At 43.6% G+C, this 51,191-nt stretch carries 51 protein-coding genes (1 of these 51 running past the window's edge); 30 read left to right on the top strand and 21 right to left on the bottom strand.

Going from position 1 to position 51,191, the window contains the following annotated elements; all coding sequences use genetic code 11:
* Positions 1-182 precede the first annotated feature (182 nt).
* The 4 genes from CH367_RS15030 to CH367_RS15015 all read left to right on the top strand — a co-directional run bounded on the left by CH367_RS15030 (position 183) and on the right by CH367_RS15015 (position 4,411).
* Entirely contained in the window at positions 183-809 is a 627-nt protein-coding gene (locus CH367_RS15030) for a DUF3157 family protein (RefSeq protein ID WP_100763311.1), read from the top strand.
* 75 nt (positions 810-884) lie between these two features.
* The gene (locus tag CH367_RS15025) at positions 885-1,829 is read left to right on the top strand and encodes an ankyrin repeat domain-containing protein (RefSeq protein ID WP_165783304.1); all 945 of its coding nucleotides are present in this window, start codon (positions 885-887) and stop codon (positions 1,827-1,829) included.
* A 309-nt stretch (positions 1,830-2,138) separates the two neighbouring features.
* On the top strand, positions 2,139-2,567 hold the full coding sequence (locus CH367_RS15020) for a CHRD domain-containing protein (RefSeq protein ID WP_100763309.1): 429 nt from the start codon (positions 2,139-2,141) through the stop codon (positions 2,565-2,567).
* Positions 2,568-2,815: 248 nt separating this feature from the next.
* Entirely contained in the window at positions 2,816-4,411 is a 1,596-nt protein-coding gene (locus tag CH367_RS15015) for a methyl-accepting chemotaxis protein (protein WP_100763308.1), read from the top strand.
* Positions 4,412-4,417: 6 nt separating this feature from the next.
* On the opposite strand, the gene CH367_RS15010 is transcribed toward CH367_RS15015, so the two are convergent.
* Complete coding sequence (locus CH367_RS15010) at positions 4,418-5,602, bottom strand: hypothetical protein (protein ID WP_100763307.1); 1,185 nt, start codon at positions 5,600-5,602, stop codon at positions 4,418-4,420.
* Positions 5,599-6,429, bottom strand: coding sequence for a FecR family protein (locus CH367_RS15005; RefSeq protein WP_100763306.1), 831 nt, complete (start codon positions 6,427-6,429; stop codon positions 5,599-5,601). The genes CH367_RS15010 and CH367_RS15005 overlap by 4 nt, the downstream gene beginning before the upstream one ends.
* 135 nt (positions 6,430-6,564) lie before the next feature.
* Here CH367_RS15005 and CH367_RS15000 point away from each other — a divergent pair, with 135 nt between their 5' ends.
* Entirely contained in the window at positions 6,565-6,849 is a 285-nt protein-coding gene (locus CH367_RS15000) for a hypothetical protein (RefSeq protein WP_100763305.1), read from the top strand.
* Positions 6,850-6,978: 129 nt separating this feature from the next.
* On the opposite strand, the gene CH367_RS14995 is transcribed toward CH367_RS15000, so the two are convergent.
* On the bottom strand, positions 6,979-7,467 hold the full coding sequence (locus CH367_RS14995) for an LIC11966 family lipoprotein (protein WP_100763304.1): 489 nt from the start codon (positions 7,465-7,467) through the stop codon (positions 6,979-6,981).
* Between the two features lie 492 nt (positions 7,468-7,959).
* Here CH367_RS14995 and CH367_RS14990 point away from each other — a divergent pair, with 492 nt between their 5' ends.
* Positions 7,960-9,888: a glycoside hydrolase family 5 protein gene (locus CH367_RS14990; protein WP_100763303.1), complete on the top strand. Its 1,929-nt coding sequence runs from the start codon at positions 7,960-7,962 to the stop codon at positions 9,886-9,888.
* On the opposite strand, the gene CH367_RS14985 is transcribed toward CH367_RS14990, so the two are convergent.
* Complete coding sequence (locus CH367_RS14985; RefSeq protein WP_100763302.1) at positions 9,878-10,987, bottom strand: PHP domain-containing protein; 1,110 nt, start codon at positions 10,985-10,987, stop codon at positions 9,878-9,880. The two genes, CH367_RS14990 and CH367_RS14985, sit on opposite strands and share 11 nt — an antisense overlap.
* A 251-nt stretch (positions 10,988-11,238) precedes the next feature.
* On the opposite strand from CH367_RS14985, the gene CH367_RS14980 reads away from it, so the two are divergent.
* From CH367_RS14980 to CH367_RS14970, 3 genes are read left to right on the top strand one after another with little or no spacing between them, the layout of a single operon-like run.
* On the top strand, positions 11,239-12,393 hold the full coding sequence (locus CH367_RS14980; RefSeq protein ID WP_100763301.1) for a glycosyltransferase: 1,155 nt from the start codon (positions 11,239-11,241) through the stop codon (positions 12,391-12,393).
* Between the two features lie 22 nt (positions 12,394-12,415).
* Positions 12,416-12,961 carry a DJ-1 family glyoxalase III gene (locus tag CH367_RS14975; RefSeq protein ID WP_100763300.1) on the top strand — a complete coding sequence of 182 codons (546 nt, stop codon included), beginning with the start codon at positions 12,416-12,418 and terminating at the stop codon, positions 12,959-12,961.
* Positions 12,958-13,695, top strand: a complete 738-nt coding sequence (locus tag CH367_RS14970; protein WP_100763299.1) for an SIR2 family NAD-dependent protein deacylase — start codon at positions 12,958-12,960, stop codon at positions 13,693-13,695. The genes CH367_RS14975 and CH367_RS14970 overlap by 4 nt, the downstream gene beginning before the upstream one ends.
* Positions 13,696-13,700: 5 nt before the next feature.
* Here CH367_RS14970 and CH367_RS14965 read toward each other — a convergent pair whose 3' ends face one another.
* Genes CH367_RS14965 through CH367_RS14950 form a run of 4 tightly spaced genes read right to left on the bottom strand, consistent with a single transcriptional unit; the run spans position 13,701 to position 17,409 of the window.
* On the bottom strand, positions 13,701-14,315 hold the full coding sequence (locus CH367_RS14965; RefSeq protein ID WP_100763333.1) for a glutathione S-transferase family protein: 615 nt from the start codon (positions 14,313-14,315) through the stop codon (positions 13,701-13,703).
* Positions 14,316-14,338: 23 nt separating this feature from the next.
* Positions 14,339-15,409 (bottom strand): DUF1574 domain-containing protein, encoded by a 1,071-nt coding sequence (locus CH367_RS14960; RefSeq protein ID WP_100763298.1) that lies wholly within the window; start codon positions 15,407-15,409, stop codon positions 14,339-14,341.
* Positions 15,410-15,418: 9 nt separating this feature from the next.
* On the bottom strand, positions 15,419-16,903 hold the full coding sequence (locus tag CH367_RS14955; RefSeq protein WP_100763297.1) for an MBOAT family O-acyltransferase: 1,485 nt from the start codon (positions 16,901-16,903) through the stop codon (positions 15,419-15,421).
* Positions 16,904-16,905: 2 nt separating this feature from the next.
* Positions 16,906-17,409, bottom strand: coding sequence for an NYN domain-containing protein (locus CH367_RS14950; protein ID WP_100763296.1), 504 nt, complete (start codon positions 17,407-17,409; stop codon positions 16,906-16,908).
* A 72-nt stretch (positions 17,410-17,481) separates the two neighbouring features.
* Here CH367_RS14950 and CH367_RS14945 point away from each other — a divergent pair, with 72 nt between their 5' ends.
* The 3 genes from CH367_RS14945 to CH367_RS14935 all read left to right on the top strand — a co-directional run bounded on the left by CH367_RS14945 (position 17,482) and on the right by CH367_RS14935 (position 19,751).
* The gene (locus CH367_RS14945; protein ID WP_100763295.1) at positions 17,482-18,402 is read left to right on the top strand and encodes a hypothetical protein; all 921 of its coding nucleotides are present in this window, start codon (positions 17,482-17,484) and stop codon (positions 18,400-18,402) included.
* Between the two features lie 168 nt (positions 18,403-18,570).
* Positions 18,571-19,062, top strand: a complete 492-nt coding sequence (locus CH367_RS14940) for an Mpo1 family 2-hydroxy fatty acid dioxygenase (RefSeq protein WP_100763294.1) — start codon at positions 18,571-18,573, stop codon at positions 19,060-19,062.
* Between the two features lie 110 nt (positions 19,063-19,172).
* Positions 19,173-19,751, top strand: coding sequence for a TetR/AcrR family transcriptional regulator (locus CH367_RS14935; protein WP_100763293.1), 579 nt, complete (start codon positions 19,173-19,175; stop codon positions 19,749-19,751).
* 26 nt (positions 19,752-19,777) lie between these two features.
* Here the strand turns inward: CH367_RS14935 and CH367_RS14930 are convergent, their stop codons facing one another.
* The gene (locus tag CH367_RS14930; RefSeq protein WP_100763292.1) at positions 19,778-21,430 is read right to left on the bottom strand and encodes a glycerol-3-phosphate dehydrogenase/oxidase; all 1,653 of its coding nucleotides are present in this window, start codon (positions 21,428-21,430) and stop codon (positions 19,778-19,780) included.
* Between the two features lie 146 nt (positions 21,431-21,576).
* Between CH367_RS14930 and CH367_RS14925 the strand changes: the two genes are divergently transcribed.
* Together CH367_RS14925 and CH367_RS14920 are read left to right on the top strand one after the other, a co-directional pair.
* The gene (locus CH367_RS14925) at positions 21,577-23,553 is read left to right on the top strand and encodes a PP2C family protein-serine/threonine phosphatase (RefSeq protein ID WP_100763291.1); all 1,977 of its coding nucleotides are present in this window, start codon (positions 21,577-21,579) and stop codon (positions 23,551-23,553) included.
* Positions 23,554-23,652: 99 nt separating this feature from the next.
* Complete coding sequence (locus tag CH367_RS14920; protein WP_100763290.1) at positions 23,653-25,344, top strand: FAD-binding oxidoreductase; 1,692 nt, start codon at positions 23,653-23,655, stop codon at positions 25,342-25,344.
* A 114-nt stretch (positions 25,345-25,458) separates the two neighbouring features.
* Here CH367_RS14920 and CH367_RS14915 read toward each other — a convergent pair whose 3' ends face one another.
* The 3 genes from CH367_RS14915 to CH367_RS14905 all read right to left on the bottom strand — a co-directional run bounded on the left by CH367_RS14915 (position 25,459) and on the right by CH367_RS14905 (position 29,179).
* Positions 25,459-26,226 (bottom strand): enoyl-CoA hydratase/isomerase family protein, encoded by a 768-nt coding sequence (locus tag CH367_RS14915; protein WP_100763289.1) that lies wholly within the window; start codon positions 26,224-26,226, stop codon positions 25,459-25,461.
* Between the two features lie 121 nt (positions 26,227-26,347).
* Positions 26,348-27,136, bottom strand: a complete 789-nt coding sequence (locus tag CH367_RS14910) for a LolA family protein (protein ID WP_100763288.1) — start codon at positions 27,134-27,136, stop codon at positions 26,348-26,350.
* 6 nt (positions 27,137-27,142) lie between these two features.
* The gene (locus CH367_RS14905; RefSeq protein WP_100763287.1) at positions 27,143-29,179 is read right to left on the bottom strand and encodes a tetratricopeptide repeat protein; all 2,037 of its coding nucleotides are present in this window, start codon (positions 29,177-29,179) and stop codon (positions 27,143-27,145) included.
* Between the two features lie 134 nt (positions 29,180-29,313).
* Between CH367_RS14905 and CH367_RS14900 the strand changes: the two genes are divergently transcribed.
* From CH367_RS14900 to CH367_RS14880, 5 genes are all read left to right on the top strand, one after another.
* A complete protein-coding gene (locus tag CH367_RS14900) occupies positions 29,314-30,603 on the top strand; it encodes a hypothetical protein (RefSeq protein ID WP_100763286.1) in 1,290 nt (429 codons plus the stop codon).
* Positions 30,578-31,708: a cysteine desulfurase family protein gene (locus CH367_RS14895; RefSeq protein ID WP_100763285.1), complete on the top strand. Its 1,131-nt coding sequence runs from the start codon at positions 30,578-30,580 to the stop codon at positions 31,706-31,708. Before CH367_RS14900 ends, CH367_RS14895 begins: the two co-directional genes overlap by 26 nt.
* A 122-nt stretch (positions 31,709-31,830) precedes the next feature.
* Positions 31,831-32,523, top strand: coding sequence for an LA_2272/LA_2273 family lipoprotein (locus tag CH367_RS14890; RefSeq protein WP_208862004.1), 693 nt, complete (start codon positions 31,831-31,833; stop codon positions 32,521-32,523).
* Between the two features lie 125 nt (positions 32,524-32,648).
* Positions 32,649-33,356, top strand: coding sequence for an LA_2272/LA_2273 family lipoprotein (locus CH367_RS14885; RefSeq protein WP_100763284.1), 708 nt, complete (start codon positions 32,649-32,651; stop codon positions 33,354-33,356).
* 2 nt (positions 33,357-33,358) lie between these two features.
* On the top strand, positions 33,359-34,120 hold the full coding sequence (locus CH367_RS14880) for an LA_2272/LA_2273 family lipoprotein (protein ID WP_100763331.1): 762 nt from the start codon (positions 33,359-33,361) through the stop codon (positions 34,118-34,120).
* Between the two features lie 50 nt (positions 34,121-34,170).
* On the opposite strand, the gene CH367_RS14875 is transcribed toward CH367_RS14880, so the two are convergent.
* Positions 34,171-35,316 carry a deoxyguanosinetriphosphate triphosphohydrolase gene (locus CH367_RS14875; RefSeq protein WP_165783303.1) on the bottom strand — a complete coding sequence of 382 codons (1,146 nt, stop codon included), beginning with the start codon at positions 35,314-35,316 and terminating at the stop codon, positions 34,171-34,173.
* 123 nt (positions 35,317-35,439) lie between these two features.
* Here CH367_RS14875 and CH367_RS14870 point away from each other — a divergent pair, with 123 nt between their 5' ends.
* Genes CH367_RS14870 through CH367_RS14860 form a run of 3 tightly spaced genes read left to right on the top strand, consistent with a single transcriptional unit; the run spans position 35,440 to position 37,144 of the window.
* Positions 35,440-36,045 (top strand): DedA family protein, encoded by a 606-nt coding sequence (locus CH367_RS14870; RefSeq protein ID WP_100763283.1) that lies wholly within the window; start codon positions 35,440-35,442, stop codon positions 36,043-36,045.
* Between the two features lie 50 nt (positions 36,046-36,095).
* The gene (locus CH367_RS14865; RefSeq protein ID WP_100763282.1) at positions 36,096-36,650 is read left to right on the top strand and encodes an HNH endonuclease; all 555 of its coding nucleotides are present in this window, start codon (positions 36,096-36,098) and stop codon (positions 36,648-36,650) included.
* Complete coding sequence (locus CH367_RS14860) at positions 36,647-37,144, top strand: LIC11661 family lipoprotein (protein ID WP_100763281.1); 498 nt, start codon at positions 36,647-36,649, stop codon at positions 37,142-37,144. The genes CH367_RS14865 and CH367_RS14860 overlap by 4 nt, the downstream gene beginning before the upstream one ends.
* Here the strand turns inward: CH367_RS14860 and CH367_RS14855 are convergent.
* The 3 genes from CH367_RS14855 to fliS are packed head-to-tail and all read right to left on the bottom strand — an operon-like array spanning position 37,131 to position 38,479.
* The gene (locus CH367_RS14855) at positions 37,131-37,613 is read right to left on the bottom strand and encodes a J domain-containing protein (protein WP_100763329.1); all 483 of its coding nucleotides are present in this window, start codon (positions 37,611-37,613) and stop codon (positions 37,131-37,133) included. The genes CH367_RS14860 and CH367_RS14855 overlap by 14 nt on opposite strands.
* Positions 37,607-38,026, bottom strand: a complete 420-nt coding sequence (locus tag CH367_RS14850; protein WP_100763280.1) for a hypothetical protein — start codon at positions 38,024-38,026, stop codon at positions 37,607-37,609. Before CH367_RS14850 ends, CH367_RS14855 begins: the two co-directional genes overlap by 7 nt.
* Before the next feature lie 3 nt (positions 38,027-38,029).
* Positions 38,030-38,479 carry a flagellar export chaperone FliS gene (gene fliS / locus CH367_RS14845; RefSeq protein ID WP_069607446.1) on the bottom strand — a complete coding sequence of 150 codons (450 nt, stop codon included), beginning with the start codon at positions 38,477-38,479 and terminating at the stop codon, positions 38,030-38,032.
* Between the two features lie 310 nt (positions 38,480-38,789).
* On the opposite strand from fliS, the gene purN reads away from it, so the two are divergent.
* From purN to fsa, 5 genes are all read left to right on the top strand, one after another.
* Entirely contained in the window at positions 38,790-39,416 is a 627-nt protein-coding gene (purN, locus tag CH367_RS14840) for a phosphoribosylglycinamide formyltransferase (RefSeq protein WP_100763279.1), read from the top strand.
* Positions 39,417-39,419: 3 nt separating this feature from the next.
* On the top strand, positions 39,420-40,955 hold the full coding sequence (gene purH / locus CH367_RS14835; RefSeq protein ID WP_100763278.1) for a bifunctional phosphoribosylaminoimidazolecarboxamide formyltransferase/IMP cyclohydrolase: 1,536 nt from the start codon (positions 39,420-39,422) through the stop codon (positions 40,953-40,955).
* A gap of 1 nt (position 40,956) precedes the next feature.
* A complete protein-coding gene (locus CH367_RS14830) occupies positions 40,957-41,583 on the top strand; it encodes a hypothetical protein (protein ID WP_100763277.1) in 627 nt (208 codons plus the stop codon).
* A 30-nt stretch (positions 41,584-41,613) separates the two neighbouring features.
* Positions 41,614-42,339, top strand: coding sequence for a hypothetical protein (locus CH367_RS14825; protein ID WP_100763276.1), 726 nt, complete (start codon positions 41,614-41,616; stop codon positions 42,337-42,339).
* A gap of 76 nt (positions 42,340-42,415) precedes the next feature.
* Positions 42,416-43,060 (top strand): fructose-6-phosphate aldolase, encoded by a 645-nt coding sequence (fsa, locus tag CH367_RS14820; RefSeq protein WP_100763328.1) that lies wholly within the window; start codon positions 42,416-42,418, stop codon positions 43,058-43,060.
* Between the two features lie 128 nt (positions 43,061-43,188).
* On the opposite strand, the gene CH367_RS14815 is transcribed toward fsa, so the two are convergent.
* Genes CH367_RS14815 through CH367_RS14805 form a run of 3 tightly spaced genes read right to left on the bottom strand, consistent with a single transcriptional unit; the run spans position 43,189 to position 46,417 of the window.
* Positions 43,189-44,229 (bottom strand): DUF1574 domain-containing protein, encoded by a 1,041-nt coding sequence (locus CH367_RS14815; RefSeq protein ID WP_100763275.1) that lies wholly within the window; start codon positions 44,227-44,229, stop codon positions 43,189-43,191.
* A gap of 11 nt (positions 44,230-44,240) precedes the next feature.
* Positions 44,241-45,659 carry an MBOAT family O-acyltransferase gene (locus CH367_RS14810; protein WP_100763274.1) on the bottom strand — a complete coding sequence of 473 codons (1,419 nt, stop codon included), beginning with the start codon at positions 45,657-45,659 and terminating at the stop codon, positions 44,241-44,243.
* The gene (locus tag CH367_RS14805; protein WP_425268849.1) at positions 45,656-46,417 is read right to left on the bottom strand and encodes a pseudouridine synthase; all 762 of its coding nucleotides are present in this window, start codon (positions 46,415-46,417) and stop codon (positions 45,656-45,658) included. Before CH367_RS14805 ends, CH367_RS14810 begins: the two co-directional genes overlap by 4 nt.
* A gap of 100 nt (positions 46,418-46,517) precedes the next feature.
* Here CH367_RS14805 and lipA point away from each other — a divergent pair, with 100 nt between their 5' ends.
* Entirely contained in the window at positions 46,518-47,423 is a 906-nt protein-coding gene (gene lipA, locus CH367_RS14800; RefSeq protein ID WP_100763272.1) for a lipoyl synthase, read from the top strand.
* Entirely contained in the window at positions 47,411-47,710 is a 300-nt protein-coding gene (locus CH367_RS14795) for a hypothetical protein (RefSeq protein WP_100763271.1), read from the top strand. The genes lipA and CH367_RS14795 overlap by 13 nt, the downstream gene beginning before the upstream one ends.
* Before the next feature lie 177 nt (positions 47,711-47,887).
* Here CH367_RS14795 and CH367_RS14790 read toward each other — a convergent pair whose 3' ends face one another.
* Positions 47,888-49,057, bottom strand: coding sequence for a lipoprotein LipL45 (locus CH367_RS14790; protein ID WP_100763270.1), 1,170 nt, complete (start codon positions 49,055-49,057; stop codon positions 47,888-47,890).
* A gap of 100 nt (positions 49,058-49,157) precedes the next feature.
* The gene (locus CH367_RS14785; protein ID WP_100763269.1) at positions 49,158-50,357 is read right to left on the bottom strand and encodes a PQQ-dependent sugar dehydrogenase; all 1,200 of its coding nucleotides are present in this window, start codon (positions 50,355-50,357) and stop codon (positions 49,158-49,160) included.
* A gap of 96 nt (positions 50,358-50,453) precedes the next feature.
* On the opposite strand from CH367_RS14785, the gene CH367_RS14780 reads away from it, so the two are divergent.
* Positions 50,454-51,191: the 5' portion of a radical SAM protein gene (locus CH367_RS14780; RefSeq protein WP_100763268.1), read on the top strand. The gene runs 582 nt beyond the window's last position; 738 of the gene's 1,320 nt are visible here — the first part of the coding sequence; it begins with the start codon at positions 50,454-50,456; its stop codon lies off the right edge, out of view.

Raw genomic sequence — 51,191 nt, 5'->3', positions numbered from 1 at the left:
TCACGCTACTTTTTCTGTTATCAAAGTCTTAACAAAAGCTCGGCTCATACAGCCGGGCTTTTTTCGTTTTAAGACCGATTATCTTTCCCTTTTTCGATTTTCAGAAATTCTGCAGTAAATATTCTTAGGCGAGTTTTCTTTAAAATCGTATTCTCGTTCTTTGCAAACAAACGGATTCTAAGATGAAAAAAATAATCTTCCTTCTTATATTCACTCTCAGCCTCGGACAACTTTCCTCCGAGGAAGCAACAACCAAAAGTGGAAAGAAAGTAATCCTCAATTCCGATTTCACCTGGAAATACGCGGATGAAAGCGCCGACAAAAATAAAACAGGAAAACCCTCCACACTCGTTTTGACAAAATCCGCCGAGCACGATACCGAACTCAAAAGCGAATCGGGAGAATTCAGCGTTTGGTACAATTCCAAAAAATGGAATCGAGCCGCACAAAAATCGAATAAGGTTTCCGAATACGAATTCGAAAACAAAAAGAGAAGCGGTTATGCGATGGTTATCTTTGAAGGTCTTGAAATTCCAATGGAATCTTTTCCGGAACTTTTGGTAGTCAACGCAAGAGCCGTAGATCCGAACGCACATCTCGTGGAAACAACGGATTGTAAAGTGAATGGCAGGGCGGGCAAACTCATAAAATACGCGGCCTTGTTCAGCGGTATGAAATTTATTTTTTATAGTTTTGTGACGAGTAACAGCAAAGGTTCCATTCAATTTACGACATATACTCTGGAAAACCGATTCGATCTTGAAAAAGAAGAATTCGAAAAAATCATTTCCGGATTGGTTTTCCAGTAATCGGCTTTACGGATCGATAACGGCTGAATTGGCTTCTTCCAAATAGAATCGGAACCCATTCAAAAATTTAGGATCTTGAAATCATATAATTTGTTCTCTACATTCCAAGTGCAAAGAAGACGAATTCTACTTTTAGGAATTTCGTCAATTGTACCATTTCTTTTTCACTGTTCTGCAAACTTAAACGAACTGATCCGAAAGGGGAAGAACGAGGACGCCAAAATAAAAATCCGAGAAACGGAAGAATGGAGAACGTATAATGAATGCAATTCTCCCTTGGTCCTCGCTTCGAGGTTGGGAAATCTTGAACTGGTTCGATTCTTATTGGAAAACAAAGTCGATCCAAATCAAAGAGAAACCGGATGTGCAAGGGAATCGATTCTTACAATCGAAGAAAAGTATATCTCCAAAGAAGAATTTTTTACTGCCTCTCATACGCCGATTTCCCAAGTTCAGAATTTAGAAACCGCGAAAATTTTAATCCAAGCAGGAGCAAACGTCAACTTAGGCGGATATAGACAAAACGATCCGAAGGGAATCGGATCTGCCTATTACGAGCCGCCTTTGTTGCACGCGGTTCTAAATCGAAAATACGACCTCGCAAAATTCTTAATCGAAAAGGGGGCTTCCACTCGAATCCTCAACTCCGTAACCGGAGAAAACGAATTCGAAATCTGGTTTACGAGCGTTGGAATTCGAAATAAGACCGATCGAAAATTTTACGAATCCCTAAAATCAAAAGGGCTCAAAAAATTAGAAATCGCTTCCGGCTCCTTACGGAACACGACGCGTCCGGAAATTTTTCCAAAAGAACGAGCCTACATTCACATTCCGACCGGTACGGAATTCAAAACGACTCCCCATTTTTCGGAAAGGGAAGAATGGATTCAGACGGACCTCATCCGCCATCCATCCCAAGAGAAATACTTTCATAGTTCCGAATGGATTTGGAAGGACACCAAACAGAACGTATACGAATGGATTTTAGAAAGAAGAATCGGATTGAAAAAGCGGAATTAAATTCCGATTTCGAAACGAAAGTAGAAACCATTTTTACTTTTTAAATCAAAATGCCTCGCCTTAAAGTTACGAAAGGAAACCAAAGGATTCAGAAGCCCATCTTTTAACTTAAGAATCATCTTTGAATTCAACACTTAACTTATAATTTAAAAACAAAACGCAAGGCTCGCCACTTATAAGATATTCTTAAAATAAATTTTTTTTTGGCAAATAACTTCGACAAACGAAGTTAAACAATTCACCTGGAACATTCTAACTTTTGAATACAAGGAAAGTATGTTTTGGAATAATAAAAAAAGGATATAGATCATGTTAAAAAAAGGCTATCTTTTTGCCTTGTGTATCTTAGTTCTTCCCTTTGTCGTTTATGGAAAAGGAAACACCAAATACGTTGCGTCTCTTAAGGATGCGGCTCAATTGAACGTAAATGCAAGAGGAAGCGTGGATGCGATTCTCGACGACGAGACGAGCAAACTCAAAATCTCCGGTTCTTATGAATATTTCGGAAGCAACGCAACCGAGATATTGATTCTGACCGAAGGAACCGAAGCGCCTCTTTGTACATTCAAACCTCCATACAACGCGACGAACAGTCCGTGGAAGGATTGGGGTAACTGCGACCTAAACGTAAATCAGAAAAAAGATCTGAATGCCGGAAAACTCTACATTCTCATCAAGACGATCGATAGAACGGAAGGACAGGTTCGCGGATCCATCGTACTGGAATCCAAAAAATAAATCACAAAAAATTCCAATGATACCATTCGTTTCTTAGATGCACAAGAATGCAGTGCATCTAAGAAATTTCTTTTTTTCAAATCGCATACGATCTTACGTTAGGATAGTGTTACACATAAGATCGATACTCACCGTAAGAAAATTGGTTACGCGCCAAATCAGATCCTTTTGCATTTTATAATTCCGAAGTTTTTGCTTTTCTTTTTTGTCCGGGCTTTCAAAATGAACTTCTTCATAGGAGAATTCTCATGCAGAATCCGGCCCAATCCCAAAAATCCTCCATCCATCAGATTTGGAAGGACGGAGCCGTAGTTATCAACCGAATCCGGCTCGGGTTAGTGATCTTATTTTCTCTTACGTTGCTCAGCGTATCCAAAACCAATCACCCCACACAGGTAATCGCACACGTCGTCGGGACCGGACTGATGGCCGCTTATTGTATTTTAGAATTCATTCTTCACAGATCCGGAAAAGTAGGGGTTCGATTCCAAAAGACGTTAGTTCTCTTGGACGTGAATATTCTTTCCTTAACCTTGATGGCCGATTGTTCGATCGAACCGGCGGTTTCATCCGGGATTCTCGCCAACATGCTCATCTTCTTTATTTATTTTTACGTGATGATCTATTCTTCCTTTTTGGGTGAAAGAGGGTTCGTTCTTTGGATCGGCGTTCTTGCCGCGTTAGGAATCATTTCATCCATGTTCGTGGCTTGGAAGGGCGGAATGATTCTTACCGAAAATCCCGAGCTCGGAAAGGTTCCGGGTCACATGATTTTTTCGGTGCAGATCGTGAAGGTGACTTTCGTTTTTACGGCGAGTATCATTCTTTCGCAGTTGATGAAACTGTTCGGTAAACTCACGGACGAAGGTTCGAGATTGTATCAGGATTCTCAAGTTCTCTTAAATAAACTGACTCAGGATCGCAAGATTCTCGAAAGTTCCGCGGAGAATTTAGAAGCGTCCATCCGTAAGTTTGCGGATTTTATCAATCGAACCGGCGAGAAGATGGAATCTCAAGCGGCGGCGATCGAGGAAGTCAACGCGGTCATCGAAGAACTTTCCGCGTCTTCCTCAAGCACGGCACATTCCATCGAAACACAAAACCTAAGTTTGGGTGAACTCGCGGGAAGTTCCGAAAAGTTAGACGAAATCTTAAAAAACAGCGCTTCCTTAAGCGAAGCCCTTGCGGTTTTTGCAAAAGAAAATAAGGAAGATATGGAGAACGTCACCATCGCCGCTGAAAAAACGAAATCCTATCTGGTAGACATTACGAATTCGTTTAACAGAGTCGACGAGATCAATCGGATCATGAGCGAGATCGCCGATAAGACGAATCTTCTCGCGCTCAACGCTTCGATCGAAGCCGCGAGGGCAGGGGTTGCGGGTAGAGGTTTTGCGGTGGTCGCCAACGAAGTGAGTAAACTCGCAGAATTCACATCCGGAAACGCAAAGTCGATTTCCGATATCGTCAATCAATCCCGTAAGTTTATCGAAGAAGCAAGAATCGCTTCTACAGAAACCGGAGACATGACTGAAAATCAAAAACTGAAAATTTTGGAAACCGTGGATCGAATCGATAAGATGAATCTATTTTATCTGGAACAAAAATCGATCATTCAAAAATTCGTATCCGAAGTGAACCGAATCAAATCGACTTCGGAGGAAATTCTCAGATCGACCAAAGAACAAATGCTCGGTCAAACGGAAATGGTTCAAACGATGGGAAACCTGGGAACCGAAATCAACGAGATCAACGAAGATTCCGGTATGCTTCAGGAAGAAATCGTAAAAATCAAAACACAGGCCTCCGAGTTACGAGTTCTCAGCATTCAATCCGAAAACTGAACCGAATCATTTCGTCGTCGATGTCGGCGGCGAAGTCTGAGTTTTAACCTTCACCTTGGATTCCAAGGTTGGATTCAAGATCGTATATTGCGCCTTGATTACGGAAGAATTTCCAACCTTATCGGTAACCTTAAATTCAAAGTTGTGTTTGCCCGGATCCAAGACCAAACCTTCCGCGTAATTTCTAAACTCGCTTCCGTTTTGACTAAACTGAATCGATCTCACGCCGGAGATCAAGTCTTCACACTGAATTTGAATCTCCGTTCCGATCGGAAACAATTCTCCCGTGGAAAGTCTTGGACTGATTCTGCAAATCGGAGGATTCGAATCCAAAATTCCGAAAAAACTTTCTTCGGTTTTATTTCCCGCTTGATCCTTCGCCTTTACGTCGATTCCGAAACTACCGTCTTCTATAGAATCCGGAAGTCTAAACGTATAATCGTTTTTGTCTTGTGAGATCGGATTGACCTGAGTTCTTCTTCCGTTTTGTAGAAAGTAAAATTCCGAATCGGAAACACCGGAAACCGCATCGGCGATTTCCACCTTTAACGTTTGATCCTTTCTCGTTACGTAAACGGATTCCAGTTTAAACCCTTTTCCGATTTCCACTCGGATCTCTGGTCTTTTTGTATCTTGAACGACTTCCATAAGTCTTGTGGTTTCCTTAACCCCGGAAGCGGTTTCGGAATAAAACTCAACGTCGTTTTTTCCTTCCTGAAGTCCGGAGATCGTTCCTTGGTATTCTTTCCATTCTCCTTCGTTGACCCGGAAATAAACCTTCACTCCATTCTTACCCGAACTCGGATTGTCCAATACGATCTTTTCGTTTTGAGTCGGAGAAAGAATGATTGCCTTATCTTGAGGAGGAGCCTTTCTTTCGAGTTTCACAAACGCGCGTAACGAATCGATGAGAATCGGATCGGAAGGTTCGCCTCTGGATTCTTTACGTCCAATCCCGACGACTCGAACGTATCTTTCGTTCGATTCGGGAAAGAATCGAATCGTTCTATCGTTTACAGAGACGGTTCTCGTTACGATTTGAAAATCGGAAGTGTTTGAAAATTCGACTCGATACGCTTGTGAAGCCGGATCGGCTTTCCACTTGAGTTCCAATTCTTTTCTTTCTTGGGCGTATAGAATTCCGAACGAGATTAGGATAAAAAGAATCGAAAGATATTTCGTGATTCTCATTTGTTTTGAAAGTCCTTATCGATCTGAATCTTGTTCGGAATCGGAAACGGTTCCACAGGAGGTTTTCCTTTTTCCACATAAGTTCCAAAACCCGCTTTTACGTCCACGTCCTTACCGAAACCGGCAACGTTAACCGTTCCTTCAAAACATCCGACGTCGGTGCGTTCTTCACCTTCGTTGTTCACATAAAATTTCGTTCCTCTCACACCGACGACCGCAACGGGTGTACTAATCACCAATTTCTGAACCACTTTTTTAGAGGTCTTTAAAAGACCCGGTTTTACGTCGGCTTGCAGTTGTCCATTCTCCAGAAAAATTTCAGGCGCCGCTTTTTTAGAAACGCTGAAACTCGACTTTTCAAAAATCTTAACCTTGGTTTCGTTTTCGACGAAGGCTAAGAAGGCCCCGGATTTGACTCCGGTCTTTAAACTTTCTCCGTCTCTCAAAATCTGATTTCGAACAACGGACTTCCAAACGGGAGATCCTTCCGCAGGTTTTTTAGAATATTCCACGACACCATGAAAGAGTTCCAACGCGGCCATCGGCTGACCTTCGACTTCGACCACCTTTCTCAAGTGGACGGGAACCTTGAGAACCATTCCTTCCTTAATCAAAGAAGGGTTTTGAATCTGATTGTATTTTAGAAATTCTTTCCACTTGCCCGGATCGTTCAAAACTTCTTTCGCGATCTTAGTAAGCGAATCGTTCTTTTTGACCTTATATTCTTCTAAGGATTTTTCATCAGTAACGGCGTTTTGCGCCACAAGTGAGAATGCAAACGACAACACCAGAATATACACAAGGGTTCTCAAAGGCAGAAGGTTCATAGTCCTGAATTCCTATTTTTTTATATGAAAATTTATTTCTGAAAATTGTTGATAAATCGACAATTCGGAAAATAAAATCTTGAAATTTTAGACGAAAGAATTATTTATTTTCAGTTCATAAGCGAGGGAATTTCCGTGATTCAAAGATGGGTTGAACGAACGTTATTTGTAACAGTGATTTTAGCAGGAATTTTGGTTCCGGGAAAGGTTTTTTCTCAGGCAAGCGACGCCGCGGCCGCGATTCAAGAAGCTTGCAACCGTTTGGTGAACGAGGGACTCTATAAGAGCTGTAAGGCGGCTCCGGGATTCTCCGCAAGCCAGGGTTACTATAGCCAATCGGCTCAAGTGAAGTGCGAATGTATCAACAAAAAGGACAACGGAAAAACGATCGTTACGATCACCCTCGGCCAGTATTACTAAAAGAACATCCTCTTTCTTTTCCAAAAGACGCCCGTTTCCAAACAGTCCGGAGACGAGCGTCTTTTTTATTGAGAAGTTCTTAAAACGAAAATTTTCTTTCGATCCGTTCTTTCCCAAAAACGATCCGAATCACTTCGCGAAATCTTTTTCGAACTTATCCGAAGCCGCGTTTACGTCGTTCGAAGCTTTTTCAAAACTATCGTTGATCCTGTTTAAGGTCTGGTTGATTTTATTTTCATCCACGGTGGCTCCGTTTTTCTGACTCGCTCTGAGTTCAATCAAAGCTTTGTAATCAACGCTTACCGCGTTCTTATAAGAATCGATCGCTTTCACACATGCGTTTTTAAAGTTGGAATCTCCTTTGAAGTCGCCGACACCCTTGATGGTTTCGGAGGATTTCACGAGCTTGGCCTCCCATGATTTTCTTACGGTTTCCGCGGTTGCGTAGTCTTCTTTTTCCATAGCGTCGTTCATAGAATTCATATCCTCCGTAGAGGTGTTCATAACTTCCATGATCTTGTTGTTATACGAAACCGGATCTTGTGAATTACAACCGGCGCTTAAGAGGAGAATGCAGGCAGATGCCGCAAGAAACATACTGATATTTTGTTTTTTCATGCGCGAAAGATTCTTTTTCGATTCGGAATTTCAATCCTATTTCGAAAACAAAGAAGGTGCAAAGAATCGGGAGTTATAAAAAACAAAATTACTATTTTATACTTTTATAAAGTAGTTTTCGTTCACATTTTCGAAGAAGATTCGAAACAAAATTTTAAAGTTCAATTTATAATGTATATAGGAACGTTTTCCGAATTCTTCTTTGTAAATCGGAACGTTGCAGGACCGCGTTTCTCTTTGATTTTATGGATTTGAAACCTTGTTATTTTAGAATTCGTTTTTAATGAGACATAATATGTATTATCGGAAGTAATGGATATATTCCAAAAACTGTGATCTGCTTTGCGGAAACATTTTTCATTCAATCCGAACAGCCTCAGCCTCAGAAGTCGTCTTAAAGATTTTGGAATATAAGGGTTTTATAAGGGCGTTTTGACTTCGATATAAGCGCAGGCTATATTCTTCCAGAAGAGAAAATGGGAGAATATAACGATGCGGAAAATTTTAACGAACAAAAAAGAAAAACCGAATTTTTGGAAAACGACTTTCATACTTTCGATCTCGATCTCGATCTGGATCTCGGGATGCGATTCGAATTCTTCGTCGAACGATCCACGATCCTTACTTCCTTTAGCGTTGACTCAATTGGGTTTGAACGTGGACGCCGCCAACAATTTACGAAGATCGACCTCTTCGTTTATGATGACCACTCCGAGTTCCAGTCTACCTTTGAGCACGGATGGAAGATACATCGTGGATTCCGGTCAAAACCGATTTCGACTCAAGTCCGTAAACTGGTATGGGGCCAGCGATACTCAGTATGTGGTCGCGGGTTTGGATAAACAACCGATCGAACATATAGTTTCTCTTATACAAGAATGGGGATTCAATTCGGTACGACTCCCGTTCTCCAATTTGATGCTTCATAGAACCGATCCGGTTTCCAACGAATCGGTTGCGGCCAATCCGCAATTTTTCGGAAAGTCCCCCTTGGAAGTATATGACGCGACCATACAAGCGTTGACCTCGGCGGGAATCATAGTGATTCTCAACAACCATACGACATTTTCGGAATGGTGTTGCGGCTACGACTACAACGGACTCTGGTATCATACCGGCTCGACATTCGCATACAATCAAAGCACGGAAATGTGGCAAGCGGATTGGCTTACGATGATTCGTCGTTATAAAAACAATCCGTTTGTCGCCGGAGCCGATCTTCGTAACGAAGTACGGACGATGCGCAAGGGAGATACCCATATTCCGGATAGTCCGAACTGGGGAATGAACGACGTCAACGATTGGCACAAGGCTTCTCAAGACATGGGAGTTTTGATTACACAAGAAAATCCTAATATTCTCGTCGTTGTGGAAGGAATCAACTGGTGGGGTTTGATCCCCATTTTGGGATCGGGAGAACGTCCTCACTTAAAACCGATCAAAGATCTTCCGGTCCATCTCCCTCTTTCCAATAAACTGGTGTACGCGGCGCATAACTACGCTTATATCGGACCGAATCACAACGGCGACGATTCCACTTCGGGGAACAATATCAAATACAGGGATATGGATGAGAATACGTTTAAGTCAACGGTATTCAACGAATGGGGATACGTGGTCACTCCGGAAACGTATTACTCGGCGCCGGTTTGGTTGAGCGAGTTCGGAGCTTCTCCTTCGAACAGCAGTGCGACCGATCAGGAGTGGCTCAGAAGATTAACCGATGTTCTGATCGAAAGGGATATGGACTTCGCCTATTGGCCGTTAAACGGAAACGACGAATGGGGACTTTTGTCAAGCGACTGGTCCCGAACCTTAAAGAGCGACTGGAGATTCCAACATCTCAACAGACTTCTTTCCACGACGGGAAGAAGTGGCGCGATCCACGAGAATCATTTTTCCAATCTTTCCATCGGCGGAGGAAACGATAATTCTTCCACGATCACAAACGATTGGGACAACGGCGCCAACAAAGGAACCTGCCCGGACGGATATCGTTTGAACGGATTGAGCACAAATCAAAAGGCTCTTTGTACGGATATAACAACCGGAAATCTTTGGAATCAAAGCCGCAACTACAACGTCCAAGCAGTGTATGAAACATCCACTCGCTACCACGGAACCGGAGACTGGGCAGGAGGGTTTACGAAATACGAATGCCCGACGAACTTTTACGTTTCCGGATTTTCAAAACGTTCTTGGGGAACGAGCGGAATTCTTTGCGCGTCAAGCAATCGAAACTTGAGTAATTCATGCAGAACGATTTGGTTTGATCGGGGAGACAATCGACCTTCCACAAAAGGAGGGGATTGGGCATACGGTTCTTACAAAGGACAGTGTGGCGACAACGAATATGTCGGTGGGATCGCACAAAGAAACGGAGGAGCAAGCGCCCTACTCTGTTGCAGAATCAATCCGTAGAGGTTCTGTAAAAAGGATTCGAATAGATAACACCGGAAGGAAAAACCGCGCGAACGATCGCGTATTCGTCCTCTTTCCGAAACGTATATTCAGCTTTTTGAATCTGCCTATCTTCTTTTAGAATCGTTCCGTTTTTTCCGATAAATTCCAGTTTGATGAATTTCTCGGGGAACTCGGCGACGATTCGATTCTTTTCCAGTTTCAATTCCGTGATCTTCGGATCGTCCATATAATCCGTCGCTTTCACAACGGAAACGTAATTCCCCAGTTTCAAATTGCGGACGATTTCCTTTCGATCCACGGAATTCGTGTTGAGAAGAACGTAACGAACAAAAGCTTCTCCCTCGTTCTGATCCGAAAAAGTAAGTTCGTGAAAAATTCTTTGATACAAAGGAAGTTTCATAGCGCGAATGGATTCTCCCGGAAAGTAATGAAGATCGTCGCCGCTCACGGCTAAGATCGGAATTCCCCGATCTAAAAGACCGATCCAATCGGAGAACGTATTTCCATACGGAGAAAAAACTTCCACCGCGTCCACACCACGCAGATTCTCCAGAATCGGATAAGAAATCGATCCTTCCAAACCGGGATGACTGACAGCTACAAAGGAACCGGCCTTCCGCATCTGATCGATCGTCCACTGAATGTTTCCGATCGAAGCATAGAGAGGAAAAAAATCCCGAACCGGAGATTCCGAACCGAGCGCGAGAATGTGTTTGCGATTGAAGTCCCTGCCCCATTCATAACCCGGAAAAAATTTCAGATTCCCGGAATCAACCCCGCTGATCTTTAGATAATCCGTGATGCCGATCAGATCGTAATTCTTTTCGGAATATCGTTCCTGAATTTCTTCGGGAGGACTTCGAAACGGAGAAAACCCGTCCCGATCCGAATGAAGATGAAACGCGAGCTTCAACCATCTTTGTTCGGTTTGAGAATAGGGAGTATGGATTTGATCCCCTTGAAAGGGAGAATTTTTTCGGATCTCAAGATCGCTTTTTAAAAGGAAGGATGTCAAAAGATGAGTAACGCCTAAAAACGCAATCGCGCCTAACAGACGGGACCAAACTCTAGGATGGATTCGTTTTTTGAATACCATACGATTTCCATTTCGTAACAACTGTGATTTATGAGAAAAGTTTTTCTCGTTCGTCCGTATTTTTACGTTCTTCTTTTTTGAAAGCTATTTCAAAATGTCAGGAATTTGTAATTTTTGAAAATGAGATCCTTTGAGAATTTTCCGCGCATTTATTTTTCGCTTCGATTTTCTCAATTCGATTGCAAAATAAGTAAGTGCGCACTTAATTAATAGATTTACAATGAAACCGACTTCTTAAATTCTGAAATCCAATGGCAAACCCGGAAATTTCCGTCATTCTTCCCACATACAACGAAAGAGAAAACGTTCCCATTCTCATTCCGAAAATCGAAAACGCTCTTAAAAACCATTCTCACGAAATCATAGTCGTAGACGACAACAGCCCCGATAAAACCTGGGAAGTCGCCGAAGGTCTCAAAACCTCGCATAAAAATTTGATCGTGGTCCGAAGGATGGAAGGAAGAGGACTTTCTTCCGCGGTGATCTCGGGTATGTCCGTCGCAAAGGGAAACGTATTCGTCGTGATGGACGCCGATCTCCAACACGATGAAAGAATTCTTCCCGAACTCGTCGCGCCGATTTTGAAAAATCAATCCGATGTCAGCGTAGGAACGCGTTATACGAACGGAGGTTCCACTTCCGATTGGTCTTGGATTCGAAAACTGTTCAGCGTTTCGGCGACAAGGCTCGCAAAGTTTCTTTTACCGATTCCAGTTTCCGATCCGATGAGCGGTTTTTTTGCGATATCACGCGCCTACTTTCAAAAGACGACCGACAAAATCAATCCAAGAGGGTTTAAGATTCTATTAGAATTCTTGCATGGATCGAATGAAAGTCCGAAAATTTCGGAAGTCCCTTTCAAATTTCAAAGCAGACAATTCGGAAAAACAAAATTGGACGGTTCCGTGATTCGGAATTATCTGATCGCGCTCCTCGATCTTCGTTTCGGCAAAAAAATCTCCCCTACTTTCCTCTTGTATTCCTTAGTGGGTTCCTTCGGAGTTCTCGTAAATTTATTCGGTCTTCTCATCGGAGAAACGTTTCATTTCCCCGAAATTTTTACTCCGTTTCGACTTTTGAATCCGCTCTACAGTTCCGTTTTATTCGGAATCGAAATTTCGATTCTTTCCAATTTCGTTTTGAACAATTACATCACCTTTTACGAAAAACGTTATATAGGAATTCGAATCCTGCAAGGACTTGTACTCTTTCATCTCGTGAGTCTCTTGGGACTTTTGATTCAAATCAGCGTGTTTCAACTTTTGTATCAAAGATTCTTTCTTTTGGAATTGAATTCCGCCGGACTTCTGATAAAACTCTTATCAGATTCGCTTGCCATTTTAGCGGCGATGGTAACGAATTACTTCCTGAACCTAAACGTAACTTGGAAAGGTTCTAGGGATTAAATTCGTTTAAGGAGAATTTTCCATGCCAAAAGTTTTGGTTCCTTTCGCGGAAGGAATGGAAGAAATGGAAGCGGTGATCATCGTGGACGTTCTTCGCAGAGCCGGGGTCGAAGTGGTCAGCGCGGCCCTAAAGGACGGTCCGATCAGGGCATCTCGCGGCGTTCAAATTCTCGCCGATACGACTCTCGATCAGGTAAAACTTAAAGACTTCGATATGATCGTTCTACCCGGCGGTGGCCCGGGAACCAAGGTCCTCGGAGCCGACCCCAGAATCTCCGAGTTTCTCAAAGAAGCCAAACAAGAAAACAAATGGATCGGCGCTATCTGCGCGGCTCCGAGTGTTTTAGTACATCAGAATATTCTAACGTCCTCGGATCGGTTTACCGCGTTTCCGGGAATCGTTTCAGACGCTCCGGGTTACACCGGTTCCCGTTTGGAAATCTCGGGAAAGATCATTACCAGCGTAGGTCCGGGTTCCGCTTTTGAATTTTCGCTCGAACTCGTAAAAATTCTTTGCGGGGAAGAATCCATGTTCAAAGTGAAATCGGCTCTACAACTGGTTTCATGAAAGAATTCTTATCCAAACACAAACAGAAACTCAAAAAAATAACCGCGATCGTTGGGGCCGGAGTTTCGGCGGAAAGCGGAATTCCCACCTTTCGAGGCACGGACGGTCTTTGGAAAAACTTTCGCGCGGAAGATCTCGCAACACCCGAAGCGTTTTCCAAAAATCCGAAACTCGTTTGGGAATGGTATCTCTGGAGAAGAAACATCATAGAAAGCAAACGTCCAAACCCGGGACATGAGGCTTTGGTTGTATTAGAAAAATCGCATCCGGATTTTTTTCTCATCACTCAAAACGTGGACGGTCTACACGATAGTGCGGGTTCCGAAAATCTCGTTGAGATTCACGGAAATATATTCATCAATCGTTGTGTTTCCTGCTGTCGCGAGAACAAAACAAAAATCGGCGCCGACGAAAATTCTCTCCCGCCCAAGTGTGAAAACTGCGGTTCCTTGTTGAGACCGGGAGTGGTTTGGTTCGGTGAAAGTTATGACGATCAAAAGTTAAACGCATCCATCCAAAGAATGGAGAATACGGATCTTTTGTTGATCTTAGGAACGTCCGGTTCCGTCAGTATGCCTGTGTATTTGGCTCAAATTGCAAAACGTTCGGGCGCGCTTCTTTTGGAAATCAATCCGGAACGTTCTTCTTTTTCTTCTTCGGTGGATTTGTTTCTGCAAGGTAAAACGGGGGAAATTCTACCCTTGCTTGTACAAGAAATTTTGAATGTAGTTTGATTTCGTCAATTTCCTTGTAACGAAATCCCTTCCATCGTAACAAAACCGGGCAACGCTTCGATTCGTTTCAGCCAAGCCCGGATGTTCGCATACGGTTGCAAATCTACTTTTCCTTCGTTTGCAAGTGCGATATAAGGATACAACGCAACGTCGGCGATCGTGATTTTGTTCCCGACCAACCAAGGACTTTCCTTACATTGATTTTCTAAAATTTTCAAAAGACCGTTCGTGACCGAGGTCGCTTCTTCCAAATTGATGGGCCTACCGAATTTATAATGAGCGCGTAATGCGGCGGGACCTCGCCCTACTTCGTTGGCCGAAGTCGCAAGCCACTGCATCACTTTGGCCGCGTTTACAGAGGAACTCGGAAACCATTCTTCATTTTTTCCGTATTCCAATGCGAGATACAACAAAATCGCGTGGCTGTCTCGGATCACCGCGTCCTTGTCTTTTAAAACCGGAACCTGCCCGAACGGATTCTTTTTGAGAAAGTCCTCCGTCTTTTGTTCCCTTTCTTTTAAGTCGATGGAAATACTTTCATATTTCAAATTCAGAAAGGACAACAACATTCTCACCTTATGAGAATTCCCAGAAATGGAAGATTCAAAGAGTTCGATCATCGACTTCTCCATAAAAATTGAATTTAATTCGGCAGTCTTTTGAATATAAAATCGGCGTAATCGTTGAAACAGCTCGGAGACATATGCCCCGGATCACTGAAGTCGTCGCATTTGTATTCTGCGTCCTCGTTCATGTTCCAAAACACGGTGCCCGTGGATTCATGCAATTTTGTTAATATAGGAATCATGATCTCGTAAGGGGTTTTTTCGTCTTTCTCGTTCGTCAAAACCTTTCTGGTTTTATAAAGTTCGAAATACGGCCGCGACACTCGTACCCAAATCGTCGCGTAGGCAACCCCGCTTTCCTTAACGATCCGAATCGCGTCTTCCTGATTGGCGAGCATCTTCGGATTGAACGTAAACGGAGTTAAATAGGATTTAAAATCCGTATTGGATCTCTTTTTCAAAAGCTCGGGAGGCAATACGATCCGTGGACTTGCATCCGAAGTTGCGCTTCCTCTTTGCGTTTTAAGATTCTCCGAAATTTCGAAACGAAGTTTGCTGTAACCTTTTGCAAGAGTTCCGCCTTCTTTCGCTCGAGCACGGATCACGTTCCATCTCGGACGATTCTTATGCGTATTGAATATTTTTTTTGCGATATAACCGGTGAGATCGGAGGAAGAATATCGATCCACATGTCTGAAAACAAAAGAAGGACTGAGTCCGTAGAAAAGAACCTCATCGAGCGTCAACACCGAAGATGAATTGAAAATTTCAATCGATTCGTCCATCAGGATAAAATCGGGTTTCACTCCGTCCGCTTGAAAACGTTCCAACCAATACAGATAGTAATCGGGCGAACCGCCGGGCACGGAAAAATTGAACAAGAGCCAATTCGGGTATTTCTTTTCTATATAATCGTTTCTGAATAAAAGAGCCCGAGAATTTCCGAAATATACGAGGACCTTTTTGCGATCCTCTTTTTTCAGATAATCCTTCAGCTCGTCGAAAAGAAATTCCTTATGTCTAAAATTCAAATCGGAAAGCGTAAGAGAATAATACGGCTCAAACGCGGTGGAACTGATGAGTTTGTCCACACCGAACGCGATGATAAATATGATGAAAGGAACGAGAAGAAATCGATTTCGAAACATTCTATTCTCCTAAAACTTATAATAGATAAACGCGCCCGAGTCTTCCGAGAACAAGGCGAGAAAAAACAAGGTTAAAACGCCGACAAACGTCAGAAGCCAAGGATCGTATTTTCTAAATCGTTTCCAAAAATCGGGAACATACTGAACCCAATTGAAAAGAACAAGGGCTAAAAAGAGATAAAAGAATTTCTCCACATTCTCCAGTTGTTTGAGTAAAAAGAAAGAATCTCCGTCGATCAGACTACCCGCGTCGCCAAGCCAAGACAAAGAAGAATTGGAAAGTTCGGTTTGAATCTTAGTCGGAACGTTTCTAAAAATTCCGACCACGTGTTGCACCATTGTCTTCGCGTTGTCCGCTCTGAATAAAACGGCGCTGAACGAAAACATAAGAAAAACGATACAAGCCTTCAAAATTTTTAGGAAAATATTTTTTTCCGGTGTGAGTTTCCAACCGAGGGACGTTTCGAGATATCTTTCTCCCGCGAGAAGACAACCCCAGTAAAATCCCCAAGTGATAAACGTATAATCCGCTCCGTGCCAAAAACCTCCGATCGTCATCGTAAGAATGAGATTCAAGTGAGTTCTCCACTGAGCGACCTTACTTCCACCCAGGGAAAAATAGATGTAATCCCGAAGCCAAAAGGATAACGTTATGTGCCATCTCTGCCAGAGTTCTCTTCCGCTTAGGGAGAAAAAAGGAGCCTTGAAGTTTTCGGGAAGATAAAATCCGAGTAATGCCCCCACTCCCCGCGCCATATCGGTAAGACCGGAAAAATCGCAGAAGACCTGGATCGAATAACCGATTCCCGCAAGGATCAAGGAAGTGGAATCGTACACTTCCGGATTGGAAAAGATCGGTGAAATCAGTCCCGCGGCGGGATCGGCGATCAAAACTTTTTTGATCAAGCCGCTGATCATCAGATAACAGCCGTTATAGATTTTATCCCGATCGGGAACGAGATTTTCCAGGTTCGGAAAAAAATCTCCGCTTCTCATGATCGGACCCGCGATCAAAACCGGAAAGAAGAGTACGAATAAAAAATATCCTTTGAGAGAAATCGTTTCTCCGTTCGGATTTCTTCTCGCGTCCACCGCCGCGGCGATCATTTGAAAACTGTAAAAGCTGATCGCCAAAGGAAGAATGATATGAACGATTCCTTGGATTTCCTGAAAGAATGGATAACCCGTGAGATCCGCGAGAACTCTTGAAAAGAAATAAAAGTATTTGAAGAATCCCAGATTCACGCAGTTGAAAACGACCGACACGATCATCCATCGTTTGGAATGTTCGGAGGAGGTTTTAATCCGAAGATAGAAAAAATAATTGAGTAAGATTACGAGAACGAAGTGGAAAAAGAAAATCCAGGAAAACCAGACGTAAAAGAAAGCGCTGGAAAGAATCAGAAAATCGGGACGGTTCTTTTTGGGAATCGACCAATAGATGAGATAAACGACTGCAAAAAAGATCGCAAAAGTAACTGAGTTGAACAGCACGGTTATTTGCCTTTCCTAAATATATTTTTCCAATATTCCAATTCTTCGGGGTTTAGTTTTTTATCTTTGAACGCTTCCGAGTCGAGTTCGGGTTTAGGCGGGGAAATTTCCGCGTTTACGATCGCCGAAAATTCTTCCGAGGTGATCGGATGTGCTCCCCATTTTTTTGCGTGAAAGAAAATCTCTTTATCCGAACTGACCACTTGTATTTCAGAAGGACGAACATTGGTCCGAACGAATTCTTTGATGACATCGTCCGCTTTTCTATCTCTACTGAAATACACATTCAGTTTTCCGAAGTTTTCCTGAAAGACCTCGCTTCCGACTTCTTTCTTACCGTCGAAAAAAACATGAAAGGTTTGTTTTATCTTTTTCTTGGAATACAACTCGATCGTTTCCAAAAGCCCTTGTCTTGCCTTTGAAAGCTGATTCTGATACATACATTCTTCCAAATCGGGGAATTTATAAATCAGATTGAAACCGTCAATTGCCACTTGAGAAGACATGGAATTGTAGTGACCAGAATCCCATTCTCGTAAATACTGTAAACCAACCTTTCCTGGGAGATTGTGAGTAAAATGGCTGATTCCGAACGTTATCCGGTCCGGGTCAACAAATTTAACATCTGGCATTTTTATCTTTGGCTTCGGGCTTTGCCCGGGTCGGGAAGGGATTTGTTTTTACTTTCTCTCGCCGCCTTCGACGTTCTTCTTCTTTTGATCTACAATTCCTATAAGGAAATTCTTCCGAAAGAATTGTACGCCTATATGATCGGTTTCGATTTTTTCGTTTTAGTCGTTTGGGCGATGGAGCTCATCACTAAGTTCCGAAAATCCAAGGATCCGGGAACCTATTTCTCGATGAACTGGTATGAAATCGTGGGAGTGATTCCGTTTTATTTCCTTCGTCCTTTTTTACTTTTGAGAGGAATGAAAATTCTGATCGCCTTTTACAAGTTAGGTCAGTCCGGACAAAATCTGAGCGATATCGTTACGAGAGAAATCACATTCCGATTTCGAGATGTGATCGTGGATACGATCGCGGACGCGGTGTTTCTCCATTCTTTGGAAAGAGTGGAAGAAGTGATGATTCGTCTGGATTACAGCCAACTCGCAAAAAAAGCATTCGAACTGCATCAGGATCAATTCAACACAAAGGTAAACGAATCTCTTCAATCCAAATTTCTTTTGGGAGAATTGTCCAGAATTCCGTTTATGGGAGAAATTTCCAAACGACTCGGAGAGGACATCAGTTCCATGATCACCGAGGTTTTGGAAAACGAAGTTACCGGTGAAATCATGAAGCAGATCACGGAAGCGATCTTAAAAGAAATGGCCAACCACGTAAAAAAACTTCCGATCGAAAGAATCACAAGACCTTTGGAAGTTGAAACTCCACCAGCTCCGATCGAAACCAAAACTCAAAAACCGGAAACCCAATCTTCAAACGAGGATTCGGAACCTCTTCCGGAAGAAGAATCCAAACCAGGATCGTTTTGATTTTGTAAACGGTGTTCGTTTTAATGCGAAGTCGGAATTTGGAACGTTCTTATCTACTTTAGCAATTTCTTAAAGACTACATTTTGGATTTTATTCACTAAGTTCGATAAAAAACACTTGCGATTCTATTTCGAACGTTTAAAATTTTTAACGGAAAGGAGTTTTGTTATGAAATCCGTTGAAACCTGGTTTGACGAATACGCGGACAGTCATCGGAATCCGGTGAATAAAAACATACATTGGATCTGCGTTCCTTTGATTTACTTTACGGTCATTGGTCTTCTTTGGTCGATCCCCGCGCCTGCTTTTTTTCTATCCGTTCCGTATTTGAACTTCGCGACGATCTCCCTCGTATTGGCGCTCGCATTTTACATTCGACTTTCTCCGTCCTTGGCCTTGGGAATGTTCTTCCTAAGTTCATTGATGATCTATTTGATCGTTCTTCTTCAAGCAATGGTTCTTCCGATCATGCTCGGAACCTATGCGTATGGAATTTTAGAACTTTCGATTACGATTTTCGTTCTGGCTTGGATCGGACAGTTCATCGGTCATAAGATCGAAGGTAAAAAACCTTCCTTCTTCAAGGATCTTCAGTTTTTGATGATCGGGCCGATTTGGTTGTTGGGGTTCGTTTATAAAAAGATGAAAATCGCTTATTGATCGTTTTGCGATCTTTGTAACAACCGCCGAAACCCAATCTTCTTGACCAGCGAAGGCGGTTCCAACATCACGTATTACGAGTTGCCGAAAAAAAATTCCGAGGAAATCCGATGCCAAAGATAGTGAATCATGAAAAATACAAAATCGAAATCCTATCCAAGTGTGTGGATATTCTCGCAAGAAGGGGTTACTCCGCGGTTTCGATGCGGGAAATCGCGACGGAACTCGACGTTTCCACCGGAACTCTGTATCACTACTTCGCAACCAAGGAAGATATATTTAAGGAATTGGTGAAGTTCGTCCTCAGCAAGGACATCGAAGAACTACAACTCTACTCGAAAGGAAATCCGGGACAAACCCTCGAAGCCAGAGTGGAATCCCTTTTCCAAATGATCCAAGCAAGAGAATCCTACTTTCAAAATCTTTTATACATCATCTGCGACGTTTCCCGCTTGAAGAACCACGAAGAGGAAAAGGCTTTGATCGCGGACGCGCTGAAAGAATACGTGAACATCATCACGAAACACTTAGGAGTGACAAACCCGACCTTGAACCGAATCCTAATCAGCGTTATTTTAGGAACCGTAGTTCAAAGAATCGTGGACGGAGACGCGATCAGCCTTTCCGATACTTCCGAGATCATCAAGGATTTCATGTCCATTCTTCTTTCCAACTCGTTCACGTTCTAAAAAAGAAATTTCGAAAATTAAGAATTTTAGTAAATCTTATAACGTTCTTCGACGGACTTGATCTCTTTGGAGATTCTGGCTCCGTTCCAACCCAAGTGTTTCGCCAAGGAACGAACGATCTTGTTCGTTTCCTTTTCCTCGGGTAAACCCGGAACTCCCACACCCGATCTTCTAAAAAAGAAATCAGTCGCGAAACGAATGTCTTCCCGGTTTGCGATAAAACGAATTTCACTTTCAAAAAACTTTTCGCCGTTTTGAAGAACGGCAAATTCTTCTTTAGAAGAACTTTTTTCCAAAACTGAAAAAGACTGAGAGCCGTAACGAAAGGCCGCCGTTTCGATCAATTCTCCGTTTAATTTGGAGAATTTTTTTCCGAGATCTCGAGTCAACGTCGATAGATCCGAGTAATTCCCGGTCGCAGCGGGAATCGTCGCAGTTTCGCAAACGCGAAAATTTCCGGGAAGATAAGCGGCCACTTTGTTTACTACTTCTTCTCCGACTGCGCGGCTCGTAGTATATTTACCGCCCATCGCCGTAAAAAATCCGGGGAAGCCGGAATCTTTATGATCGAAAATTTCGGTCTTTCGAGAAGCGTTGTATGTGGATTTGGTTTCGCCCGGATCTTCCACAAGAGGCCTGAGTCCGCCGTAATAAAAATCGACGTCGTCCAAGGTGAGGTCCGTATAACCGAAGGAATGATTCACTTCGCTTAATAATTCTTCTATATCCTTTTTGGTGACTCTAAAACGATCGGGGCTGTCCGGATATTCCGTATCCGTCGTGCCGATGATGGTCTTGTTTCTCCAAGGAATGATAAAAAGATGAGTGCCGTCTTTCTTTTTTGTCACAAGTGTTTTGTCGCCGTGAATTCTTCTTGTGACTACGTGAATTCCTTTGGATCGCACCAAGTGTTTGTCCATGGGAACTCCGGCCAGAGATTCCACAAAGTCCGCCCAAGGTCCGGCCGCGTTCACCACCGCTTTTGTTTGAAACGAAATGTTCTTTCCCGAAATTTTTTCCTTCGCGATCACCGTATAGATCCCGTCGTTTGTACGAGAAATCGAAATCACCTCGGTATAGTTTCTCGCTTCCGCTCCTTTTTCGCGGGCGGAAAAAATGAATTCGCAGGTATGTCTTTCCGGATTGAGATTTAGATAATCGTAATATAGATAAGAGCCTTTGAGTTTATCTCGTTCGATCGTAGGAGATTCCATTACGGTTTGTTCCTTGGAAAGAAAACTGTATTTAGGAATCAAACGGTCCGTACAAATATTCGCATTACGATCGTAGGAAAGCGCGTTATACATCTCCATTCCGACTTTGAGAACGAATCTTTCCGCGTTGGAATAGATAGGAACCAAAAAGCCCATCGTTTGAACCGCGTGAGGAGTAATTCTGGCTAAAGTGGCTCTTTCCCGTAAAGATTCCCTCACGAGCCCCAATTCGAAATTTTTAAGATAACGCAAACCGCCGTGGATCATCTTCGATGTCGCCTGACTTGTTCCCGAAGCATAGTCGTTCTTTTCCAGTAAAACGGATTTCATTCCTCTCAGAGTGGAATCCCAAAGAACGTGCGCGCCCGTAATTCCGCCGCCAATCACTAACAGATCGTAGACGGAAGAATGGGAATCCTTGGAAAATTTCGTATTTGTAGAAGGCAATTTTTTATTTTGAGCCATAGCGGTATTGATTTTATAAAAAAGACCCGGGTCAATCGCTTTTAGATCCGTGATTTGAAATGAATAATTTTATAAATCGATAGGTATTTTTCTAAAAAGAAAAACTCGATTGAAAAAAAAGTTATTCTGCGGAGATTTGAGCTACGATGAATCCCTTCCATTCGGTCCGAAGATATCTGCGCCTTATATTTGACATCAATGAAGATCGAATCCGACACGAGAAAGAATACATCGGCGAACTTCATAGACAGGCGAAGATTCTTCATTACCCAGGTTCCATCATTGGAATTATCGCTTGGCTCGGATTCGCGTTAGACACCGATCGAAAGCTTCATCCCGAATTTCCGGAACTTTTTTATTTCAGAATCGGTTTGAGTTTACTCAGTTTTTTCTTTCTGATCGCGTTAGCAGTAGATCGACTTACCGGAACCAACATTCGAGGTAAAGGACTCGAGTGGGCTTACATTCTTTTTCTTTATATTTTTAGCGTAACCGCTTTTTTTACGGGAAGAATCGCGGACGATCCAAACTACGTTTCCGGTCTTCAGATCGTTGTCATGTCCGCTGTGTTTATGCCCTTTCCGAGAAAGGCTCTTTTTTCATTTTACGTTCTTTCCATATTCACGTTTCTCGTTTCGGTTGCGATTTATCATCCCAATCTTGGAACCAATCAGGCTTCGTATTCCATGCAGAATTTGGCGATCAGTTACCTACTCGCTTTTTTCAGCGGTTTTATCGTGGAGCGTTATCGTTTTTCCAACTTCATCAGTCATTTTAAGATATTGGAAAAGAACCGCGAAATTTCAGAGAACATGGAACAGATCCAAAACTTAAAGGAAAAACAGGACGGGGATTACTTTCTCACTTCTCTTTTGCTCGATCCTTTGATCGCAAAAAAAACGGAAGGTGATCTGGTTAAGATCGATTTTGCATTGAATCAATATAAGAAATTTATGTTTCGCGAAAAGGAATACGAATTGGGAGGCGATTATCTAAGCGCCTACGATCTGACCCTTCAAGGAAAAAAATTCAAAGCGTTTATCAACGGGGACGCGATGGGAAAATCCATCCAAGGTGCGGGAGGTGCGCTCGTTCTCGGGGCCGTTTACAATTCCGTAATCATTCGTTCTAAGATGGACCCGGATTCGGCGAATCGTTCCCCGGAGAGATGGTTGAAGGATTGTTTCACCGATCTTCAAAAAGTTTTCGAAACCTTCGACGGTAGTATGCTCGTTTCCGCAGTTTTGGGTTTGGTCGAAGAAGACACGGGAACATTATACTATTTGAATATTGAACATCCTTGGTTGATTCTTTACCGGGACGGAAAGGCTTCGTTTATCGATCCCGAAACTCATTTTTACAAACTCGGCGTGGGGGGAATCAACGCTCAGGTTTACGTTCGATTGTTTCAGATGAAACCCGGAGACCGAATTTTCTGCGGCTCGGACGGTAAGGACGATTTGATTTTGGTCGAGACCTCGGACGGAAAAAGAAAAATCAACGAAGACGAAACCGAATTCTTGCGAAGAGTCGAAGAGGCAAAGGGAGAATTGTCCGAGATCGAAAATCTTCTTTTGTCCTTCGGAAACTTTTCGGACGACTACAGCCTTTTGTCCATCGAATACGGTGGAACGATTTCTTCCAAGGCGCTTCATTCGGAAAAATTCTCCAGAGCCAAAAAAGCGGTTCTCTCCAAAGACTTTGAAGGAGCCCTTCAAATTTATGAAGAATCCTCTGCGTCCGACGTTTCCCATTCTCCGGAAGACCTGAAACTTCTTGCGAGGGTTTACGAAAAATTAGGGGATCTAACGCAGGCGCTCGCAAGCGCAAACCGCGCATTGCATTTGGACCCTGCGGATCATGAGCTTTTATTGTATTCCTCCCTTCTTACCAAACGGGAATATTCCAAGAGTAAGAATGGCGAACTTTTGAAAAAGGCGGAAGAACTGAGCGAAAGATTCAGGCTTCGTTTTCCGAACCACGTCAAAAATTTAATTCATCTCGCGGACGTATATCGTCTTCAAGGAAACAAGGCTCGGACAAAATATCTGATCGATCGGGCTTTTGAACTCGAACCTCAAAACGAAAGAGTTAAGGAACTCAGAAAGTTGATCGCTTCCTGACCGATCGATTCGGAATTCTGTTGCGAAATTCGATCGAGTTCCGATTCTTGTGCTTCGGACAATTTTACATTCATCATTCAATTCGGAGATTTTAGAACCATGTTTTATACGGAACTCAATGCAAAGATAGACTATTCAAGGGACAATTTGAGATGGAATGCATGGGGCGCTTACGGCCAAGATTTTTTTAGAGTGGGACAGATGCAGGAGATTCTCGCCTTTCTCGCTGACGAATTCAAAATCTCCGATATCCGCAAAACTCCACCGGTCGCTTTGGAAGAAATCACACTTCCTAAGTCGTCCTTTTCACCCGCACAAATCAGAGAGCTCGGAAAGATCAGCGGTGGAAAAAACTTTTCAACCGAACGTAGAGAACGGGTTCTTCACTCCGCGGGAAGAAGTTACTACGACGTTCTCAGACTTTCCTTCAACACTCTGAAAAGTTTCGTGGACGGGGTCATTTATCCGAGCAAAGAATCCGAAATTTCAAAAATCCTGGAATACTGTTCGAAAAACAATATCACCGTGATTCCGTTCGGAGGCGGTTCTTCCGTAGTCGGCGGCTTGGAAGTAGTAAAAGGAAAAGGTCAAAAAAGTGTTCTTTCCTTGGACACAACCCGTATGGACGCGCTGATCTCATTGGATAAAGAAAGTCATCTTGCTACCTTTCAAGCTGGAATCTACGGACCAAAACTCGAGAAATTGTTAAACGACAAGGGATTTACGCTCGGTCATTTTCCCCAGTCCTTCGAATATTCGACGTTAGGCGGTTGGATCGCGGCGAGAAGCGCGGGGCAACAGTCCAATCGTTACGGAAAAATCGAAGAGATTCTCACCTGTCTGAAAGTAATCACTCCGACCGGCGCCGTCGAAACGCTCAGAGAACCCGCGTCCTCTACCGGACCGAACTTGAATCATATCTTTGCGGGAAGCGAAGGTCTACTCGGAATCATCACCGAAGCGACGATCAAGGTTCATAAACTTCCGGAAACAAGAAAGTATTTCGGAATCGTGTTTCCTAACTTTGCCGCGGGCGTGGATTTTATCCGAGACGTAAATCACAAGGAAATCCCAACTTCGATGATCCGTCTTTCGGATACGAATGAAACCCGTCTCTACCAAACGTTAGGTACTCTTGGTAAAAAAAATACTCCGATCCGTTGGATCAAAAATTTGATTCAAAATCAGGTTCTCAAAATGAATTCTATCGGCGAGGATAAGTGTGTGATTCTCCTCGGGTTGGACGGAACTAAACAGGACGTAGCTCAGAATTTCGCGAAAATCAAACCTCTGATCGGAAAACACAAGGGCCTCTATGCGGGAACCCATCTGGGAGAACAATGGATTCATTCCAGATACAACATGCCTTTCCTAAGAAATCACGTAATGGAAAACGGAATCGGCGTCGACACGATGGAAACTTCGACGACATACGATCGTGTTCTCAATCTCCATAAGGAAGGAATCGCTTCTCTTGAAAAATCGATTCCCGGTTCGATCGCGATGTGTCATATCTCTCATAGCTATCACGAAGGCGCTTGTTTGTATTACACCATCATTTTTCCGATGGATGAAAAGAAACCCGCGGATCAGTGGTTCAAGATGAAACGTATGGTTTCGGATACTTTCTTTCAAAACGGAGCTCCGATTTCACACCACCACGGCGTGGGATTCGATCATAAGGTTTGGTATGAAAAAGCGACTTCCAAACCCGCTCTTCTCGGTTTAAAAGCGTTTAAGAAAGAAGTGGATAAGAAGGAAATTCTAAACCCGGGAAAAGTATTTCATTAAAAAAACGGAATCTACCCATCGGATTTTAGACGGTTCCGAATTTGGAACCGTCTAAATAAAAAAGGCCGAATGAAAATTCGGCCTTTTTTATATTCAGATAAACTAATTTAGAATTTACTGAAATACGGGTCTTCTTCTTTCGAGGATGGACTTCATTCCTTCCTGACCGTTCGGAGAAAACACCGCTTCGGAAAGAAGTTTGATGTCCCTTTCCGCGTTGTGCTCCGCAAACATACGAACCGGATCTCTCAAAGCGATTTTAATTCCGGTTACGGAACCGATCGCCATGTCCTTGAACTGTTCGCAGTATTTGCGAGCGCGGACTAGAAGGTCTTCGGACGAAGTTGCGACCTCGTCGATCAGTCCGATTTCTCGGGCTTCTTCCGCTTTCAGTCCTTTTCCGGAATACAAAAGATCGCGGGCCTTCGTGATTCCAACGGTTTCCTTCAACATAAAACCTGCAACCGATGGAAAGTTGATTCCGATCTGGGATTCCGGAAAACCGAGTCTCCCCTTTTTTTCCACCATAATTCTATAGTCGCAAAAGATCGCATAGACCGCGCCGAGTCCCATAGAATGTCCGTTCATCGCGCAGATCAAAGGTCTTTCCAAAAATAAAAGTTTAGAAGCGGTATCCAAAGCGAGGCGAAGGACGTCCTGAATCTCCGCGAGAGTCTTGCCTACGAAAATCTCCGGATTGAATCCGTTGGAAAAAAACTTTTCGTTTTTGGAAGTTAGGATCACGGCTTTGATCGTCGGGTCCTTGGAAATCGAATCCAGTTTCGCGGAAATCGTTTTGAAAAATTCTCCGTCTAACGAATTCACTTCGTTGGTTTCTATATAAAGTTCCAGAATATGATTGTTTCTTACTTCAGAAAGCATCGTCGCTCCTAGTTTATAAAAATTGAATGCGTTTCAAACGTCCCAAATTTCTTCCGAAACGTTTCTTTGATTCTTCCAAAATGAATCGGGAAAGAATGTTGTAAACCTCGATCTTTGCCCTTCAGAACTGAAATTTAGAAGCCGGAATCGTCTCCGAAAGAGCGACCTTTTTCATTTTGATTTCGATCTTATTCCGATCCAGATTCGTAGTCGGCTCAACGATTCTTGTGATCGTTGTTTTCGGCGGAAAGGAAACCGTTCCTTGCACCTTTGTGATCGCTTTCAGATTGCTTTTTTTGGAAAGAAGTTCCACGGAACTGATTCCGAATTCGGTCATCCAAAAGGTAATGTCCTCTCCCGGTTTTTTGACGAGAATCGCCTTTTCCGAAAGATTGACGAACGTAGGATCGTCCCCTGCAAGACCGGAACTGTTATTCGCCAAAAGAGAATAAAGAACCGGAAACGGAATCGTTGAATTTTTTTTACCGCTCGGATCGGACAAAAGAATATCGCCCATCGGCAATACCTGCGGTCCGGAATTCGCGGTTTTGATATGAATCGAATTTCCGTCCGTATAAACTCTGGAAACGATCATTCCGAAAAACGGATCCGAAAGTTCGATATACATCTTGCCGGTCGGTTTATCGTAATAGATCTTTCCGTCCGCCGAGAAACTTTCCTTTTTAGGAACGAAGTTCTCGATTCTCATCGAAAATTCTCCGGAATAGGAGGAATTCTTCGTTTCCAAATCTCGGACCGATTTTAAAACCTTTGCGGCGTCCGGGTTTTTGGAGGAAAGAAACTTCAAATTTCCCTTATCCGGAAAACTGATCTCCTCGATCTGCGGTGAAAAACACCCGTAAAGGACGACCAAACACATTAGAATATTAGAATAAACTGTTAGTTTCATAAATGATTATTTTTCCGATTTTTCGTTTCGGCTTCCCGGATTTTCCACGGAACCCGTTTGTATTTTCTTTTGAATTCTGGAAATATCTTCCTTCTTCTTAAAAAGTTTCAGACTTTTTTCCCAATACGCGGTTGCGTTCCGTGTTTGGCTTTTTTCCTTATACACGTCGCCGATATGTTCCAAAATGACGGGATCTTCTTCTCCCTTGTCCTTAAGAATTTGATACGCGAGTTGAAGATGCAAAAGCGCCTCGTCGTGATTTCCGAGTTTGAAAAAAATCCAACCTAAACTATCCTGATAAGCTTCGTTGTCCGGCGCGAGTTCCACCGCCTTTTGAACCAGAGCCAGAGATTCTTCCAAACGAATTCCCTTCTCGGAAAGATAATAGCCGAGATAGTTGTAAGCCATCGGATTTCCGGGATCGATTTCGATGGATTTTTTCAGATCCATTTCCATGGATTCCTGCTGTTCCAACTTTTCGTGAACGGAAGCTCTGTAAAAATAATACACTCCGTTCGCAGAATCCGTTTTGATCGCAACGTTGAATTCTTCCAGAGCCTCTTTGTATTTTTCACGAGAAGCCAAAACGATTCCGAGTAAATATCTTGCGTAGCTCATCTCCGGTTGGGTTTCGAGAACCTTACGGATGATGCTCTCCGCTTCTTCGCGTTTACCGGGCGGATCGTTTCTCAAGATATAGGCGAGATGCAATTGGAACTTAAGTTTTTCCTCTTCCTTTTGCGCTTTCTCCACGGATTTACGAGACATGAGAATCGCACGATACACATAACCGGATTGTTCGTGACAAGAAGCGAGAAAGTCGTAGATCTCGGCCTCGCCCCAAACGGACGTTTTATCCGAAATCAAAAGCGCTCGGTTCGCGGTTCTTTCCGCGAGTTCGAACTGTTGCATTCCGAACACGAGTTCGGCGACCTCTTTGAGTTCCTTCGCGTAAACGTTCGGATTTTTTTCCCTTTCGTAAACGTCGAGCATAGCAAGACGAACCGCAAGACGACCCGGAAATTTTTCACGAACGGGTAATAATAGATTCTTTGCTTCGGAGTATTTTCCCAAAAGAACGAGATACAATCCTTCCAAAACGCTTCCTTTCGGAATTTTGGATTGCTGATTGAGAATATTAAAATATTCGAATGCGGATGACTTACTTTCGATAAAATACATTTCGGCGAGAAGATGTTCCACGGAGGAAAGATTCTTTTTCGCCTTTAGAATTTTGTTCAGTTCCTTTCTTGCGGAGGAGAATTTACCGAGTTGATTCCAGATTTTGGCGAGTGTCAACCGGGTCGTGATATCGCTCGGATTTTGTTGAAGATAGGAGGATAAAAAATACAAAGCCTTCTTGGTCTGACCGTTCGCAAAATACATTTCGCCCAAGGACTTATCCACAAAGGATCTGTATTTCGGATTGCCTTCCCGGTTTCGAATCGAATCGCTGAGGGAAGTCAGATAAAGAATCGCCCTCGGAAAATTTTTGAGTTCCTGGTTCAAGGAACCCAAAAGATACAAGATATCGGAATCGTCCGGAAAACGGCTGAGATTCGTTTCCAGATAATCGCTGGATTTCTGAAATTCTCCCACTCGAATGAGAATTCTCGCCTTTAAAATGTATGCGTCTCTGAAATTCGGATCGGAAACGATCGCCGCGTCCGCTTCTTTTTCAGCGCTTTCAAATTGACCCAGAAAAAAATGCACGTTCGCTTTTGCCACTCTCGAAACGGGGGAAACGGATCGTTTGAGCGATTCCGAACAACGGAAATAACGTTCGTAGTATTCGATCGATTCTTCGTAAGCTTTTTTGGATTTTTCCTGAGAAGGAATTCTCGAGGCATCGGTTTGTTTTTCCAAAGCGAGAGAAAGAAAGAACTCGGGCGCAACCGTCGACTGAGAATATTCGCATTCGCTCTGAGAATAAACAGAGATCGGAAAAAAACAGAAGTAAAAAGCCAGGGACCAAAGAGAAACAGAATGGAAACCGGAAAGCCCTAGGCGTAGGCGGGCGATTTTATTATTTGCTTGATTCATTCAGGTAACGGGACAGATTTGAAAAGAATGTTCCATACATCGGGAACCATCCTATCAATAGGTCCGGAATTTCATTCTGCGACCGATCCATCCAGGAGTCGAATCAATTTTCCAATGCCGGAGAGTCTGAAACATTGCTGACTTACATTCGAGAAAATCGAAAGTACGTATTCTTATTACTCGCCGCTTGGGTAATCGCCGCCGCGTGGATTCTTCCCAACCGATATAAATTATTGAGTAAACTCGCCTTGATGATTCAACCTCCCGGTTACAACGCAAAGACCGCGGGAGAATTTATCGAAAAGGGAGATTCTATTTTGCAAACCGAGGTTACGTATCAGGATCAAGGTGATAGAATCCCCGATTTGAACGTAATGAGAGAAGCTTGTCTTTACTATTATTCTCTCAGTGAAAGAGATTCGGTTTTATACAGACCTTCTTGGACCGATTCGATGTCGGTCTGGAGATTCAAAGAGTCCGGTATGAGCGAAGAATCCGGTGAGAAAAAACTTTCTTCCAAAACAAAATCCAGAAGTCCGCTCACCGGAAGTTTTAATCCGGGAGAATATTGGAGAATCGTTTCTCCGAACGTTCTCGAAGCCTTGGACTATTACAAACGAGCCCTAAATTTTTCCGGTCCCGATTTCAGCGTTCCCAAAAAAATAGAGAAGACCGCCCTCGCCGTTTGCCGTCCCGAAGAAGTTCTACTCGCATACGCGGATTACATCCGAAACACGGAAGAAGCGGTTCGAGTTGTGATGGAGAAGGTTAAAAAACCGAAATCGTTTTTTTCCTGCGGTGCGGACGACGAACCCCAAAACGTACTGACCGAAAAACAAAATCAAATGCGGGTTTGGTCTCAGATTAAATCCAATTCGTTTACGATCGATCCGGAAAGGAATATAAAAGTAAACGCAAACGATTTTAAAAAGGCCCTGAACCTTCTCGCCTTCGGAATTTATAGAACCGGACTCAATTCGATTTCACCATTGGAAGCGGATGGAATCCTGGAAAAACTATTGTTCTTTTCCGATCCCGGAACGGTAGAATATGATGAATTGCTCATGAAGCGCGGTTTACTCAACTATCAACTCGGAAAACGAGATCCTTTGTTTTTGAACAAGGCTATCTTTTATTTCCGAGAAGCGGGCAAATCGGATCTTTTGGACAAAGGTTCCGTTTTCGAATCTAGACTGATGACCGTACGTTCCGAAATCCGAAGAGGACAACTCGACAACGCCCTACTCGAATTGCAACAACTCGAAACCGAACTCTATACGATCGACAAGGCATATCGTGTGACCGGAAGCGGAAGAAGCGATCTCGTGGAAGACCGCAAAAAACTTCTTCGTTACGTTCTTAGAAAAAAAGGAAGATACGAGGAAGCGGACGAACTTTATGTCGAAGAAGATTCGTTATTTTGATTATAACGCGACACATCCACCCTTCGGCGATGTGCTCGTAGAAATCCAAAAAGACTATCTTTCCGATTTTTACAATCCTTCCGGCGCGACCCGTTTTTCTTTGGGAAGACAGGGTAAGATCGAGGAAGCCCGCAAAACCTTAGAATCTTATACGGGTAAACCCGCAAAGGAATTCGTTTTTTCCTCAACGGGAACCGAGGCGAATCACTTGCTCGCTCAGGCGATCCGAGGAAAGTTCGGAGGTTCCGCGATTGTTTCTTCCTTAGAACATTCTTCCATGTATTCCGCGCTTGAGTTTGCCGGATTCGAATTTCGAAAAATCCGTTCTAATCCAAACGGACAAATCGACTTAAATCACTTGGAAGAATTGTTACGGGAGAATCCGGCGCCGATTTTTGTTCTGCACGTCGCCAACGAATCCGGGGTGATTCAACCTCTTGAAAAAATACATGCAATTTCCGTAAAATATTCCGTACCGATTTTTTCGGATCTGATGCAATCCTTCGGAAAGTTGGAAATCCCATTCGAACGTTTGGACGGATTCACATTTTCCGGTCACAAGATCGGTGCGGGTATGGGCGCTTCGGGAACCTGGGTTCGTTCCGACTTGGTTTCCGAAAAGGAATTCGCGATCTTTCACGGTGGGAATCAGGAGAACAATCACAGGGCCGGAACCGAAAATTCTCCCTCTATATTAGCACTTTCTGAAGTTCTAAAACGAAGAATTCCGGAGCAAAATCGGCTTTCGGAGCTGTTAAAAAAATACCAAACGCGGATCGAAACCGTTCTGGAAGAATGCGGTTGTACATTGGTTGGAAAGGAATCGAACAGAATCTCGAGCACTTCGTTTTGTATTCTCCCCACGGAAGACGTGGACTTCTTTATGATGGGAATGGAAGAATCCGGTTTTGTTGTTTCCACGGGTTCTTCCTGCAAATCCAGATCTAGAGAACCGGCGCCTTCTCTCTTATCCATGGGTTACACCGAAGAAGAAGCCTTACGAGCGATCCGAATTTCTACCGGTTGGTTTACGACCGAAGAGGAAGTGGAAGAACTTTGCATTCACATTCAAAAAGTTTTGCGAGCGCTCACAGACGATTTATAGAACAGACGCGAGACGAGAGAGACCGAACGACGCCCAAACGGACGTTTGCAAATTCGCGCGATCGTCGGACCGTCGACGCGAGATTCCCCTATAAAAATCCGCTAAACGTTTTGAGAAAAAGAATGAAATTGATTCAAAAATTCATACTTTATAGTTTTATAATTTTATTATATTTAGCGATCGTTCGTTGCGGAGTCGCACTCACTCCTAAGGCAACCGTAAAACTTCCGCCTTCGACAAAAACCGAAATTCTCAGACTCAATCTACTCTACGGAGATTCCGACGATATCTACGGCTTAAATCTTGGAATCGCGAATGTCGTTCAAAACCATTTAATCGGAATCCAGATCGGGGTCGTAAACGGAGCGGAAAGAGCGACCGGAATTCAAATCGGTGCGGTCAATAACGCAACGGCCACTTGGAGTCTTTTGAAAATCGGTCTTTTCAATTTAAACTTCTTTTTGGATTCGGGAAGGCGACAACCGAGAGATACTCCGGAGAGTATCGAAAGACGAATCAAAGGGGATGCTGGTTTTTCAGTCGGTCTCGTCAATCTTGCGAGCGGTCGATACAACGTCGGACTCTTTAATTACGGTTACGGATGGAATGTCGGGTTCGTCAATTGGAACGGAGAAGATTCCGGTGTTTCTATGGGGGCCGTCAACCTCGGCGAAAAGGAAAATTTTCAAATCGGAATTCTAAACTTCTGCAAAGAAGGCCTACTTCCCGTGATGATCCTCGTGAACTACTGCTCTTCGAGTCCGAACAAAAACTCCGACACGAGCCAAAAAATATCCGATCCGAACGCTAAATAAATTCTTTCCGATCCAATCCGCGACAAAGCGTATTTTTCCAAAAAAGAGATCCGCTTTCCCTTCGAAATAATATTGACAACCGATTTTCTTACGGTCCAATTACCTCTCACATTTCGACTTATACCATGAAAAATAAAACCAAGCTCCTCAACCTTGCATTCTTTCTTTCCGCGTGGATCCTTGCGTCTAACTGCGGTTTTGCGGTAACCCCTCGCATCACGACCAGGATTCCTCCCAAAACGGAAACCGAAGTTTTACGATTCAATCTTCTGTATGGAGAACTCAAAAACCTCGCGGGCTTCAACGTCGGAATCGTGAACATCGTGGAAGAAAGTATGATCGGCGGTCAGGTCGGAATCGTAAACTTCTCGGATCAAAAAACATTCGGGGCTCAGATCGCAATCGTAAACGCGGCGAAAAACAAAGGCGCCGGAATCCAAGCGGGAATCGTAAATTATGTGAAGGGTGATTCGAAGGGATTACAAGCCGGGATCGTCAATATCGGCGAACAAAGAGAAGGTTTCGACGTTACGATCGGGGCAGGAAACTTCTTTACCAAAGGTTTGATGATCGGAGCCGTGAACTTCGATTCCAAAGGAGTCAATGTCGGGATCTTAAACGAAGACGCGGGAGGCTTCAACTTCGGCGCTCTGAACATTCGAGGCTCCGGAGTCAACATCGGAGTCTTAAATGGAGGCACCGGGGTTCATATCGGAATCATAAACGCTTCCGGAGAAAACGAAACCGACGAACCCACGATGCAATTCGGACTTCTCAACTTTTGCGGAAAAGGAACCTTTCCTGTAATGATCGGATTCAACTATTGTAAATGACCATGAAACATAACTATTTTAGAATATTCCAAACTTCTTTCAAACGTTCGTTGATTCTCGGGTTATCCCTTTCGCTTTTTGCCTGCGGAGTGACCGGATTTGCGAGCGAACATTCCTTTGTTCGAGTTCCCGTGAAAACGGAAACCGAGGTCATTCATGTAAACCTTCTTCACGGAGAAGTGAAAAAGTTATACGGGGTCAACATCGGTACTGTAAACAAGATCAACGAAAGATTGATCGGACTTCAATTTGGAGGAGCCAATCTCTCCGATGGAAAGACATACGGCGCGCAAGTGGGACTCCTTTATAATTCCGCGAAATCGGGAGGATTTTCGATCCAAGTCGGTTTCGCCAATAACGTAGAAGAAGGCGGAGCCGGAACCCAGCTCGGATTTTACAACCGAGGGGTGAACGGAGGTTATTACGTTACGGGTGGAATTTACAACAAAGGAAACAGCGGGCTTACGATCGGATTGATCAACAACGAAAGTTTAGGTGTAAACATCGGCGGTTTCAATTACGGCTACGGAGTCAACGTCGGTGCGATCAATTCCGGAAAGGGTTTGAGCATCGGTGCGATCAATATCGGCGACGACGGCAATCTGCAATTCGGAATCTTAAACTTCTGCACCGAAGGACCGTTTCCGATCATGATCGTATTAAACTATTGTTCCAAACCGGAATCGGAAAAAACGGAAACAAAACCGGCGGCCACAAAAGTGGATACAAAGATCGCACCCGAACCCGCACCGGCTAAAAAATAAAAACGATTCGAGAATATATTCAAAAAATGGAATATTCTATTTTTTGAATATTACGGAAGAGATTGATAGATCTTTTCCGCGTATCGATCCGTCATCCCCGCGACGTAGTCGCTGATCACTCGATGCAAAGATTCCTCTTCGATTCTCTCCTTATACGTGTCCGGAATTTTTTCGGGATGTTTTAAAAAATAATCGAATAAGGATTCGATCACCTTCTTTCCGTAATCGCTCATACGAACCAAATCCTCGTGACGGTATAACTTCTCGTACAAAAAGGATTTCAATTCCCTAAACTTGGAATTGACCTCGTCCGAAAAAGAAGCGATTCGGATATTTCGTTTCCAAAGATCGGTTAAGTCCTGGGTGGAATCGACTTTGTTTCTTTCAAGTTCTATGGAGATGTTTCGGATCAAATCGGAAACCATGGAATTCGTCAAGGTCCGAATCGCGGTACGAATCAATATCTTTTCACCCGCGTCCTTGTACTGGGTTTTACATTCTTCATAAACTTCTTTCCAAAAACGATTTTCGGATAAATCCCCTAAATGAAGATAACCCATCTCCCATCCGTCCTCGATATCGTGGCTCGTATAAGCGATCTCGTCCGAAAGATCCGCGATCATTCCTTCCAAAGAAGGTCCGCTTTCTTTTCTTTCCAAAAGCATCAAAGAAGGATCATAATCCGTTCCGTGTTTCATCAGACCTTTGAGGGTTTCTCTACAAAGATTGAGTCCCGGAAAGTTCGGATATTTTTTTTCGATCGAGGTTACGATTCTTAGGGATTGTTTGTTGTGTTCGAAACCGCCGTGTTCCTTCATCAAACCGGAAAGAATTTCTTGACCGGCGTGACCGAATGGAGTATGACCCAGATCGTGCGCCAGAGCGATGGTTTCGGATAGGTGAGAATTGAGTCCGAGCGCGCTCGCGATCGTTCTCGAAAGACCCGCGACCTCGAGCGTATGAGTCATTCGATTTCTATAATTTTCCCCAACGGAAAAAATAAAAACCTGCGTTTTATACTGAAGACGTTTGAATGCGCTGGAATGAAGCACCCGATCCCGATCTCTTTGAAACGGAAGTCTGTAAGAATGTTCTTCTTCTTCGTAGATTCTTCCTCCGTTATTCGTGCTGGAAATCGCGTAAGGAGCGAGCGCTTCTTTTTCTTTTTGGATCAAGTCGTTTCTGGAATAGTACACGTTTTACAAAATTCCGAAACTTTTCCAAAAAGTCCCCTCACTTTTTTCGTTTGTTTACTGCTATTTTATCAAAGCCATATTTTACTGTCCTTGGAATCCAAAACCAAGGCGTCTATTTAAGGAATGGAATTTTTAAATATTCTCGTTAATATCTTTTCCGAATACGGATACGTTGCCGTCTTTTTAGTGTTGATTCTTTGCGGTTTCGGACTTCCGGTTCCCGAAGACATCTCCTTGGTTTCCGGCGGAGTGATCGCGGGTTTCGGAAAAGCGGACCCTCACTTTATGTTTCTCGTTGGTATGGCCGGGGTTTTGATCGGAGACAGCATCGTTTTTTTGATCGGAAGAATTTACGGCGTACGCGTTCTTCAGATTCCTATGATTTCGCGAATCGTAACGCCGGAACGTTTCGCCAAGGTTCAGGACAAAATTGCGCGTTATGGAAACTGGGTCACATTTATGGCTCGTTTTATGCCGGGACTCAGAATGCCGATCTATCTTACCGCGGGAACCTCGGATCGAATTTCTTTTTATCGTTTTGTAGCTTTGGATTTTATGGCCGCCATCGTTTCCGTACCGGTTTGGGTTTATCTCGGTTACTTCGGAGCGTATAACTTCGATACTTTAATGCGTTGGGTCCACAATGGTCAACTAACGGTTCTCGGACTTTTGGGAACGGTTCTTATACTTTTCGGAATCGCGTATTGGATTCGAAAGAAACGTTCCTGATCTAAGAATTCCTTTACATCTTCCGAGCATCGGTTATTTTTTGACCAGTTATGGACATTCTTGCGCAGCCGGTGCTTGTGCTGAATGCCGGTTACGTCCCCATCGGGATCCGGTCGGTCAAAGACGCCCTTATCCTGATCATTCTTGAAAAAGCGCAACTCATCAAGGATGATAAAAACTTTTTAATCCGCTCCGAAAAACTCAGATTCACAGCACCCAGGATCATTCTTCTTAGGGATTACTATAGGGTTCCGCCAAGAAGGGATCGTGTTTCGAGGGAGAATATTTTCCAACGAGACAACTACCACTGCGTCTATTGCGGAAAGAAATTTCCGGGATCAAAACTCACATTGGATCACGTAATTCCGAGAAGTCGTTGGGAACACGTTCCCAAAAAAGAAAGACCGAAGGAATTCAATTCCTGGGAAAATCTTGTCGCGGCCTGCAAACACTGCAATACGAGAAAGGGAAACAAACTTCTCGCCGAATTGAAGTGGAACTTGCCGGAAGAAAATCGGGTGACACCCAAGCTACGCTTTCCACTCTTCTCAATATCGGATCAGCAGGCGGAGAAGTTCGGCTGGCGGGAGTATATTTCTTTTTGAAACGTTTTTATCTTTTATTTCTACTTCCAGTGTTTTCGCTTTTAATCGGATGTCCTCATTATTCCACAACAAGGTTGATTTCGACTCCGCCGACTTTGATCAGCATCGTTCCGATCGCGACCGGTTACGAACTCAGACTCAGAGCCGGAAACCCGGAATTACTTTTTCGCGGATATCGATTGTATGTAGCCAATACGGAAAATGATTCCCGATTTCCCGCGGATCTCAATACCGGAATCGATTGTATGAACGGACTTCTCAATTTGATTCCGAATCAACCGCTCGAATATTCGATCGAATTGAGCCCGAGCACCGGACCACTTGCGGCGGTCGGAACCGGAGAAAACGCAAACCGAATCTGTAAGATGAATGTGACCTTGACCTCGGGTCAGTATTTGACCTTACGTTCCGAGGTATTGGTGATCAGCGTTCGAAACGGAGCCGCGTCCGGTTTCGTTTTTTCGATGCCTTCCAATTCCCTTAAGGTTCCTTAAACCAAACCTCTATCTTTGCGAGAGTGTCCTTCGCATCCGCGAGCCAGATACTTTCCGGATAAGAAGAAATCAGATTCTCGAAACCGGATTTAGAAATTTCCAAAGAATGTCTGAGTTTACGAAGAGCCGGATTCTCCTCGCCCTTTAAAAAGATCGGATTTCCGTCCGTCAGTTTGTAATATTCGTGGATCGATGAATCGTAGATTTCTCGAGCCTGTTTGTAGATCGTATAATCGTTCTTATGCGAACCTTTCGCTTCGGAAGATATATTCTGTTTTTTGAATGTCTTTTGTTCTAGGTAAGAATGTAGAACGTCCCTGTATTCGATCAATTCTTTGAAAAGGGAATCGCTTGAGAATTCTCCCGTATCGGGATGATATTTTTTGGAAAGAAAGTAAAAACGGTTTTTCAGTTCAGACTCGTCGAACCCCGGTTCTAAACCTAGAAACTCCAGGGCTCTTTCTAACAGGTCCCCGTTTTCCAATAGTCTTGTCTAAAATGACGCTTGAGTTGGATTTGAACCTGGACTTGGTTCAATTCTTTTTGATATTCCTTAAGAATGTCCTTCATTCTTTCTTCCACTTGAGAATGGAGATTTCTGGACTCTTCCATTTTTTGAAAAAGGATTTCCGCCAGTTCGATGAACTCGAGCGTTTGAGGAACTCCCTCTTCCATCTTTTCGATCTTACGATCCACGGAACAAAGTTGATCGATGATTTTTTCGTTGGAATCCTCGATCTTGGCCGCACCTTCTCCGTCTCCGAATCCGAAAACTTCGATCTGTCTTTTCTGATTTTCGATCAGTTGATTCAACAGAAGAATCTTATCTCCGTAAAGGACGACAAGGTTACGGTTTTTATCGCTGGAAGACTGGTTCGACAAGAATTACCCCTGAATGGATAAACCGCTTCCGCGGCTTCCTTGAAACGGCGCAGAAACGACGTTGGACTTTTCTTTTTTCTCGATTTCTTCCCAAGCGGATTTGAGATCTTCCATGTATTTGATGATTTCTTGAATGATTTCGGAATCCTTTTTCATGTTCGCTTCAAGAAGACGTTTTTTGATGTAAACGTAGATTCCTAAAAGGTTGTTCGCCACTTCTCCACCTTGTTCCAGGTTGAGTGCAAGCATGAGTTCCGTTACGATCTCACCGGCTTTGAGGATATGATTGTTAACCACATCGTATTTCCGGGGAGTATTATTCTCCAGAGCGATATTTAAAAAACGAATCGCCCCGTCATAGAGCATGACGATGAGTTTTCCCTGGCTGACAGTCGAGATTTCGTTGGATTTATATTGTTCAACGGTCGCTGTGGATTTTCTGGCAAGTGACATGTATCTCTCCTGAAATACTCTTCGACAAAAACGCTTGCCTCCTTAATGCTGGGCTTGAACATTCTTGCGGTTTCTCTCAAAACTTTCAGCAGATTCGAGAGACCGAAAACTCAAAAAAATTCTCGTAGAAATGTCTAAATACCGGTATTTCCACGGGTTTGGCACGGATTTTTACTTCATAAGGGAGAATCCGCGCGCGGTTTCGAGCTAAGCCTGAGTCTTTCGGAGGAATTCGCTTGAGGTTCCCGAATTGTCCTTCTTAAAAATTTCAAACCGGGGACGATTCTGATTTTACTCGGATAGAATTTTCTTGGCAAGCCTGTTTACAAAACCAAAAAAAAAGATCGTGTTCCTGGCCTCCGGGAGAGGCTCCAATCTCAAGGCGGTTCTACAGAACATCAAGAGCGGAAAAATCAAAGGAATCGCACAAGCCCTGATCTGCGACAGCCCCGAGGCGAAGGCTTTGGACGTCGCGCTCGAGTTTAAGGTTCCTTCTCACGTTTTGAATTTCGCGTCCTTTACGGACAAATCGGAATACCACAAAAAACTCATCAATCTTCTTACCGAACTCGAACCGGATCTGATCGTGACGGCGGGTTATATGAAGATTCTAAAATCCCCCGTGATCCAGGCGTTCCCGAATCGAATCATCAACATCCATCCTTCTCTCCTTCCAGCATTTCCGGGTTTGAATGCGCAAAAACAAGCCTTTGAATACGGAGTGAAAATCGCGGGTTGTACGGCTCATTTTGTGGACGAAGGAGTCGATTCCGGTCCGGTGATTCTTCAAGGAACCGTGAAAATCGAGGAAGGAATGTCGGAAAGAGATTTGACTTTAGAGATTCTCAAAGAGGAACATAAAATCCTGCCGCTCGCGGTTCAATACTTTTGCGAGAATCGGCTTAAGATCCAAAATAGAAAGGTCAGCATTCAATAAACAATGATACAAATCAAAAGAGCACTTATCTCCGTCAGCGATAAATCCGGTTTAGTGGAATTCGCCCAATTTCTAAATCAAAGCGGCGTTGAAATCATTTCCACCGGCGGAACCTTAAAACTTTTAAAAGACAACGGGATCGCGGCGATTGCGATCGACGACTACACCGGTTTTCCGGAAATCCTGGACGGAAGAGTCAAAACCCTGCATCCGAAAGTGCACGGAGGTTTGCTCGGAGTCACTTCCAATCCCGCTCATAAACAGAAGATGGAAGAATTAAAGATTCCTAAAATAGATTTGGTCGTGGTGAACTTATATCCGTTTTTAAAAACCGTTTCGAAACCGGGCGTTCAATTGGAAGAAGCGATCGAGAATATCGACATCGGCGGACCTTCCATGATTCGAAGCGCGGCTAAGAATTACAAACACACGTTAGTTCTTACCGATCCGAACGATTACAAGGAAGTGCAAACCCTCATCGCATCGGGCGGGGTTTCGGAAGAAGTCGCCGCGGGTTATATGAGAAAGGCATTTTCTCATACGGCGATGTATGACACCGCGATTTCTTCCTGGTTCAACAAACAAGCCGGAGATGTTTTCCCGGACGTTCTCAATCTTTCTTTCCTAAAAAAACAAAAACTCAGATACGGAGAAAATCCTCATCAAGCCGCCGCTTTCTACGAACCTCTTTTTGTGAAGAGCGACTTTTCCCCTTTGCAGGGAAAAGAATTGTCGTTTAACAATATGTTGGATTTCGACGCGGCCTTTCATATCTCGAGTCTACTTCCCGAAAACACGGTCTGCATCATCAAACATCTCAATCCTTGCGGAATCGCATACGCGGACGACCCGTTGGAAGCGTATCAACTCGCAAGAAGAACCGATCCTATCTCCGCGTTCGGCGGCGTGATCGGAATCAAAGGAATCGTAAACGGAGAATTGGCGAACCTCATCACGGAAAATTTCGTAGAAGGTGTGATCGCGCAGAAGTTTTCCTCCGAAGCTCTTGAAATTTTTTCCAAAAAACCGAACATCCGTTTGATCGAAATCGAGGATTTCAAAGAGGCTCTCGACGAATTGGATCTAAGACCGATCCATCACGGTTTGCTCATACAGGATCGTGACTACACGACGATCACAGAAAAAGATCTGAAAGTAGTCACTAAAAAACAACCTACACCCGATGATATTCGTGGTTTGATGTTCGCTTGGTCTTGTGTTCGTTTTATCAAGTCCAACGCGATCGTTTATACGGAAGAAAACGCAACGCTTGGAATCGGCGCGGGACAAATGTCCAGAGTCGACTCGGTGCAGTTAGGCGCCAACAAGGCGTTGAACGTAGGACTTTCCGTGGTTGGTTCTTATGTTGCGAGCGACGCATTCTTTCCGTTTCGAGACGGAATCGACGCGCTTGCAAAAGCGGGAGCGAAGGCGATCATCCAACCGGGCGGTTCGGTTCGGGACGCGGAAGTCATTCAGGCGGCCGACGAACACGGACTCATTATGGTATTTACGGGGATGAGGCACTTCAGACACTGATATGGAATTTTTACTCTATCTAATCTTCTTTGGAATCGTTTCAAGCACGCTCGTTCTTGCGAGTTATTACTTTAAACTTCTCTTTCTTTCCGGAAGAGAATCTTTCGAAAGATTGGAACTGATCGATTGGATTCGAATCCTTCCCGACGAACTGATTAAACTTCTGGAGTCGGGAGGAAGTCTTCAATACGGAGCGATCGCATTCTCCATTGCGGCTTTTATCTCTTATCTTTGGACCTTACTCGGCGGAATCATCGGAGCTCCCCACTACGCCGATGCGTTTGGAAATTATTTCTTTCTTTCGTTTTTACTGCCTGTAACTCTTTTAACGACATACGGGGTTCTTGTGGAATTGATCCTCAAGGATCTTCCGACCACGAGTCCGAATCACTTTCTGGTTCGTTTTTTCGAACAAGAAGTGGCGGTGCTCAGCGGATCTTCGATTTCGGTGATCGCATCGAACCTCGCGGTTTACGGACTTTTTCACGAAATTCCGTTCTTGTTCGTGCTTCCGAACGTTTCGATCGTAGCGGTTCTTCTCATTCTACGTTGGAACGGAAAAGTCAGGATCGGCGGGATTCAATTCTCGGGTTCGAAAAACCGTTCCCACGAAGAAGATTCTGAATAAGTTTCTCCTAAAACTGCCGATAGGAAGAATATGAGAATTTTCGCATTTTTTCTTTCTTTGATCCTGGCACCCGCGGCGGTTTTCGCACAACTTCCGGACGAAGGTCCGAACCGGAGACAACCGACAAACACTCAACAACAAGCGATCAATCTACTCGAAGGATTCGCCGAATCGTCTTGGGGCGAAAGTTACGCGAACATGCGTGAAAAATTCTTATCCCTTTCCACAAATCCTCAAAACGACGAAAAGGTTGAAATCGTTTTTGAAGATAAGGAAAAGACACTTCTGATTCGCAGAAACGGAATCTTATATTCGTATCGTTTTTATTCCACTCCTAAAATCGTAATCGATTCCAGACCGAAAAATCAAAGACCCGCTCCGACTGCGGAAAACAAATCGGAAATGGAAGACGAAAATCATTCTGCTCCGGGTGTTTTGTTCTCCGTTGGAGTTTTGTTTCGTTATCTTCCCGGTAAGGACGTTCAACAAAAGCTGGAACAAAAATACGGAAAACCCAAGAAAGAAGCCTTAGCCGAAAACAAAATCGGCGGCGCGGTTCTCTGGGAAAAAACGGACGAAAAACAATCTCCTCCGAAAGGCGGTTATGTGGTTCAGTGGAAAGAGGCTTATAAAAAAATGCCTTTTACCAGACGAGTGGATTATTTCAGTTCTTCGATCAAGTTTCAGATCGAAAAAGAATATAAGGAATTTTTCAGCGCGGAAGAAATCAAAACTCTTCGCGATTTGATTCCATAAAACCAAAGAATTTCAATTGACCCTACCCTAGCTTTCCCCACATGCTCTAAGCATCCTATTTTTATGGAGCATGTCGGTGGAATTATATTTAGATACCGCAAACATAGACGAAATTAAAGAAATCGCATCCTACGGACTTGTAGACGGCGTTACAACAAATCCTTCGATCATCGCAAAATCCGGAAGAAGTTTCAAAGAAGTCATCAAAGAAATTTGTTCCATCGTTCCCGGACCGGTGAGCGCGGAAGTTCTTTCCACACAATACGATGGAATGATGAAAGAAGCTCTCGAGCTCGTTGAGATTGCAGAAAACGTAGTCATCAAGGTTCCTTTGATTCCGGAAGGACTCAAAACCGTAGTGGAACTTACCAAAAGAAACATTCCAACCAACGTAACACTTTGTTTCTCGGCTCCCCAAGCTCTTCTCGCCGCAAAAGCCGGAGCTACTTTCATTTCTCCTTTTATCGGTAGAGTAGATGATACGAGCTGGGACGGAATGGAATTGATTTCCGAGATCCGAGAAATCTACGACAACTACGGATACGACACGAGAATTCTCGCGGCTTCCATCCGTGGACCTATGCATTTAAAAGAATCCGCGCTTCGCGGTGCGGACTGTGCTACTATGCCTCATTCCGCGTTCCTTCAACTTTTCAAACATCCGTTAACCGACATCGGACTTGAAAAGTTCATCGAAGATTCTAAAAAGCTGAAATGGTAATTTAGAAAGTTCGAATTTACCTTTCGGTTAAACCGATCATAAAAAAGCCCTCGCGGAAACGCAGAGGGCTTTTTTATTTCGACTTCGTCTCGGACAAACGCGCCCGAACTCCTAGGCTGTTTACTCAATCATGGATTCGGAATTTTTTTAACCCCGTAGTAATCGTCCATCATCAGCTTCATCGACTCCAAAAAACACATGATGGATTGATGCGAAGCGTCGTAAAAAAGATCACAAGAGGTCTGTGTATTCAGATCGACCGGAATCGCGGAATATTTTGCGGAAAGATCCCGGATCTTAGGCCACCAAGTTTTTTCCATTTCCAATTCGTAATATCGTTTTCGGTAAGTTTCGTATACCTTGGGCCAGATCAGATAAACCTTTACGTCATTCTCCTTTGCCAGTTTTAAGAACTGTTCCACAAAAAAGAATTGAGTGGTTCCGAGTGTGAACGTGGAAAGATATAAATTGCGAATTCGAACCGCGTCCTTTTCCAATCGATCCGGATCGTTCAAAAACGTGGTATATGCGAATTGTTCTCCGTGATTCAAATTGAGAACCATATAATCCGTGTTAAACGCAGGATTGTATTCCGTGAGTTTCTTTTCCTGAAGCCTTTTGGAAAAAAGTTTTAGATCCGGGTTGATTCTTCGAACCGCAAAAAGACGATCCAAAAGAAGTTTCTTTCGATCCTCGAAGGAGATTTGATCCAAATAGCGCACCAAAAAGTCGTCGTCGGCTCCGTATTTTAGAAAAGGATCATATGCAATTCCTTTTGTATCGTCGAAACCTTCCGGGCTTACTACGTAAAAAACCATCTTCGGCTTGATTCCCTTGGCGATGATTCTTTCAAACCAATACAAACCGTACGCGGGAACCGCTTGTGGTCCCGAAAAATTATAGAGAACCCAATCCTTTTGAAGTTTTTTATCCATTCCGATTACGGAATACGGATAAGCCCTGGAATCTCCGAACGCAAGAGCCAAGGATTTATTTTCCAATTCCTTGTCCTTGTTCAACTTTTCAAAAAGAGATTTTCTTTGCGTATAATAAACCGTGTTCCCGGCTTGGATAAAACTCTTTTGAAAGTATTCCAGAGTGAAAATCTTATCCAAACAGAAAACTAAAACGAGAAAAAGAACTGGATAATAGATATAAAATTTCTTCATGATGATAACCGTTAAAACCTTGAGTAGAAAAAGTCCGCGTTGCCCGCGTTCATTCCTACCATGATAAAAAGAATCAGAAGTCCCAAGATCGGCAATAGTCTCGCTCTCCAAACCTCGGGAACGCTATACTTCTCCGGCCATTCTTCACCGACGTGAAACAGAAACACGAAGACCAACATATAAAATCCGGTTTCGAGTCCGCTCAAGGATTGTCCGCTTTGGAACGTCAAAATTCTTCCGATCGAAGAGATCGCCGAATTGAAATCGGGTGTGAAAAAGAAAGTCCAAGAAATCGAATACACAAGAAGAACGAACAGATAACGCAGAGTCGCCTTTACATACGGAATCTCGGGAAGAATTTTCCAATTCTGAACCTCGAAAACCCTTTCCAAGGAAAGATAAACCCCGGTGAGAAGTCCCCAAATCAGAAAGTTCAGGTTGGCTCCGTGCCAAAGACCGCCTAACATAAAGGTGACGATGAAGTTGATCGAGGTTCTCAATTCTCCCTTTCTGGACCCGCCTAACGGTATGTAAATGTAATCCCGAATCCAATACGAGAACGTTAAGTGCCACCTTCTCCATAAATCCCCGAAACTCTGAAAGAAAAAAGGTGCCTTGAAGTTTTCGGGTAAATCGAATCCCATCAACTTTCCGATTCCTCTCGCCATGTCGGTAAGACCCGAGAAATCGAAGTATAGATTGGCCGCAAAAAAGAAACAGGTAAGAAGCAACGCAATTCCCGAATAATCCTTGGGAGACAAGAATGCAGGCGCGATTAAGGGCAGAATTGCCGCGGACAACAATCCCTTCTTGACAAGTCCTCTTAGAAAAAGCCAGAGGCCGTCGATCAACTTGGAAGGATTCATCGTAGGATTTTCGAATTGATCCCTTACTTGATCAAAACGAAGAATCGGTCCGGCGATCATCACGGGAAAGAAGAAGATAAACGAGAAAAATCCGGTTAAACCTACATTCTTATTAAATCCTTCCCTTTTGGAATCCACCGCAAAGGAAATCAATTGAAACGTATAATAACTGATCGTTGCCGGAAGTACGACCTCGAATCCCGTTAAACCGAAAAGGGAAGATACCTTTGCGTCGAGCGCAACCTTCTCCTGAAAAAGAGGAACGGAAAAAACGAATCCGATAAACTCCATGAGCAAATAAAAATATTTGAATAACCCCAGGTTGAGAAGATTCAAAACCACGGCGGATTTTACATACCAGGACTTATCGTAGAAATAACGGAACAAAAGCCAGTTTGCTAATACGACAAGGATGAGATGAAACAGAAAATTAAAACTGAATACGGAATAGAAGATCGCAGAACCCGCGATCAATAGATACTTTCTACTTTTCTCCGGAACGTTCCAGTAGATCAGATAAAACGCCAAAAAAAATAATAAGAACTCAATGCTGATAAAATTCATTCCCAAACCCCGACATCCTTTAGAAGAAACTTACCTTCTTCCAAATTCAGTTTTTCTAGTTGTATCGAACCGACGCGGATTCTTTGCAGATCGACCACGCTGGCCCCGGATGCGTGAAACATCCTTCTGATTTGTCTTTTTTTTCCTTCCCCGAGAATCACTCGATATATACAGTTCTTCCCGGGAACGAGTTTAACCATCTTTGCACGCAGAATTTCCCCTGCATCCACAATCCCTTTTTGAAACGCCGTTTGAATTCCCTTTTCGCCCGGATCGTATTTTAAGGTAACAAGATATTCTTTTTCGGAACCGTTCGAAGGATGGGAAATTTTCTGCGCCAATTCTCCGTCGTTTGTCAAAATCAAAAGTCCTCTCGAATTGAGATCGAGTCTGCCCGCGATTTTGTAGTTTTTGTACTCCGAAGGTAAAAGGGAAAATACGGTTTTTTCGTGAAAACGATCTCCGTGAGAACAGAGATAACCGACCGGTTTGTTTAAAAGAAGAATTCTTTTGGGTTCATCCGTCGGGCGAAGGATATCACCTCGGTAAGAGACCACGTCCGTTTCCGGGTTCACTCGAGTTCCCAGATCCGTGATCTTTTTTCCATTGATTACGATCTGGCCGCCGAGGATCAGCTCTTCCGCTTTTCTTCTGGAACCTAAACCACAATCTGCGAGAAATCGATTCAGTCGAATTCCTTCCCGAGAGTTCAAATCATCCTTGGACTGCATGGATTCTTCCATTCCGCAAAGATTCAAAAAATCTTCTACCTAAAACTTTCGTTGACCGGGTTCTGTGAAGTCCCGAGGATTGAAGTAGAATGTCGGGCTTCGAACCGACTAAAAAAGCCTCGATCGTATGAATCCTCTTAAAAAAAAGCCCCGTACTCATTCTCTCAAAGAAGCTCCTGAAAAACCGGATTGGCTCAAAGTCAAACTTACCTTTCCCGATCGCCAAAACGACACCGTTGCGATGGTTCGTGATTCTTTACAGGCAAAAAAACTCAACACGGTTTGTGAAAGCGCTTCTTGTCCGAATCTCAACCACTGCTGGTCCAGAAAAACCGCGACGTATATGTTGGGTGGAGATATTTGTACGAGACGTTGTTCGTATTGCGACGTGGCTTCCGGTAAACCGTTTCCTTTGGATCGGGAAGAACCGAAACGAATCGCTGAGTCGGCGATCTCACTCGGGCTCAGACACGTTGTGATCACCGCGGTAAACCGGGACGATCTTGAAGACGGGGGCGCGGCTCATTTTGCGGAAACCGTTCTTGCAATTCGAGAAGGACTTCCCGATTGTAAGATAGAACTTTTGATTCCCGATCTGAAAGTAAAACCGGAATCACTCGAGATCGTTTTCGATTGTAATCCGGACATTTTCAATCATAACCTTGAAACGGTAAAAAGACTTTTCCCCGAAGTCGCTCCACAAAAAAAATACGAACGTTCTTTGGAAGTTTTGAAAATCGCTTCCGAACGGGGATTTTTAACCAAGAGCGGTTTGATTTTGGGAATGGGAGAAACCGTGGACGAAGTGAAAGAATGTATGCAGGATCTTGCAAACGTCGGAGTTTCTCTTTTGACCCTCGGACAGTATTTGCAACCGACTCCGACTCATCTTCCCGTAAAGGAATACGTTCTTCCGGAAGTATTTAAGGAGTTGAGAATATTCGGAAAATCGATCGGATTCAAGGGAGTATTCTCCGGACCTCTGGTAAGAAGTTCCTATCACGCGGATGAACAAGTCTCATGGAACGGATAGAAGATTCATCCGCAGGTCCACCTCCCGAAGAAATCAAAAAACTTCTCTACCATTCCATCATTCAATTTCTTTCAGGCAAAGACGGTCCGGTCAGCCGATCCGAAGTCAAAGACCTTCTTGAAAAAACGATCAACCTCATCCCCGATTTAAAAGCGGACTGGGCCCCGATCAACGGGTTCGGTAAGAATAAGATGATTCTTCATTGGAAAGAGCGAGTTATGCTCATCGATATGGAGGAGATTTTGGATTCGATTCACATGCTCTGGAATCAGAAATTCGATTCTTAATTTTCGCAAAGAAACAACTCCTCCGCGACTTCTACAAAGATTTGAGGAACGTTTAGCGTTGATTCAAAAGATCCATAATGTAGAATGACTGCCTTCAATCGTAAGATTCGTACAAAGAAAAACCCGAGGTTTTACGCTCGGGTTTTTTCCACCTGATTTCAGGTTCAGTCACTGTTATCAGAATTTAGCTTTCGTTTGGAAGTCGTAAATCACTTCTTGAACATCCGCTTGATTGATCTTCTTAATACCTTGTTCGGTATGAACGATCATTGTAGATCCTTGTTGATCCACGATCGCACCGATCAAAGAAGATCCGTCAGTCATGATGATCTTTTCGATTCTTTCGTAGTAGTTTACGATATCCTTGCTGGATTTCAGCTCTTTCGGAGCGGAGATCAGGATTTGTTTAAATTTCTTAGCTTCTTCTTCTTGACGAGCGGCTACTTCACCCTCAAGTTTCTTTCTCTCAGCTTCGAGAGAAGCGGCTTTTTGTTCGTCAACTTTGCCGGAAGATTCTTCGTTGATACGAACCATCTTATCCGTAGTTTCTTTGTCTACGGTTACGATTGTTCTGATCTCTTCTTCTTCTTTCTTGGAAATTCCGGAGTTGTCCAACTTCTTAACTACACCAGCGATGTTCTTTTCGCTGATCTTAGAAGCGTCTTTTCCGTCCAAAGATTTTTCATCCGCTTTCAACACGGAAGCTTGGTTCTTTTCAAGAACGATCTCGGAAGATGCAACGGATTGTTGAATCTTTTTCAGATCTTCGTTTTTTGCGATCTCTTCGTCGCTTAAGCCTTCAAGAGCCGCAACACGAGGAGCAACCGCAACTGCACCGTCCAAAACTTTTACGACTGCTTTGTCGGATTTAGATCTGTCTACGATGAAGGATGTTCCACGCACACCAGCGATCGCGGTCGGAGTAACCACGGAGAACTGGTCGTCTTTGGAAGCCTTGTTGACTTTCGCGAAAACTTTTCCGGAAACAAGAGCCAGTCTTGTATCGGAGTTTCCTTTGGAGTTCACGGAGAGTCCGTCGAAGTCGATCACCGAATTCTCGGAGATACGAATCGCAGATCCGTCAGCAAACTGAATGTCAACTTTGGATTTGTCTTTTGTGCTGACCTTGTCGCCAGTTTTCAGACTCGCGCCTAATGTCGCTTTTTCTTCGGTTAGATCAGAGTGAAGTATTTTTGCTTCTCCAACGCTGAACACAACAACAGCCGAAGGACTGTTTTCTTTACCGGTAGCGGCTGCCTGGGAATTTTCCGTAGGTTTCTTACAAGCGCTGAACACCAGAATTCCGGCGGTCATAGCGATTGAGGAAACGATTAAGAGCTTCTTCATACCCATTTTCCTTAAGAGTGGATTGATAACAGGACTGCGGTGGTAGGCAGCCTCTATCTATGTTTCTCAACAGACAATAGAATCGCTTTTTCCAAATCTTTCAATTTTTTTTTATAATACGAAAGATATTTCCTGAGCCAAAATCGGCAAAAAAGACCTCTCCGGCGCTATCCTGGCCAAAAGTGCTGATTTGATACGGTATCTGAAATAGAAGCTCGTTCGAGATCTTTTTACCGTCCTTTTGTTTTAAAACCCAGATTTTACCGACCACAAAATCCCCGTAGATATAAGAACCTACCAGTTTAGGTAGATCCTTTCCGCGATAGACGTAACCGCCCGTAATCGATTGCCCCTCGTTTCGGGGATATTCGTGAATCGGATCGATCCAAGTCCGCTCGTCGCAGGACGAATTCTTCTTAAAACAATGAAATCCTTCCTTGATATTCCAGCCGTAGTTGCCTCCCTTTCGGATGAGATCGAGTTCTTCGAATTCATTTTGGCCGACGTCGGCTAAGTAGAGTTCGCCAGTAAGCTTATCAAAAGAAAATCTCCAGGGATTTCTAAGTCCGTAAGCCCAGATCTCGGGTAAAAAGCCGGGACGACCTACGAATGGATTGTCTTCGGGAATCTTATAAGGCGCTCCGAAGGATTGAGGGTTGGGAAGAATTCGGAGAAGTTTACCGAGATACGTTGTGGGGTTTTGTCCGTTTTTATAGGGATCATTGGCTCCGCCCCCGTCTCCCAAACCGATATACAGTTTTTTATCGGGACCGAAAGCGAGCTGGCCTCCGTTGTGATTGGAATACGGTTGTTCCTGTTTGAGAAGAGTTCGTTTTGCGTGTTCGATTTTTTGAACCACGTCATTCTTCCATTCAAACTCGAGAATCTTAGAATGATCCTTTCCGCCTTCTTTTACGATTACGTTTACAAAAAACTTAGAATCCGAGGCGAAGTCCGGTGAAAACGCAAGACCCAAAAGACCTTCCTCCGATCTGGTTTCCACCTGCCCGGTAAAATCCGCGCGCAACGTTTTGATCTTGGTCGTTAAATCGACTTCGAAAAGTTTTCCCCGTTTTTCCAAGACGATCATTCGTTGATCGTTTCCGGGAAAGAATTGAATGTCGGTGGGTTCTTGAAATCCTTCCGCGACTTGTCCGTACCAAGGAACGACTTCCGCTTCCTTTCGAATCGGTTTCTTTTTCTCGGGGGCATTTTTCGTTTTAGCAAACAGGGGAGAATGGAGAAAAAAGACAAACAAGAACCCAAGGATGAAAACCGAACGTAAAGATGAAAAAATCATGCCTTGTGGTAAGGGGTTTTTCGGAAAAAATCAACCGAGTTTCCCCGAAAAAACTGCGTGTCATTTCAGTTCGACTCGGGATATTGTCTAATCAAGATGGAAGCTACCGATTCAATCCGCCAAAGTTCTACCATTCCCCTCCTGGAAGAAATGGAGAGGAAATACAAATCCATTCCGATGGAAGCCATCGTTAAACAGGACATTCTCAGACAGGGAATCCATTTTCTCAAAGAAGCTTTCGAGGTTTCCGGAGAATACAAAACAAAGGATTACTTTATATTCTCCTTTGATCATATTCCTCTTTCCGAGTTGGGAGAAGGCGCGGACGTAAAAGCTCCCGAAGAGATCAAGGTTTCCGGAGGTCATTTCGGTTTGCTTCCGACCGTGATCTCCACACGCAACAATCCGAATTCTCCGTATAAGGTCAAAAAATCTCCGGACGGAAAACCGTCTTTGTATCTCGGAGAAACTTTTTTAGGAAACGTCGAGTTTCCTCCTCTTCCGGCTTGGTATCGTCATAAGACAAAGAATGGAAAAATTCCCGGAGAAATCGCTCCGGTCATCGAATGGGGTTATCTCATCTATCTTACCGTTTTTAGAAACTGTCAGTATTTCGGTAAGGAAGAAGAATGCGCTTACTGCGATATCAATCATAACTATCGTCAACAGAAGAACGCGGGACGTCCGTACACAGGCGTAAAAGACATAGAAGATATTCTGGAAGTTCTTTCCTGGATCGACGCCGAAGACGAGATCGCAAAGGTTTATACGATTACCGGCGGAAGTGTCATTACTTCCTTAAAGAAAAAAAACGAAATCGATTTCTATCTGGAT

The organism is Leptospira barantonii (genome assembly GCF_002811925.1).
Taxonomy (GTDB): Bacteria; Spirochaetota; Leptospiria; order Leptospirales; family Leptospiraceae; genus Leptospira; species Leptospira barantonii.
The sequence above is the reverse complement of the archived record's forward strand: the minus strand, read 5'-3'. Positions and strand labels throughout refer to the sequence as shown.

Bases quoted from the DNA above. Each gene is read 5' to 3' on its own strand.
- CH367_RS14865 (WP_100763282.1), top strand. From the start codon at position 36,096: ATGGACATTCTTGCGCAGCCGGTGCTTGTGCTGAATGCCGGTTACGTC.
- CH367_RS14815 (WP_100763275.1), bottom strand. From the start codon at position 44,229: ATGAAGAAATTTTATATCTATTATCCAGTTCTTTTTCTCGTTTTAGTT.
- lipA (WP_100763272.1), top strand. From the start codon at position 46,518: ATGAATCCTCTTAAAAAAAAGCCCCGTACTCATTCTCTCAAAGAAGCT.
- CH367_RS14965 (WP_100763333.1), bottom strand. From the start codon at position 14,315: ATGATCGAACTCTTTGAATCTTCCATTTCTGGGAATTCTCATAAGGTG.
- CH367_RS14795 (WP_100763271.1), top strand. From the start codon at position 47,411: ATGGAACGGATAGAAGATTCATCCGCAGGTCCACCTCCCGAAGAAATC.
- CH367_RS14830 (WP_100763277.1), top strand. From the start codon at position 40,957: ATGGAATTTTTACTCTATCTAATCTTCTTTGGAATCGTTTCAAGCACG.
- CH367_RS14960 (WP_100763298.1), bottom strand. From the start codon at position 15,409: ATGTTTCGAAATCGATTTCTTCTCGTTCCTTTCATCATATTTATCATC.
- CH367_RS14930 (WP_100763292.1), bottom strand. From the start codon at position 21,430: ATGGCTCAAAATAAAAAATTGCCTTCTACAAATACGAAATTTTCCAAG.
- CH367_RS14910 (WP_100763288.1), bottom strand. From the start codon at position 27,136: ATGAAACTAACAGTTTATTCTAATATTCTAATGTGTTTGGTCGTCCTT.
- CH367_RS14895 (WP_100763285.1), top strand. From the start codon at position 30,578: ATGTCGAAGAAGATTCGTTATTTTGATTATAACGCGACACATCCACCC.
- fliS (WP_069607446.1), bottom strand. From the start codon at position 38,479: ATGTCACTTGCCAGAAAATCCACAGCGACCGTTGAACAATATAAATCC.
- CH367_RS14980 (WP_100763301.1), top strand. From the start codon at position 11,239: ATGGCAAACCCGGAAATTTCCGTCATTCTTCCCACATACAACGAAAGA.
- CH367_RS14990 (WP_100763303.1), top strand. From the start codon at position 7,960: ATGCGGAAAATTTTAACGAACAAAAAAGAAAAACCGAATTTTTGGAAA.
- CH367_RS14995 (WP_100763304.1), bottom strand. From the start codon at position 7,467: ATGAAAAAACAAAATATCAGTATGTTTCTTGCGGCATCTGCCTGCATT.
- CH367_RS14935 (WP_100763293.1), top strand. From the start codon at position 19,173: ATGCCAAAGATAGTGAATCATGAAAAATACAAAATCGAAATCCTATCC.
- CH367_RS15015 (WP_100763308.1), top strand. From the start codon at position 2,816: ATGCAGAATCCGGCCCAATCCCAAAAATCCTCCATCCATCAGATTTGG.
- CH367_RS14985 (WP_100763302.1), bottom strand. From the start codon at position 10,987: ATGGTATTCAAAAAACGAATCCATCCTAGAGTTTGGTCCCGTCTGTTA.
- CH367_RS14790 (WP_100763270.1), bottom strand. From the start codon at position 49,057: ATGAAGAAGCTCTTAATCGTTTCCTCAATCGCTATGACCGCCGGAATT.
- CH367_RS14915 (WP_100763289.1), bottom strand. From the start codon at position 26,226: ATGCTTTCTGAAGTAAGAAACAATCATATTCTGGAACTTTATATAGAA.
- CH367_RS14905 (WP_100763287.1), bottom strand. From the start codon at position 29,179: ATGAATCAAGCAAATAATAAAATCGCCCGCCTACGCCTAGGGCTTTCC.
- CH367_RS15030 (WP_100763311.1), top strand. From the start codon at position 183: ATGAAAAAAATAATCTTCCTTCTTATATTCACTCTCAGCCTCGGACAA.
- CH367_RS14825 (WP_100763276.1), top strand. From the start codon at position 41,614: ATGAGAATTTTCGCATTTTTTCTTTCTTTGATCCTGGCACCCGCGGCG.
- CH367_RS14925 (WP_100763291.1), top strand. From the start codon at position 21,577: ATGAATCCCTTCCATTCGGTCCGAAGATATCTGCGCCTTATATTTGAC.
- CH367_RS15005 (WP_100763306.1), bottom strand. From the start codon at position 6,429: ATGAACCTTCTGCCTTTGAGAACCCTTGTGTATATTCTGGTGTTGTCG.
- CH367_RS14880 (WP_100763331.1), top strand. From the start codon at position 33,359: ATGAAACATAACTATTTTAGAATATTCCAAACTTCTTTCAAACGTTCG.
- CH367_RS14890 (WP_208862004.1), top strand. From the start codon at position 31,831: ATGAAATTGATTCAAAAATTCATACTTTATAGTTTTATAATTTTATTA.
- CH367_RS15010 (WP_100763307.1), bottom strand. From the start codon at position 5,602: ATGAGAATCACGAAATATCTTTCGATTCTTTTTATCCTAATCTCGTTC.
- CH367_RS15020 (WP_100763309.1), top strand. From the start codon at position 2,139: ATGTTAAAAAAAGGCTATCTTTTTGCCTTGTGTATCTTAGTTCTTCCC.
- CH367_RS14945 (WP_100763295.1), top strand. From the start codon at position 17,482: ATGGCTGATTCCGAACGTTATCCGGTCCGGGTCAACAAATTTAACATC.
- CH367_RS14970 (WP_100763299.1), top strand. From the start codon at position 12,958: ATGAAAGAATTCTTATCCAAACACAAACAGAAACTCAAAAAAATAACC.
- CH367_RS14950 (WP_100763296.1), bottom strand. From the start codon at position 17,409: ATGTCTTCTCAAGTGGCAATTGACGGTTTCAATCTGATTTATAAATTC.
- CH367_RS14870 (WP_100763283.1), top strand. From the start codon at position 35,440: ATGGAATTTTTAAATATTCTCGTTAATATCTTTTCCGAATACGGATAC.
- CH367_RS14885 (WP_100763284.1), top strand. From the start codon at position 32,649: ATGAAAAATAAAACCAAGCTCCTCAACCTTGCATTCTTTCTTTCCGCG.
- purH (WP_100763278.1), top strand. From the start codon at position 39,420: ATGATACAAATCAAAAGAGCACTTATCTCCGTCAGCGATAAATCCGGT.
- CH367_RS14785 (WP_100763269.1), bottom strand. From the start codon at position 50,357: ATGATTTTTTCATCTTTACGTTCGGTTTTCATCCTTGGGTTCTTGTTT.
- CH367_RS14940 (WP_100763294.1), top strand. From the start codon at position 18,571: ATGAAATCCGTTGAAACCTGGTTTGACGAATACGCGGACAGTCATCGG.
- CH367_RS14975 (WP_100763300.1), top strand. From the start codon at position 12,416: ATGCCAAAAGTTTTGGTTCCTTTCGCGGAAGGAATGGAAGAAATGGAA.
- CH367_RS14810 (WP_100763274.1), bottom strand. From the start codon at position 45,659: ATGAATTTTATCAGCATTGAGTTCTTATTATTTTTTTTGGCGTTTTAT.
- CH367_RS14920 (WP_100763290.1), top strand. From the start codon at position 23,653: ATGTTTTATACGGAACTCAATGCAAAGATAGACTATTCAAGGGACAAT.